The 55,330-nt window shown below is 66.7% G+C and carries 56 protein-coding genes (1 of these 56 cut by a window edge); 25 read left to right on the top strand and 31 right to left on the bottom strand.

Annotated elements, in window-relative coordinates; all coding sequences use genetic code 11:
• Positions 1-155 precede the first annotated feature (155 nt).
• Positions 156-3,662 carry a DEAD/DEAH box helicase gene (locus tag AC1C2N_RS07295; protein WP_495433482.1) on the top strand — a complete coding sequence of 1,169 codons (3,507 nt, stop codon included), beginning with the start codon at positions 156-158 and terminating at the stop codon, positions 3,660-3,662.
• A gap of 126 nt (positions 3,663-3,788) precedes the next feature.
• A complete protein-coding gene (locus tag AC1C2N_RS07290; RefSeq protein WP_495433481.1) occupies positions 3,789-4,499 on the top strand; it encodes a TetR/AcrR family transcriptional regulator in 711 nt (236 codons plus the stop codon).
• A 156-nt stretch (positions 4,500-4,655) separates the two neighbouring features.
• Here AC1C2N_RS07290 and AC1C2N_RS07285 read toward each other — a convergent pair whose 3' ends face one another.
• Positions 4,656-5,447, bottom strand: a complete 792-nt coding sequence (locus tag AC1C2N_RS07285) for a siderophore-interacting protein (protein ID WP_495433480.1) — start codon at positions 5,445-5,447, stop codon at positions 4,656-4,658.
• 128 nt (positions 5,448-5,575) lie between these two features.
• Here AC1C2N_RS07285 and AC1C2N_RS07280 point away from each other — a divergent pair, with 128 nt between their 5' ends.
• The 6 genes from AC1C2N_RS07280 (at position 5,576) to AC1C2N_RS07255 (ending at position 11,158) form a co-directional block, all read left to right on the top strand.
• Positions 5,576-6,529, top strand: coding sequence for a siderophore ABC transporter substrate-binding protein (locus tag AC1C2N_RS07280; RefSeq protein WP_495433479.1), 954 nt, complete (start codon positions 5,576-5,578; stop codon positions 6,527-6,529).
• 50 nt (positions 6,530-6,579) lie between these two features.
• Positions 6,580-7,599, top strand: a complete 1,020-nt coding sequence (locus AC1C2N_RS07275) for an ABC transporter permease (protein ID WP_495433477.1) — start codon at positions 6,580-6,582, stop codon at positions 7,597-7,599.
• A complete protein-coding gene (locus tag AC1C2N_RS07270; RefSeq protein WP_495433476.1) occupies positions 7,589-8,590 on the top strand; it encodes an iron chelate uptake ABC transporter family permease subunit in 1,002 nt (333 codons plus the stop codon). Before AC1C2N_RS07275 ends, AC1C2N_RS07270 begins: the two co-directional genes overlap by 11 nt.
• Positions 8,587-9,345: an iron ABC transporter ATP-binding protein gene (locus AC1C2N_RS07265; RefSeq protein WP_495433475.1), complete on the top strand. Its 759-nt coding sequence runs from the start codon at positions 8,587-8,589 to the stop codon at positions 9,343-9,345. The genes AC1C2N_RS07270 and AC1C2N_RS07265 overlap by 4 nt, the downstream gene beginning before the upstream one ends.
• A gap of 99 nt (positions 9,346-9,444) precedes the next feature.
• Positions 9,445-10,560 carry a Gfo/Idh/MocA family protein gene (locus tag AC1C2N_RS07260; protein WP_495433473.1) on the top strand — a complete coding sequence of 372 codons (1,116 nt, stop codon included), beginning with the start codon at positions 9,445-9,447 and terminating at the stop codon, positions 10,558-10,560.
• A 178-nt stretch (positions 10,561-10,738) separates the two neighbouring features.
• Positions 10,739-11,158 carry a pilus assembly protein CpaE gene (locus AC1C2N_RS07255; protein ID WP_495433472.1) on the top strand — a complete coding sequence of 140 codons (420 nt, stop codon included), beginning with the start codon at positions 10,739-10,741 and terminating at the stop codon, positions 11,156-11,158.
• 167 nt (positions 11,159-11,325) lie between these two features.
• On the opposite strand, the gene AC1C2N_RS07250 is transcribed toward AC1C2N_RS07255, so the two are convergent.
• The 14 genes from AC1C2N_RS07250 to AC1C2N_RS07185 form a co-directional block, all read right to left on the bottom strand.
• A complete protein-coding gene (locus AC1C2N_RS07250) occupies positions 11,326-13,884 on the bottom strand; it encodes an ATP-dependent Clp protease ATP-binding subunit (RefSeq protein ID WP_495433471.1) in 2,559 nt (852 codons plus the stop codon).
• A gap of 105 nt (positions 13,885-13,989) precedes the next feature.
• A complete protein-coding gene (locus AC1C2N_RS07245; protein ID WP_495433470.1) occupies positions 13,990-14,877 on the bottom strand; it encodes a ComEA family DNA-binding protein in 888 nt (295 codons plus the stop codon).
• Between the two features lie 6 nt (positions 14,878-14,883).
• Entirely contained in the window at positions 14,884-15,381 is a 498-nt protein-coding gene (locus AC1C2N_RS07240) for a hypothetical protein (RefSeq protein ID WP_495433469.1), read from the bottom strand.
• Positions 15,378-16,118 (bottom strand): 4Fe-4S single cluster domain-containing protein, encoded by a 741-nt coding sequence (locus AC1C2N_RS07235; RefSeq protein WP_495433468.1) that lies wholly within the window; start codon positions 16,116-16,118, stop codon positions 15,378-15,380. Before AC1C2N_RS07235 ends, AC1C2N_RS07240 begins: the two co-directional genes overlap by 4 nt.
• Entirely contained in the window at positions 16,115-16,327 is a 213-nt protein-coding gene (locus tag AC1C2N_RS07230; protein ID WP_495433467.1) for a DUF2997 domain-containing protein, read from the bottom strand. The genes AC1C2N_RS07235 and AC1C2N_RS07230 overlap by 4 nt, the downstream gene beginning before the upstream one ends.
• Positions 16,328-16,398: 71 nt before the next feature.
• Entirely contained in the window at positions 16,399-18,027 is a 1,629-nt protein-coding gene (locus AC1C2N_RS07225) for an AAA family ATPase (protein WP_495433466.1), read from the bottom strand.
• The gene (locus AC1C2N_RS07220) at positions 18,024-18,956 is read right to left on the bottom strand and encodes a hypothetical protein (protein ID WP_495433465.1); all 933 of its coding nucleotides are present in this window, start codon (positions 18,954-18,956) and stop codon (positions 18,024-18,026) included. Before AC1C2N_RS07220 ends, AC1C2N_RS07225 begins: the two co-directional genes overlap by 4 nt.
• Positions 18,957-19,059: 103 nt before the next feature.
• Positions 19,060-19,827: an SGNH/GDSL hydrolase family protein gene (locus AC1C2N_RS07215; protein ID WP_495433464.1), complete on the bottom strand. Its 768-nt coding sequence runs from the start codon at positions 19,825-19,827 to the stop codon at positions 19,060-19,062.
• Positions 19,828-20,445: 618 nt separating this feature from the next.
• Positions 20,446-21,129 carry an NAD(P)H-hydrate epimerase gene (locus AC1C2N_RS07210; protein ID WP_495433463.1) on the bottom strand — a complete coding sequence of 228 codons (684 nt, stop codon included), beginning with the start codon at positions 21,127-21,129 and terminating at the stop codon, positions 20,446-20,448.
• Positions 21,126-21,482 carry a UBP-type zinc finger domain-containing protein gene (locus AC1C2N_RS07205; RefSeq protein ID WP_495433462.1) on the bottom strand — a complete coding sequence of 119 codons (357 nt, stop codon included), beginning with the start codon at positions 21,480-21,482 and terminating at the stop codon, positions 21,126-21,128. Before AC1C2N_RS07205 ends, AC1C2N_RS07210 begins: the two co-directional genes overlap by 4 nt.
• Positions 21,483-21,584: 102 nt before the next feature.
• Positions 21,585-22,433, bottom strand: a complete 849-nt coding sequence (locus AC1C2N_RS07200; protein ID WP_483406258.1) for a DUF1206 domain-containing protein — start codon at positions 22,431-22,433, stop codon at positions 21,585-21,587.
• Between the two features lie 81 nt (positions 22,434-22,514).
• Positions 22,515-23,297 carry an alpha/beta fold hydrolase gene (locus AC1C2N_RS07195; protein ID WP_495433461.1) on the bottom strand — a complete coding sequence of 261 codons (783 nt, stop codon included), beginning with the start codon at positions 23,295-23,297 and terminating at the stop codon, positions 22,515-22,517.
• A gap of 39 nt (positions 23,298-23,336) precedes the next feature.
• On the bottom strand, positions 23,337-24,455 hold the full coding sequence (locus tag AC1C2N_RS07190) for a YihY/virulence factor BrkB family protein (RefSeq protein WP_495433460.1): 1,119 nt from the start codon (positions 24,453-24,455) through the stop codon (positions 23,337-23,339).
• Positions 24,456-24,565: 110 nt separating this feature from the next.
• Positions 24,566-25,252: an SRPBCC family protein gene (locus AC1C2N_RS07185; RefSeq protein WP_495433459.1), complete on the bottom strand. Its 687-nt coding sequence runs from the start codon at positions 25,250-25,252 to the stop codon at positions 24,566-24,568.
• Between the two features lie 161 nt (positions 25,253-25,413).
• Here AC1C2N_RS07185 and AC1C2N_RS07180 point away from each other — a divergent pair, with 161 nt between their 5' ends.
• From AC1C2N_RS07180 to AC1C2N_RS07170, 3 genes are read left to right on the top strand one after another with little or no spacing between them, the layout of a single operon-like run.
• Positions 25,414-25,749, top strand: a complete 336-nt coding sequence (locus AC1C2N_RS07180) for an ArsR/SmtB family transcription factor (RefSeq protein WP_495433458.1) — start codon at positions 25,414-25,416, stop codon at positions 25,747-25,749.
• Entirely contained in the window at positions 25,746-26,219 is a 474-nt protein-coding gene (locus AC1C2N_RS07175; protein WP_495433457.1) for an SRPBCC family protein, read from the top strand. The genes AC1C2N_RS07180 and AC1C2N_RS07175 overlap by 4 nt, the downstream gene beginning before the upstream one ends.
• Positions 26,212-26,571: an iron chaperone gene (locus AC1C2N_RS07170; protein ID WP_483406264.1), complete on the top strand. Its 360-nt coding sequence runs from the start codon at positions 26,212-26,214 to the stop codon at positions 26,569-26,571. Before AC1C2N_RS07175 ends, AC1C2N_RS07170 begins: the two co-directional genes overlap by 8 nt.
• A 57-nt stretch (positions 26,572-26,628) precedes the next feature.
• On the opposite strand, the gene AC1C2N_RS07165 is transcribed toward AC1C2N_RS07170, so the two are convergent.
• Both AC1C2N_RS07165 and AC1C2N_RS07160 read right to left on the bottom strand, forming a co-directional pair.
• Positions 26,629-27,006 carry a DUF7715 family protein gene (locus AC1C2N_RS07165; RefSeq protein ID WP_495433456.1) on the bottom strand — a complete coding sequence of 126 codons (378 nt, stop codon included), beginning with the start codon at positions 27,004-27,006 and terminating at the stop codon, positions 26,629-26,631.
• A 170-nt stretch (positions 27,007-27,176) separates the two neighbouring features.
• The gene (locus AC1C2N_RS07160; RefSeq protein ID WP_483406266.1) at positions 27,177-28,835 is read right to left on the bottom strand and encodes a catalase; all 1,659 of its coding nucleotides are present in this window, start codon (positions 28,833-28,835) and stop codon (positions 27,177-27,179) included.
• Positions 28,836-28,944: 109 nt separating this feature from the next.
• Here AC1C2N_RS07160 and AC1C2N_RS07155 point away from each other — a divergent pair, with 109 nt between their 5' ends.
• Entirely contained in the window at positions 28,945-29,427 is a 483-nt protein-coding gene (locus AC1C2N_RS07155; protein WP_495433454.1) for a Fur family transcriptional regulator, read from the top strand.
• Positions 29,428-29,469: 42 nt separating this feature from the next.
• Here the strand turns inward: AC1C2N_RS07155 and AC1C2N_RS07150 are convergent, their stop codons facing one another.
• Positions 29,470-30,582: a carboxylate-amine ligase gene (locus AC1C2N_RS07150; RefSeq protein WP_495433452.1), complete on the bottom strand. Its 1,113-nt coding sequence runs from the start codon at positions 30,580-30,582 to the stop codon at positions 29,470-29,472.
• 79 nt (positions 30,583-30,661) lie between these two features.
• On the opposite strand from AC1C2N_RS07150, the gene AC1C2N_RS07145 reads away from it, so the two are divergent.
• Positions 30,662-31,471 (top strand): class II glutamine amidotransferase, encoded by an 810-nt coding sequence (locus AC1C2N_RS07145; protein WP_495433451.1) that lies wholly within the window; start codon positions 30,662-30,664, stop codon positions 31,469-31,471.
• 541 nt (positions 31,472-32,012) lie between these two features.
• Here the strand turns inward: AC1C2N_RS07145 and AC1C2N_RS07140 are convergent.
• From AC1C2N_RS07140 to AC1C2N_RS07120, 5 genes are all read right to left on the bottom strand, one after another.
• Positions 32,013-32,468: a nucleoside deaminase gene (locus tag AC1C2N_RS07140; protein WP_495433450.1), complete on the bottom strand. Its 456-nt coding sequence runs from the start codon at positions 32,466-32,468 to the stop codon at positions 32,013-32,015.
• 230 nt (positions 32,469-32,698) lie between these two features.
• Positions 32,699-33,598, bottom strand: coding sequence for an ABC transporter permease (locus AC1C2N_RS07135; RefSeq protein WP_495433448.1), 900 nt, complete (start codon positions 33,596-33,598; stop codon positions 32,699-32,701).
• Entirely contained in the window at positions 33,595-34,677 is a 1,083-nt protein-coding gene (locus tag AC1C2N_RS07130) for an ABC transporter permease (protein WP_483406272.1), read from the bottom strand. Before AC1C2N_RS07130 ends, AC1C2N_RS07135 begins: the two co-directional genes overlap by 4 nt.
• On the bottom strand, positions 34,674-36,365 hold the full coding sequence (locus AC1C2N_RS07125) for an ABC transporter ATP-binding protein (RefSeq protein WP_495433447.1): 1,692 nt from the start codon (positions 36,363-36,365) through the stop codon (positions 34,674-34,676). Before AC1C2N_RS07125 ends, AC1C2N_RS07130 begins: the two co-directional genes overlap by 4 nt.
• Positions 36,366-36,372: 7 nt before the next feature.
• Positions 36,373-37,449 (bottom strand): BMP family protein, encoded by a 1,077-nt coding sequence (locus AC1C2N_RS07120; protein WP_483406274.1) that lies wholly within the window; start codon positions 37,447-37,449, stop codon positions 36,373-36,375.
• A gap of 321 nt (positions 37,450-37,770) precedes the next feature.
• Between AC1C2N_RS07120 and AC1C2N_RS07115 the strand changes: the two genes are divergently transcribed.
• Complete coding sequence (locus tag AC1C2N_RS07115; protein ID WP_495433445.1) at positions 37,771-39,300, top strand: PucR family transcriptional regulator; 1,530 nt, start codon at positions 37,771-37,773, stop codon at positions 39,298-39,300.
• Between the two features lie 99 nt (positions 39,301-39,399).
• On the opposite strand, the gene AC1C2N_RS07110 is transcribed toward AC1C2N_RS07115, so the two are convergent.
• Together AC1C2N_RS07110 and AC1C2N_RS07105 are read right to left on the bottom strand one after the other, a co-directional pair.
• Positions 39,400-39,603: a hypothetical protein gene (locus AC1C2N_RS07110; RefSeq protein WP_495433444.1), complete on the bottom strand. Its 204-nt coding sequence runs from the start codon at positions 39,601-39,603 to the stop codon at positions 39,400-39,402.
• A 124-nt stretch (positions 39,604-39,727) separates the two neighbouring features.
• Positions 39,728-41,065 (bottom strand): MFS transporter, encoded by a 1,338-nt coding sequence (locus AC1C2N_RS07105; RefSeq protein WP_495433443.1) that lies wholly within the window; start codon positions 41,063-41,065, stop codon positions 39,728-39,730.
• A 126-nt stretch (positions 41,066-41,191) separates the two neighbouring features.
• Between AC1C2N_RS07105 and AC1C2N_RS07100 the strand changes: the two genes are divergently transcribed.
• The gene (locus AC1C2N_RS07100; protein WP_495433442.1) at positions 41,192-42,049 is read left to right on the top strand and encodes a LysR substrate-binding domain-containing protein; all 858 of its coding nucleotides are present in this window, start codon (positions 41,192-41,194) and stop codon (positions 42,047-42,049) included.
• Positions 42,050-42,157: 108 nt separating this feature from the next.
• On the opposite strand, the gene AC1C2N_RS07095 is transcribed toward AC1C2N_RS07100, so the two are convergent.
• Positions 42,158-43,114, bottom strand: coding sequence for a GlxA family transcriptional regulator (locus tag AC1C2N_RS07095; protein ID WP_495433441.1), 957 nt, complete (start codon positions 43,112-43,114; stop codon positions 42,158-42,160).
• Between the two features lie 188 nt (positions 43,115-43,302).
• On the opposite strand from AC1C2N_RS07095, the gene AC1C2N_RS07090 reads away from it, so the two are divergent.
• The gene (locus tag AC1C2N_RS07090) at positions 43,303-43,965 is read left to right on the top strand and encodes a DJ-1/PfpI family protein (RefSeq protein WP_495433440.1); all 663 of its coding nucleotides are present in this window, start codon (positions 43,303-43,305) and stop codon (positions 43,963-43,965) included.
• A 36-nt stretch (positions 43,966-44,001) separates the two neighbouring features.
• Positions 44,002-44,322, top strand: coding sequence for a hypothetical protein (locus AC1C2N_RS07085; RefSeq protein ID WP_495433439.1), 321 nt, complete (start codon positions 44,002-44,004; stop codon positions 44,320-44,322).
• Positions 44,323-44,486: 164 nt separating this feature from the next.
• Here AC1C2N_RS07085 and AC1C2N_RS07080 read toward each other — a convergent pair whose 3' ends face one another.
• Together AC1C2N_RS07080 and AC1C2N_RS07075 are read right to left on the bottom strand one after the other, a co-directional pair.
• Complete coding sequence (locus tag AC1C2N_RS07080) at positions 44,487-46,181, bottom strand: BCCT family transporter (RefSeq protein WP_495433438.1); 1,695 nt, start codon at positions 46,179-46,181, stop codon at positions 44,487-44,489.
• 204 nt (positions 46,182-46,385) lie between these two features.
• Positions 46,386-46,859 carry a hypothetical protein gene (locus AC1C2N_RS07075; RefSeq protein WP_495433437.1) on the bottom strand — a complete coding sequence of 158 codons (474 nt, stop codon included), beginning with the start codon at positions 46,857-46,859 and terminating at the stop codon, positions 46,386-46,388.
• 233 nt (positions 46,860-47,092) lie between these two features.
• On the opposite strand from AC1C2N_RS07075, the gene AC1C2N_RS07070 reads away from it, so the two are divergent.
• From AC1C2N_RS07070 to AC1C2N_RS07050, 5 genes are all read left to right on the top strand, one after another.
• A complete protein-coding gene (locus AC1C2N_RS07070) occupies positions 47,093-48,325 on the top strand; it encodes a sensor histidine kinase (protein ID WP_495433436.1) in 1,233 nt (410 codons plus the stop codon).
• Entirely contained in the window at positions 48,322-48,951 is a 630-nt protein-coding gene (locus AC1C2N_RS07065; RefSeq protein ID WP_495433435.1) for a response regulator transcription factor, read from the top strand. The genes AC1C2N_RS07070 and AC1C2N_RS07065 overlap by 4 nt, the downstream gene beginning before the upstream one ends.
• Positions 48,952-49,067: 116 nt before the next feature.
• The gene (locus AC1C2N_RS07060; protein WP_495433434.1) at positions 49,068-49,244 is read left to right on the top strand and encodes a hypothetical protein; all 177 of its coding nucleotides are present in this window, start codon (positions 49,068-49,070) and stop codon (positions 49,242-49,244) included.
• Positions 49,245-49,343: 99 nt separating this feature from the next.
• Positions 49,344-49,634 carry a 2TM domain-containing protein gene (locus tag AC1C2N_RS07055; RefSeq protein WP_483406285.1) on the top strand — a complete coding sequence of 97 codons (291 nt, stop codon included), beginning with the start codon at positions 49,344-49,346 and terminating at the stop codon, positions 49,632-49,634.
• 144 nt (positions 49,635-49,778) lie between these two features.
• Positions 49,779-50,213, top strand: coding sequence for a hypothetical protein (locus AC1C2N_RS07050; protein ID WP_495433433.1), 435 nt, complete (start codon positions 49,779-49,781; stop codon positions 50,211-50,213).
• Positions 50,214-50,234: 21 nt separating this feature from the next.
• Here the strand turns inward: AC1C2N_RS07050 and AC1C2N_RS07045 are convergent, their stop codons facing one another.
• Both AC1C2N_RS07045 and AC1C2N_RS07040 read right to left on the bottom strand, forming a co-directional pair.
• Positions 50,235-50,879, bottom strand: coding sequence for a LuxR C-terminal-related transcriptional regulator (locus AC1C2N_RS07045; protein ID WP_495433432.1), 645 nt, complete (start codon positions 50,877-50,879; stop codon positions 50,235-50,237).
• Positions 50,867-52,825, bottom strand: a complete 1,959-nt coding sequence (locus AC1C2N_RS07040; protein ID WP_495433431.1) for a sensor histidine kinase — start codon at positions 52,823-52,825, stop codon at positions 50,867-50,869. The genes AC1C2N_RS07045 and AC1C2N_RS07040 overlap by 13 nt, the downstream gene beginning before the upstream one ends.
• 183 nt (positions 52,826-53,008) lie before the next feature.
• On the opposite strand from AC1C2N_RS07040, the gene AC1C2N_RS07035 reads away from it, so the two are divergent.
• Positions 53,009-53,746: a DUF4386 family protein gene (locus AC1C2N_RS07035; RefSeq protein ID WP_483406289.1), complete on the top strand. Its 738-nt coding sequence runs from the start codon at positions 53,009-53,011 to the stop codon at positions 53,744-53,746.
• Between the two features lie 104 nt (positions 53,747-53,850).
• Here AC1C2N_RS07035 and AC1C2N_RS07030 read toward each other — a convergent pair whose 3' ends face one another.
• Positions 53,851-54,765, bottom strand: a complete 915-nt coding sequence (locus tag AC1C2N_RS07030; RefSeq protein WP_495433430.1) for a hypothetical protein — start codon at positions 54,763-54,765, stop codon at positions 53,851-53,853.
• A gap of 200 nt (positions 54,766-54,965) precedes the next feature.
• Here AC1C2N_RS07030 and AC1C2N_RS07025 point away from each other — a divergent pair, with 200 nt between their 5' ends.
• Both AC1C2N_RS07025 and AC1C2N_RS07020 read left to right on the top strand, forming a co-directional pair.
• Positions 54,966-55,325 (top strand): hypothetical protein, encoded by a 360-nt coding sequence (locus AC1C2N_RS07025; RefSeq protein ID WP_483406291.1) that lies wholly within the window; start codon positions 54,966-54,968, stop codon positions 55,323-55,325.
• A gap of 3 nt (positions 55,326-55,328) precedes the next feature.
• Positions 55,329-55,330, top strand: a 2-nt sliver of a protein-coding gene (locus tag AC1C2N_RS07020) for a DUF7882 family protein (RefSeq protein ID WP_495433429.1). Its footprint extends 319 nt past the window's final position; only 2 of the gene's 321 nt are visible here; the start codon is cut by the window's right edge — 2 of its three bases fall inside, at positions 55,329-55,330; the stop codon falls past the right edge of the window.

Here is a 55,330-nt window from a genome sequence, read left to right as displayed (position 1 = left end):
CCGCCCGCGATCACCGCTGGCGGCATCCGTTTGTCTGCCCCCGGTTCTCCGACCGCCACCGAGCCAGATCGGCACCGATACAGCCCTCAGCGAACGGATGCCGCCTGCTCGCCACCACGCGGCTGCCTGTCAGTGGCGCGTGAGAACATTGACGTATGACGTCGACCGCAACTCCCCTGGTCGATGTGACCGACATCATCCGGCTCGTCGGCAACTCGGCGTTCAACCGAGCGGCTGTCTATGCCCGCAACGGCGCCGTTCTCAAGGTCAACTGGAACTCAGACACGAGCCGCCTGACCGGCACCGTCCAGGGCACAGACTTTGAGCCGTACCTCTGCAAGGTCAACCTGGCCGCCGGAAGCAAGAGCTACAGTCGTCCCACATCGAGCACCTGCACCTGCCCGCTCGGCGGTGCGTGCAAGCACGTGGCCGCGACCCTGCTCGCGAGCAACGCCGCCCGGGTGAAGCAGCTCAATGCCGGCTCGGCCGCGAGCGCACGCACCAGTGACGACGAGTGGGCCGACGAAGCACCCTCGGTTGAAGACAGCTGGCTTGAACGGCAGATGCGCGAAGCCGACGAGTGGGCTGGCATCGAACACCGCCCGCTGAGACCTGTGGCGAAAGAGCCATCCGGTCCGCCGCAGCCCGCGTGGAAAACCGCGGTGAGCGCCCTGACCGGCGACGCGACGGCATCCGCCCCGCTCACCCACACGATGATGGGCCTGCAGTTCGAGCTCCGCGAGCAGACGCCGCGCACCCAGCACCGGTGGAACGGCCCCACCGCCAAGACGGCGAAGTCGACGAGCGGAATCAGCGAGTACCGGCTCGGTGTTCGCCCGGTCATCCGCAACGGCAAGGGCAACTGGGTCCGCACCAACGTGGGCTGGAACACCTTCAGCTACCAGGTCAACCGGCTCGGCCTTCAGCCCGACCAGCACCGCTGGTTCGGCCAGTTCTCGGCGCTGCACCGCGCCACCCGTGAGGTCTACGTGGGCGGCCAGGAACTCGACTGGCTCTACCTCGACGATTTCCACAGCCCGCTGCTCTGGACCCTGCTCGCCGAGGGCAGGCGCCTCGGCATCGAAATGCTCGGTGCCAAGAAGGATGCAACGGTCACGATCGGCAGCGAAGCGAGCGTCACTCTCGACGCACGCACCGACAGCGACGACCTCCGCCTCGAGACCACCCTCATCATCGACGGCGTCGAGTATCCGGCCTCGGACGCCGGCAGCATCGGCAACCACGGCGTCTACAGCTACGCCCTCGAACCCGTGCCGTCGTTCACCCTCGCGCCGACGAAGTCCCCGCTGACCGACGAGCAACGCCGCCTCATCGGCAAGCCGTCGACCGTCATCGTCCCCGCCGACGACATCGGCGAGTTCCTCACCGAGTTCTACCCGAAACTCCGGCGGTCCATCGCGATCACCTCTTCCGACGAGACGGTCGCGCTGCCCGAGGTCGAGCCGCCGACGCTCGTGCTCACCGCCACCTTTGGCGCGAAGCACACGCTCTCGCTCGACTGGGGCTGGGAGTACGCCGAGGGAAGTTCGGTCAGACGGATGCCGCTGGCCGCGTCCCCGTCCGACGCGAGTCTCCGCGACACCGAGACCGAACTCGCCGTGGCACAGACCGCCATGCGGATCCTGCGGCCGGCCCCGCTCGCTCCCGTCGCCCTGCAGGGCCTCGACGCCGCCGAGTTCACCGACAAGGTGCTGCCGCAGATCGAAGCGGCCGACGGCATCCGCGTCGATGTCATCGGTGAGCGCCCCGACTACCGCGAACTGACCGAGACCCCGAAGCTCAAGGTCACCACCGTTGAGACCGACCAGCGCGACTGGTTCGACCTCGGCGTCGTGATCACGATCGACGGCCAGAACATTCCGTTCGGGCCGCTGTTCAAAGCGCTGTCGAAGGGGCAGAAGAAGCTCCTGCTCGTCGACAACAGTTACCTCTCGCTTGAGCAGCCCGAGTTCCAGCAGCTGCACGACCTCATTGAAGAGGCTCGCTCGCTGGCCGAGTGGGACACCGGCCTGCGGATCAGCCGGTACCAGTCCAGCCTCTGGGACGACCTCGAAGACCTCGCAGACGAGAGTGAACAGGCCGCGAGCTGGCGGGCATCCGTTACCGGGCTTCGCGAGCTCACGAGCGTCGAGCAGACGCCGCTGCCCGCCGGCCTCCAGGCGAACCTCCGGCCGTACCAGCACGACGGTTTCAACTGGCTCGCGTTCCTCTGGAAGCACCAGCTCGGCGGCGTGCTCGCCGACGACATGGGCCTCGGCAAGACGCTGCAGGCGCTCGCGCTCATCGCGCACGCCAAGGAGACGGCACAGCCTGGCACGCATCGCCCGTTCCTCGTCGTCGCACCGACGAGCGTCGTCTCCAACTGGCAGCTCGAGGCCAAGCGGTTCGCTCCAGACCTCAAGGTCGTGGTGGTGACCTCGACGCGGGCGAAACGGCCCCGCGCCGCCCAGATCGCCGACGCAGACATCGTCATCACGTCGTACACGCTGATGCGGCTCGATTTCGACGAGTACCTCGACCGCGAGTGGGCCGGGCTGATCTTCGACGAGGCCCAGTTCCTCAAGAACCGCACCTCGCGCGTGCACCAGGCCGCTCGCGACCTCCGCGCTCCGTTCAAACTCGCCATCACCGGAACCCCGATGGAGAACAACCTCCTCGAGCTCTGGTCGCTGTTCGCGATCGTTGCACCCGGCCTGTTCCCCTCGGCGAAGAAATTCACCGATGCATACGCGAAGCCCATCGAAAAGGGATCGAACGACGAACTTCTCCCCCGCCTGCGCCGTCGCATCCGCCCGCTGATGATGCGCCGGACGAAGGAACTCGTCGCGAACGACCTGCCAGCGAAGCAGGAGCAGGTGCTCGCGATCGACCTCAACCCGAAGCACAGGAAGCTCTACGACACGTTCCTGCAGCGTGAGCGGCAGAAGCTGCTCGGCCTGCTCGGTGACATGGACAAGAACCGGTTTATCGTGTTCCGTTCGCTGACCCTGCTGCGGATGCTGTCGCTCGACGCCTCGCTCGTCGACGAGCAGTACTCAAACGTGCCGTCGTCGAAGCTCGACGCGCTGTTCGAGCACCTCGAAGACGTTGTCGCCGAGGGGCACCGCGCGCTCATCTTCAGCCAGTTCACGTCGTTCCTGCAGAAGGCGGCGGCCCGGCTCGACGAGCAGGGCATCCCGTACGCGTACCTGGACGGTTCGACGACGAAGCGAGCGGATGTCATCGCGAGCTTCAAGGAGGGCGAGGCACCGGTCTTCCTCATCAGCCTCAAGGCGGGCGGGTTCGGTCTCAACCTCACCGAGGCCGACTACGTGTTCCTGCTCGACCCGTGGTGGAACCCCGCGAGCGAGGCCCAGGCCGTCGACCGCACGCACCGGATCGGGCAGACCAAGAACGTCATGGTCTACCGGATGGTCGCGAACGGCACCATCGAGGAGAAGGTCATGAAGCTCAAGGAGCAGAAGGCCAAGCTGTTCAGTTCGGTGATGGACGACGACGCCGTCTTCAGCTCTGCGCTCACGGCCGACGACATCCGTGGTCTGCTCGAAGAGCCTGAGGAGCCGACGGCGATCGAGAGGGCCGCCGAAGAGTTCGCCGTTGTCGATGCCGAGCGGCGCTCCCGCTGGGTCTCCGTCGAGTAGGCGTCGCTGCACCCCTCGGTTACGCCGTCGACTGCACCCGGCGGCTTGGCCGGCTGTTGGCCGTCGGTTACCGTACCCCCCGGTCGAGGGGTATGTGTCCATGGCATCCCGGCCTAGGCTGTGTAAATGTTGGGCCACGACAGATCGGACACCCCGCCTCAGGCAGTGCGCGAGCGCCTCGCCGACGCGGCCTACCCGCTGCTCGACGAAGCGGGCGTCCATGAGACTGGCATCCACGACACGGCCGAAACGCAAGGCCGACGGGCATCCGGAGTATCGGGAGACGACCGCGAATTCTCGCTGAACGACGACGTCGCCGGGGCCGCGAAGGGCGGTCCGGAGTGGACATTCGGAATCGTCTCGGCCGGCGCGCAACGGCGCGGAACGACCCCCGAGAGCAGGTTGCTCGCCATTTTCGACGTCTTCGACGAGTGGTTTACGCGCCACGACCACGAGGCGCAGACGTTCATCAGCGTGCTTCTCGACATGGAGCCGGCCCACTCGTCGGGGCGCGTCAGCATCATCCACCTCGACCGCATCCGGCTGTTCGTCCTCAGCCTCGCCCGCCAGGCGGGGCTCGTCGACGTCGAGGAGTTCGCCCTCTCGTGGCACATCCTGATGAAGGGCGCGATCCTCAACGCTGCCGACGGCGACACACGCGCTGCCACCCGGTCACGCGAGATGGGGCGCGACCTCATCGCCAGGTTCTCTCCCGGCAGCATCCGCGCGGAGCGGGCAAGCGACGCCTACGACGACGTTGACTGGGAAGTCGAGGATGCCGTGGCCGCGCGTCGGCCACGCGTCGACTCCAGCATGTCGTTCGAGGACTACCACTGAGCCGAGCGGTGCGGTGCTCCCGGGCGGGCGCATCGCCGAGCGCGGCACATCCATGCCCGCGCTACAGAAGCTTCTGCAGCCTGAGCATGGATGTGCAGCGCTCGAGCCCGCACCCGTGCCTGCACCCGTGCCTGAGCCCGCGAATGCCACGACGGCTCAGTGCGGGGCGTGGTACTCGGCTTCCCCGCGCTTCCAGTAGCCCTTGACGACCGCCGTCGCCGGATCGAGGCCCCACCGGTCGAAGAACAGGGCGCGCCCGGGCTTCATCACCGACTGCTCGGCGGCGATGAACGCGAAGATATCCCCGGGGGGCCGGTCTGCTTCGGTGAGAGCGTCGAGGGCCAGGCCGAGTGTTGAGCCCTCCTCGGCCCGCCCGCGATGCACCCAGCGCAGCTGAACTCCGTCCGGGGTTGCGAGATTCTGCTCACTCGCGGCATCCGGGACTTCGACGACGACCTGGCCAACGGCATCCGCCGTCATCGCGCCAGTGAAGCGCTTGATCGCCGGGAGGGCTGATTCGTCGCCGGCGAGGAACCAGCCGTCGGGGGCGCCGTCGAGCACGAGCGACCCTCGCGGGCCGCCGATCCCGACGGTGGCGCCGACCGGAGCGGTTGCCGCCCAGGGGGCCGCGACCCCGGCATCGCCGTGGAGCACGAACTCAAGATCGAGGATCCCTGCCTCGGCATCCCACGACAACGGGGTGTATTCACGACTGATCCCGACGGAGCGGACCGCGGCAGGGTCAAGGCCGGCGAGGGCATCCGGCGCACTCTCGCGGTTGGGGAAGAAGACGCGAATGTGGTCGTCCGAGCCGAGCGATCCGAAGCCGCGGAGATCGGCGCCCTCGAACCTGAGACGGACATAAGACGACGTCAACCACTCACGGCGGGTCAGGCGGGCGGTGCGAAAGACAAGCTCGCGGGGTGAGCGGGTGAGCGAGAAGGTCATGGCACTCCGAGGTCGACAGACTGAATACTTTTAGGTTAGCCTAACCTACAGAACGCCTCCCGGCTCCGAGCCGCCTCGGGCTTCCCACCGGCCGAACGGCCCATCCCCCCACGAACTGGAGTTCTCCAATGACCCATGCCCGCACGCGCATTTTCTCGCTCGGCGTCCTCGCTCTCTCCGGCGCTCTTGCCCTCTCCGGGTGCGGCTCCGCTCCGGCCGAACCGGCGCCGACGAAGGCCGCGGCCACCGAGATCGATGTCGAGCACGTGCAGGGAACCACCGAGGTTCCGCTGAACCCCGAGACCGTCATTACCTTCGACATGGCCTCCCTCGACACGCTCGACGCGCTCGGCGTGAAGGTCGACGGGCTGCCGCAGCAGAACGTTCCCGAGTACCTCAGCGAGTACGCGGGCGAGGAGTACCTCAACGCCGGCACGCTGTTCGAGCCGGATTACGAAGCCGTCAACGCGGCCGAGCCCGACCTCATCATCGTCGCGAACCGCTCCGCTGCGGCGTACGAGGAACTCAGCAAGATTGCCCCGACGATCGACCTCACCCTCGACTGGGAGAACTACCTCCCGAGCTTCCGCACCAACGTTGAGACCCTCGCCAGCATCTTCGAGAAGGAGGACGAGGCCACCACGGCCCTCGAGGAGATCGACTCGAAGATCGACGAGGCGAAGGAACAGGCAACGGATGCCGGCACCGGCCTGATCGTGATGACCAACGCCGGTGAGATCACCGCCTACGGCAGCGGATCGCGGTTCGGCTGGCTGCACGACGAGCTCGGCCTGACGCCGGCCATCGACGACGTCGAGGCCGCGACCCACGGTGACCCGGTCTCTCCCGAGTTCATCCTCGAGACCAACCCGGACTGGCTGCTCGTCATCGACCGTGACGCCGCGGTCGGCGAGAGCGGTTCGACAGCGCAGCAGGTGCTCGACAACGAGGTCATCGCTGGGACCACCGCGTGGCAGAACGACCAGGTCCTCTACCTCGACAGTGTTCCGTTCTACGTTGTCATGAGCGGTCTTGGCGCGGTCAACCAGATGGTCGACCAGATCACGGACGGCCTGAAGTAATTTCCGCTCCGACCGGCACCGAAGCGCCCTCCTCGACCGGGGGCGCTTCGGTGCGCCAGAAATCGGTGGTCCGGAAATTCGGGCGCACGGCCTCCCGGCACCGATCGGCGCTCCTGCTGACCGGCGCCGGCATCGCCGTCATGCTGCTCGCGGCGCTCAGCACCTTCATCGGCGTGAGCGATGTTTCGCCACTGAGCCTTCTCGAGGGCGGGCCCGACGGCAAGGCCGCTCAACTGCTCGTCGTGAGCCGCATCCCCCGCACCCTCGCTCTCGTGCTCACCGGCATCGCCATGTCGATCGTTGGCCTCATCATGCAGATGCTCGTCCGCAACAAGTTCGTCGAGCCGTCAACAACCGGAACCGCGGAATCTGCTGCGCTCGGCCTGCTCGTCGTCACGATTTTCGCGCCAACCCTGCCGCTCTTCGGCAAGATGGTCGTCGCAGCGGTCTTCGCCCTCGCCGGCACCGGGCTGTTTCTGCTGATCCTGCGCCGTATCCCGGTGCGCTCGATCGTGCTCGTGCCGCTCGTCGGCATCATGCTCGGTGGGGTGATCGGCGCCGTCACCACCTTCTTCGCGTACCGGCTTGACCTGCTACAGACGCTCGGCACGTGGATGACCGGCGACTTCTCCGGCATCCTGCGCGGACGGTATGAGCTGCTCTGGCTCGCCCTCGCGATGACGGCGATCGCCTGGATCGCCGCCGACCGGTTCACCGTCGTTGGCCTCGGCCAGGAGTTCACCACCAACCTCGGCCTGCACTACGGCCGCGTGCTCGCGCTCGGCCTCACCATCGTCTCCGTCGTCACCGCCATCGTGATTGTGACCGCTGGCGTCATACCCTTCCTCGGGCTCATCGTGCCCAACATCGTGAGTATCGCCAGAGGCGACAACGTGCGCCGCTCCATCCCCTGGGTCGCGATGCTCGGCGCGGGCTTCGTGCTCGTCTGCGACATCATCGGTCGCGTGCTCCGGTTCCCCTACGAGATCCCGCTGGGCATCGTCGTCGGCGTGATCGGCTCTGTGCTGTTCCTCTACCTGCTGCTGCGGAGGCCGTCCCGTGCCCACTGACACCCTCGCCCCGAGCCGAACCGACACGGTTCTCGCCTACACCCGTCGTCCGGGCGTGCGACTCTGGATCCTCGCGGTCCTGGCTGCGGCATCCGTCGTCGTCTTTCTCACGGTTGGCATCACGGGCAGCTGGGACTTCGCGGTGCCGTTTCGGGCCCGCAAGGTTTACGCCATGGTGCTCGTCGCGTTCGCGATCGGGGTGTCGACTGTGCTGTTCCAGACCATCACGGACAACCGCATTCTCACGCCGTCGATCATGGGTTTCGACTCGCTCTACCTGCTGATCCAGACGCTCGTCGTGTTCGTATTCGGTGCATCCGCGCTCGCGACCGCTGACGAGCAGGTGAAGTGGGTGGTCGAGGTCGCGGTCATGGTGGCGTTCTCGACGCTGCTGTTTCGCTGGATCTTCGCGGGCGCCAAACGCAGCATCTACCTGCTCGTTCTCGTCGGAATCGTCTTCGGCACGCTCTTTCGCAGCCTCTCGTCGATGATGCAGCGGATGCTTGATCCAGCGTCGTTCGCGGTGCTCGCGGATGCCTCCTTCGCCAGTTTCAACGCGGTCGACGTCGAACTCATGCTGCTGGCGGCGATCGCAATCCTGCTGGTCAGTCTCGTGGGGATCCGGATGATGCGGGTGTTCGACGTGATCGGACTCGGGGAGAGCCACGCGATCGGGCTGGGTGTGAACCATCGCCGGGTCGTGACGGTCATGCTCGTGCTCATCGCGGTGCTCGTTTCGGTGTCGACAGCACTGGTCGGACCGATCACCTTCTTCGGGCTCATTGTGTCGAACCTGGCCTACACGCTGCTCGGCTCGTCGCGGCACGCGCTCGTGCTGCCGGCGACGGTACTGCTCGGTGTGATCTGCCTCGTCGGTGGACAGTTCATTCTTGAGCACGTGTTCGCGCTGGACACGGCGCTGAGCGTTGTGATCGAGTTTGCCGGCGGCATCCTGTTTCTTGTTCTGCTGTTGAAAAGAGGAGTGCGATGATCTCGATCTCGCGAGTGACGAAGCGATACGGCCGGCAGGCGGTCGTCGACGATGTGTCGCTTGAGCTTGGCGGGTGCGGGGTGACGTCGATCATCGGGCCCAACGGGGCAGGCAAGTCCACGTTGCTCTCGATGATCGGGCGGCTGCTGCCGGTCGACAGCGGGTCCATCTCGATCGACGGGCTCGACGTGAAAACGACGTCGGGGTCGGTGCTCGCGACGAAGGTCGCGGTGTTGAGGCAGGACAACCACCTCGCTGCGCGACTGACCGTGCAGGATCTCGTGTCATTTGGGCGTTACCCGTACTCGAAGGGGCGGCTCACCACCGTCGACCGCGACGCGATCGCCCGTGCGATCGGCTACCTCGACCTGACCCCGTTCGTGGACCGGTTCCTCGACGAGCTGTCCGGCGGGCAGCGGCAGCGCGCGTTCATCGCGATGGTCATCGCTCAGGACACCGACTATGTTCTGCTCGACGAGCCGCTCAACAACCTCGACCTGCGGCACGCCGTCGAGATTATGAAGCTGCTGCGGACCGCGGCCGACGACATGGGCAAGCGCATCGTGCTGGTGATGCATGACATCAACTTCGCGTCCGTGTACTCCGACGAGATCGTCGCAATGCGCGACGGCCGCGTAGTGCTGCACGGTACGTCGGAGTCCGTCATGCGGTCCGAGGTGCTGAGCTCGATCTACGACGTCGACATCGATGTGCGGGAAGTCGACGGGGAGCGGATCGGGTATTACTACCGGTAGACGGCCCGCACCAGCCACAATGGGACCAGCCCGCACCCCGGTGCATCGCCGAGCGCGGCAGATGCATGCCCGCGCTACAGAAGCTTCTGCAGCCTGAGCATGGATGTGCAGCGCTCGAGCCTGAGCCTGAGCCTGAGCCTGAGCCTGAGCCTGAGCCTGAGCCTGAGCCTGAGCCTGCGCTCGCGCCCGCACGTGCGCCCGAGCCGCACCCGAGAGGACCCCGTGACCACCATCGCGATCATCGGCGCCGGCTACATGGGCCGCACCCACGTGGCCGCATTCGCCGCGCTCGGCCACGCCGACGACATCGCGTACGTCTGCAGCCCGACGGCCGTTACCCTCGCCGACGCCCCGAACGCGCAGTACGTCTCGGACCTCGGCATCGTGCTCGCCGACCCCGCCGTCGACGTCGTCTCGATCTGCACCCCGACCCCCACCCACAGGGACATCGCGGTCCGAGCACTGGGAGCGGGCAAGCACGTGCTGCTCGAGAAGCCCATCGCCCTCTCGATTCTCGACGCGCTCGCAATTTCCGCCGCGGCCCGCCTGAGCGGGCGCATCCTCATGGTCGCGCACGTCGTCCGGTTCTTCGAGGGCTACCGTCGCGCCCGCGCCGACGTCGACGCGGGCCTGATTGGCACGGTGCTCTCGGCGCGCGCCCGACGGCTCATCACCAAACCAGGCCCGGGCTGGTGGTACGACGACGCAAAGTCGGGCGGGGCGGTCGTCGACGTCGGCATCCACGACTTCGACCAGCTCAACCTCTTTCTCGGCACACCGATCGCCGTCACGGCCCGCGCACGCGACGCACTCGGCCCGATCGAGACCACCGTCGACTACGAGTCGGGTGCTCTCGGCCAGGTGCTGACCTTCGCCGACCTGCCCGACGGCGCACCGTTCACCACGGGACTTGAGCTTCTCGGCAACGACGGGCTGCTCGACTACGATTTCGCAGCGGATGCCCCCACCGCGTCGACACCGGACTCGGGCGTCAACTCGTATCGGCTGGCCACACCCAGCGGCAGCGCAACCGACACCCTGTCGAGGCTCGATCACTACACCCGGCAGGCGGAGTACTTCCTCGAGTGCGTCCGAAACGGGAACGACCCCGTGTTCTGCCCGACGGCATCCGCAGTTCTCGCGCTCGACGTCGCACTCGCCGCCCGCCAGTCGCTTCTCAGCGGCGAGACGGTGCTGCTCGAGGCGCGCGCCTGACGCCCGCCACGCGCTGGAACGAGTTCGCCACGCGAAATCCGTCGTTCCAGTCGCGCGATTACGTCGTATGAACCGCTATTCGACGTAATCGCGCAACCGGAAGCGGCAATCGAGCGGATGCCGGGGCGCGGGTTCACACTTTCACCCAATACTCACCAACGAGTGCCACGATGCATCCATGACCGTCACGACGACCTCCCGCGAACTGGCCCAGCAGCTCCGCGACGCCGGGCTCGGCTGGATCCCGGAATCGGGCGACCAGTTCTGCCTCGACGCCGCAGAATTCGACGGCGAAGTGTTCACGGTGAGCGACATGACCATCGAGCCGCACGACTACGACTCGGGCACGATCCTCGGCTTCAACGGAACCACCGAGTGGGCGCTCGACTCGGTCGCCCTCGAGAACACCCTCTGGCTGCCGCGCGAGGACCAGCTGCGCGAACTGCTCGGCTCCACGTTCAGCTTCCTGCTGCGGGTCGACGACATGTACGCCGTCGAGATCGACCGCGGCGGTGAGACGTTGCGATTCGACGCGGCGACGGTTCCGGATGCCTATGCGCTCGCGGTCCTCGGAGTGCTCAGCGCGCAGACCGCCTGACACGAGCGGCGGCAACAGCGACCGCTCGCCGCAGGCACACGGCATCCGCTCGCCCCAAGCGCAGGCACACGGCATCCGCTCGCCCCAAGCGCAGGCACACGGCATCCGTTCGCAGGCACAAAAAAGACCGCCACCGCACAAGCGGTGGCGGTCTATTTCAGCAGTGCTTACGCGGCCAGCTGGGCCTCGAACGCCCTGGACGTGACGGAGAGCTCCTCTCCGGCGACGCCCACTTCGATGATCGAGCCGGCGGGAAGCTCGGCGTCGACCATGAGTCCGGCGATCCGGTCGTCAACCTCGCGCTGGATGAGCCTGCGCAACGGGCGAGCACCGAATTCGGGCTCGTACCCGTGCGTGGCGATCCAGTCGACGGCACCATCGCTGACACTCAGCGTCAGGCCCTGCGCGGCGAGCCGCTCGGTGGTCTTGGCGAGCATCAGGCGAACGATCTCGTGCAGTTGCTCGAGGGTGAGCTTCTGGAAGAGAACGATCTCGTCGATCCGGTTGAGGAACTCGGGACGCATCGCCTCACGCAGCTTGCCCATCACCCTGTCGCGCAGCGCCTTCTCCGATCCGAAGCCTGTGCTGTCGTTGGCAGCATCGGCGACGAAACCGAGGGCGCCGCTGCGGCTCGCGAGGAACTCGGAACCGATGTTCGACGTCATGATGATGACCGTGTTGCGGAAGTCGACGGTGCGACCCTGCCCATCGGTCAGACGCCCGTCGTCGAGCACCTGCAGGAGCAGGTTGAACACGTCGGGGTGCGCCTTTTCGATCTCGTCGAGGAGAACGACCGAGTACGGGTTACGGCGAACACGTTCGGTGAGCTGCCCGGCCTCGTCGTAACCGACGTAGCCCGGAGGAGCACCGACGAGTCGCGACACTGTGTGCCGCTCGCCGAACTCGCTCATGTCGAAGCGAACCATGGCCGAGTCGTCACCGAACAGCGAGAAGGCGAGAGCCTTCGCGAGTTCGGTCTTGCCGACACCGGTCGGGCCGAGGAACAGGAAACTGCCCACTGGGCGGTTCGGGTCCCCCATCCCCGTTCGGTTGCGGCGCACGGCCTTCGCGATCGACGTGACGGCGTCATCCTGGCCGATCACCCGCTGGTGCAGCTCGGCCTCGAGGTGACCCAGGCGCTGCCGGTCACTCTGCGTGATCCGGTGTGCCGGGATCCCCGTCGCACGCGAAATGATCTCCGCGATCTGGCCTTCGTCGATAACCGTGTCGACAACGGATGCCGTCCCTGACGATTCCGCAGACGCGATTCGCTTGGTCAGCTCCTCGATTTCGTCGCGGATGCGGGAGGCCTCCTCGTACTTCTCGGCGGCGACAGCCGTGTTCTTCGACGCTTCGAGAACTGCAAGCTGTGCGTGCAGTTCACTCGTGTCGACGACGGGGCCGCGGCGAAGACGCAACCGTGCGCCGGCCTGGTCGATCAGGTCGATCGCCTTGTCCGGCAGGAACCTGTCGGTGACATACCGGGCGGACAGGTCAACGGCGGCCTTGAGGGCCTCGTCGGTGTAGGTCACACCGTGGAACTCCTCGTAGCTTCCGCGCAACCCCTGAAGGATGCGCTCAGCGTCTTCGACACTGGGCTCGTCGACGTGTACCGGCTGGAAGCGACGTTCGAGAGCCGAGTCCTTCTCGATGCGGCGGTACTCCTTGAGCGTCGTCGCACCGATGAGGTGCAGGTCGCCGCGGGCGAGTCGCGGCTTGAGGATGTTTCCGGCATCCATTCCGCCGCTCTCTCCCCCGCCGCCGGCACCGACAACGGTGTGCAGCTCGTCGAGGAAGATGATCAGCTCGCCCTTGTGCGCGGTGATCTCGTCGACGAGTTTCGTGAGTCGCTCCTCGAAGTCTCCGCGGTAGCGGGTGCCACCGACCATCGACGCAAGGTCGAGCGAGATGAGTCGCTTGTCCTCGAGCAGGCTCGGCACTTCGTGGTCGACGATCGCTCGCGCGATTCCCTCGACGACAGCGGTCTTACCGACGCCGGCTTCACCGATCAACACTGGGTTGTTCTTGGTGCGACGCGAGAGGATCTCGAGGGTCTGCGCGATTTCGTCAGCCCGACCGATCACCGGGTCGAGTTCGCCGTTCCGGGCGAGCTCGGTGAGGTCGGTGCCGAACTGGTCGAGCATCGGGGTGTCGCTCGAGGCTGCGCCGTTCGACTGGGCCATCGGCTGCCCGGTGCGGGCTGCCTCGTGAACGGCCTGCAGCGACTGCGGGGTGACGCCGAAGGACGTCAGCAACTGGCCGGCGATGGCCTCCTGGTTGACGACGAACGCAAAGAAGAGGTGTTCGGGGTCGATGTAGGTCGAGCCAAACGCACGGGCCACCTGGTGGGCGTCGAGCAGGGCTCGTTGCGCGGCCGACGTGAGCGAGGGAGCGGCCGAGGTCGACCCGTCACTCTTGTCGGGAAGTCGTTGTTCTGCGGCATCAGCGAGAGCGGCCGGATCGGTACCGATGGCACGGAGAGTGTCCGCGATCGGGGCCGTCTCGACGAGCACGCGGAGAATGTGCAGCGCGTCGACTTCGGTGTGGCCGTGCGCGATCGCGAATCGGGCCGCCTCAGCGAGCACTGCGTGGGTTCGCCGGCTGAGCAGCCTGGTCATGTCGACGCTGCGTCCCGACTGTGCGGAGCGCTGTCCCTGCAAATAACGAGCGAGGAACTCGTCGAACGATTCGCTGCCGGAGCCGGCAGGACCGAAGAATGTAGGCAATGCAACCTCCTGTTACGTGAGTAATGATCACTCAACTTAACGCTGGGGGCGCCCGCCTATTCCCGTGCTGGGAGAAACCTGAGTCGGGGCAACTCAACTTTGAAATCAGTAGTCGACACGGCGGCCGAATGTGCGGGGAGCACGCGGCCGTGGAGAGCAGAATGCCGCGTCGCGGAGCCGCACCAGCTCGTGCGGCTGGAGTCCAGCGGAGGACGCGAAGTCGTCGAGCGAGACGAAGCCGCCGCGTCTGGTCCGGTCGGCGACGACAGTCCTGGCGAGATCGCGATCCATGCCGGGGAGCTTCGCCAGCGCACGCTGGTTCGCGGTGTTCACGTCGACCAGCCCCACCTCGTCCTCTGCCACCCGGGAAGGAGCGCTCCGGCCGACCGACGCTGTGGAACCCACGGAATCCGTGGCGGCAGCATCCGCCCGCGACCGGGTCGCCGCCGTACTGCGCTTCGCTCGTGTGCGACGTTTCCGCGCTGGCGGTGCCGCCGTCGCGACGGGCGCTGATCCGTCGACGTAATCGGCCTTCGACGTTCCCATCGCGCCGAGCAACCGCTCGGCTTCCTCCGGCATCGTTTGGCTCTCGCGCGCCGCGGTGGAGTTCCGTCCCTTTTTCGCGGCCCTGGGCCCACCGACGAAGGTGAGGCCGGCCTCACGCCGCGCCCACAACAATCGGAGCCACGCGTCGTTGACGATCAGCCCGTGCAGCAGGGCGACGAGAGAGAGGCAGCCCTGCGCAACATCTCCCGCCGCACCGTCCGGGATGTGTACGACGAGCGCTGCGACCGCGTACACGATTGCCGCGATCTGCCAGGAACGCTTTCGGCCGATGAGGGCAAGCAGGCCGAACCCGATCCAGGCCAGCGCGCCGGCCGGCGCAAGGAGCAGCACCAGCCACGAACTCGCCCACAGCATCCACCGGCGGGACGGTTCGTTCTCCTCGGTCGACGGCGCCGCTCGCCGTGCACGCTTCCTGGCCTGTGCCATCGTTCGCTACGCGTCCGTGCGGACGTTGAGCACCATGGTCACTGTGTCATCGCTTTCGCGGGTTTCCGACACGAGGTCGAACCCGGCGCCGTCAGCGCGCATCCGGATTTTCTCGGCGACCGCCTGCTGCACCCGTGCGGCGTATTCCGCATCGAGTCGCTCCACGAGTTCGGTTGCACTCGCGACGGTAACGGAACGGCCCTCGACGTGGGCCTCCCAGACGCCATCGTCGGTGAGCGACATCGTCAGCACCCCACCGTCGACCTCTGCGGTCACTCTGGTCTGCGACACCTCGACGGCCGTCGCACCGATACCGGCCAGCGCGTCACCGAGCAAGGTGCTGTCCTTCATGCGGGTGCGTACCCTCACCTCCGGTGACGATCCGGATCCAGAGTTCGCCGACCTGCCGTTGGCCGCGGTGATCGCGGCACCGAGTGCGCCGACCCCGCCGGCGGCAGCTGCCGCTCCCAGCGCGATGGGGAGGAGGACAAGAGTGACACTCATGCGCGTCTCGCTTTCGTTACGGGGCGGTCCTGGCGGGGCCCGAGGTCGTGGAGCAGGTCTTCGAGCGCCGCGGCATCCGCCCAGCCGTTCACATCGATGCGCCCGTCGGGACGAATGCGGATCTCGAGCCTGTCGAGGCCGCCGTCGCGTTCGATGGCGGCGACCGCGTCGGCGTACGCGGGTGTGAGGGCACGGATGCCCTGGTTGGTCGAGCCGAGCCACGGCCTCACCGGGTCGGGCCTGTCGCGCAGGTACGGACCGTCGATGAGCAGGTCGGTAGCGGCGAGCAGGCGGGAGATATCCGGCCGCGACCTGGACCACCCGGTGAGCCGGTCGAGCGGGTATCCCGTGAACGTCATCACCGTCAGCCCCGCTGCGCGGAAGGCCTCAGCGATCGTCGCGAGCGCGGCGGCCTGGTCGAAAGGTTCGCCACCGAGAAGCGTGATTCCCTCGACGCCGGCGCCGACGGCATCCGCCACAAAGCTCTCAGCGAGATCAGCGGGGTTCCCGATCATCCCGCCGCGCTCAGCCCAGAGCTGCGGGTTGAAGCACCCGGGGCAGCGCACGCTGCAGCCCTGGACCCAGAGCGCCGAGCGCAGGCCTGGGCCCTCCGCAGCGGTGCTCGGAAGAAACCGCGACCAGCGGAGCGCGTCGGCAGGACGCTCGAGCGGCTCGACCGTGCCGAGCTCGCTGCCACGCTCACCCCCGGCTGTCCGCGGCGCGGCAAGCAGGGTCACCTGGCGCCATCCCAGTTGTGCGACGCGTTCTCCTGCTGCGCGGCGGTCTGCGAATACGCCTCGGTGAACGACGACGAGGTCGCTTCGGCATCGAGCAGGTCCTCGAGCACAGCGATGTAGTCGAGGCACTCCTGGCCGTACATGCCTATGGTTTCGGCGTGCACGGTTCCGTCGGTGCGCACCTGCACGATGAGCTGCTTGTCGGTCATTCGTGGTCCTCGTTGTCCTGATGGTCAGAAGCTGGTGTTGGGATGGGGTGAAACGGATGCCGTCGGCCGGCCTAGAAGTCGACGGTGCGCCCGCCGCGCCGGCTCGACAGCCCGGCACCGACGGCATCGCCGGCACCGACCAGGGCGTCTTCGTCGGCGTCGATGTCTTCACTGCCCGTCGCGCGAACCGCGCGGACTTCGGCCCACGCCCGGATCGACTGGACCTCCTCCGCCTGGGTCACGGCGAGCGGGATCATGTTGGTGACGGCCTCGACGAGGTCATCGACGCTCACCTGGCGGCGCTCGGCGAATGCCTCATAGAGCGCGACGATCACAGCCTGTTCGATCTCGGCCCCCGAGTAGTTCTCGCTCGCCTCGACGAGAGTGTCGACGGCCTGAGGCCCGAGCGCGGAGAGACCGTTGTGCTCCGTGGCGTTCGACGCGAGCTGGATGGTCCAGATCGCGCGCCGTTCTACGGCCGTTGGCAGGTCGACGAAGAAGATCTCGTCGAACCGCCCCTTGCGCATGAATTCCGGCGGCAACGAGTCGATGTTGTTCGCCGTGGCGACAACGAACACAGGATGCTTCTTCTCCTGCATCCAGGTCAGGAAGTATCCGAACACACGCGCTGTGGTGCCCGAGTCGCCGCTGCCCGTGGTGTTGGAGAATCCCTTTTCGATCTCGTCGACCCACAGGATGCACGGCGAAACGGCCTCGGCGGTCGCGAGAGCGTTGCGGAGGTTCTGCTCGGAGGATCCGACGAGACCGGAAAAGATGCGGCCGATGTCGAGGCGGAGCAGGGGCAGGCCCCACGAGGCGGCCATCGCCTTGGCGGTGAGGGACTTTCCACAGCCGGGAACACCGGTGATGAGCACACCCTTGGGCGCGGGAAGCCCGAACTCCTCCGCCTCGGCCAGCCAGGATCCGTTGCGCCGGGACAGCCAGCGCTTGAGGTTATTGAGCCCGCCGACGCTGTCGAGGTCGAGTGCCTTCGTGACGAAGTCGAGCAGGCCTGACTTGCTGACGATCTGGCGCTTCTCGTCGAGCACGACAGTGATGTCACTCGCGGTGAGGTGCCCGTCGTCGACCATGGCGCGGGCGAACGCGTTCTCCGCCTCGCTCATGGTCAGGCCGCGGGCCGCCTGGACGAGGCTCTCGAGCGTCTTGGCGTCAGCCTCCACGCGGATCCTGCCGCCACCCGATGTGTTGTTCTCGATCATGGCGTCGAGCATCGCGGCCAGCTCTGTGGTGTTCGGCAGCGGGAATTCGAGCAGGTGGGCGAGCTTGTCGAGCTCCGGAGGGATGGCGCGAACCGGCGCCGTCACGATCAACGCGCGCGCGGCATCCGCGTGCCGTAATTCGAGGACCGTCTCCCGCACCTTGCGCACGATGACCGGGTCTCCCGGGCGCTGCTCGGTGCCGAAGTAGGCGTGCAGGTCGCAGAACACGAAGACCGCGTTCTCGGGGATAGTGATGATGTGGTCGAGCGCGCGGGAGGGCGTCGTCGTGTTGTTGACGCCCTTGCCGTCCGGTCCGATCAGTCCCGTTGCGCTGGTCCAGGTCCAGACCTCGCGGGGACGGCGGAGAGCCTGTGCAGCACGTGTGATCTCCTCGAGGGCGCGGACTTCCTCACTCGTTTCGATGTACAGAAGCGGCAGGCGTGCTTTGAATGCCTGGTCGAGGGTCTCGGCGAAACTCATGGCGTTCCTCTCGTGGAGCGTGCGGATGTCGTCGGCGAAGTTGCGTCGCTGCCGAACGCGGCCGGTGCTGACGGTGCCGTCGGTGCTGGCGGTGCCGTCGGTGCTGGTGTCGTCGGCGAGTCGGGATCGGGGCTCGGCTCGCCCGGAGCATCAGCCAGCTCATCGATGTCGACCGACCAGACGCCGCGATCCATGTCCGACTCGATGGTGATGAACACCGAGTCTGCGGGATCCCACGACACCCGTTGCTTCACATCGCCGGACTCGATGATGGGCTGGTCGCTCTCACCGCCGGCGGTTTGGATCGTGACAAAGAAGGTGCCGTCGCCCGAGTGGGTGAACAGTGCGCTGACGGCATCCCCCCGGTACAGGAGGAGGCCATTGCCTTTCCCTGTCGAATACCCCGTGGTCATTTCGTGAACCTCAGCGCGAGCCATGGTGAAGCTCCAGTCACCCTCGGCGCGCACCCATAATTCGAGGTCTCCGTCGGGAGGAATCACGTAGGTCTCAGCGCCCGGCTCGTACAGATAGGCGATGTCGTCGGGGTAACCACGGTCGTCGGCTGGCCTGCCGAGGTCTTCCGTGCGCGTGCTGTACAGAGCGACGTTGCCGCCATCGACCAGGTTCACCTGATATGGCTGCTGGTCGTGCTGCTCGAACGGGATGCTGATGAGCCCGCTGCCGCTGCCGGAATAGACGTCGGCATCGCCGTCTACGTCGGCATCCGCGGTGAGGATCGCCGGTTCTTCCTGCTCCCACGGCATTTCACCGCCGAGGGTACCCACCCCGTCATCCCCGATACCCACATTGTCGAACGCGTTGAGCGAACCGATAAAGAGGGCGATGGTGCCCACCAGCCACACGCCCACCGAGAAAGAGCTGATGCGCCTGCTCGCGGACTTCGACACTGTGATGTCCCTCAGACTCACGATGCGTATCCCTCCCGGTGTTGCGGCACGACGTCCCAAGACTAGTGGGCGAGCGCGCCGTTTCGCGGGAGTTGTGATGGGCAGAGCTGCCCATCATCGGGGGTCAGTCGACGGGCAGCAGGGTCGCGCGTTTGGGCTCTCGTCCGTCGCCAGACGACCGCCCGGTGACGCGGCGGCCGATCCACGGCAGGACGAACTCCCGGTAGTACGCTGCGGTGTTGCGTGAGCGGGGCCCTGAGGCCGCTGCCGCGACCTCGTCGACGCCCCACTCCGGCGGAACGGGGACGCCGAGGGCGGTGAGTACGTTGGATGCGACACGGGCGTGGCCGAGTGCGTTCAGGTGAAGCTTGTCTGGCGACCAGTAACGGATGTCGGTGAGCGTTTCGTCTGCCCAGTTGTTGACGATCGTGACGCGAGGGTCTTTCAGTGCCGCGAAGACGGCATCCGCCAGCTGGTCACCGCGCTTCTGCATCAGGCCGCCCATCGGGAGGTGACGGGACGGGTTCGCGCCGGCGAGGACCACGATCGAGAGGTCGGGCTCCTGGAGGGCGCGGTCGACGAGTTTGACCGTCTCGTCGACGACCCAGTCGATGGCAACGCGCGGCCGCATGATGTCGTTGCCGCCACCGTTGAAGCTGATCAGGTCGGGCTTCAGGGCGAGGGCTGGTTCGAGTTGCTCGGCGATGATCGGGCCGAGTTTGCGCCCGCGGATCGCGAGGTTAGCGTAGCCGATCGGTTCGTGTGCCGCGGCCTGCAGCCCGAGTGCAACGAAGTCCGCCCAGCCTCGCACGCGGCCGTCGGGCAGTTCGTCGCCGACGCCCTCGGTGAAGCTGTCGCCGAGGGCGACGTAACGGAAGTATCGAGCGGTCATTGGGTCACTCCGAACGGATGCCGTTCGCACCGGATGCGCGGACGGACACATTCCATTATCACCGCCGCCGCCGCGGGCTCCAGAGGCGTCGGGTACGCGGGCTGCGATGGGCGCGTTCTCCGGCGCGGGCTCAGCCGTCGCACATGCCGGGTTCCGGGTGGATAACTCGACATTCGCGACCGATGAGGGCCGCCGCCGCGCGACCATTCGACCCATCCGTCGCACATGCCGGGTTCTCCACCGGAAACCCGACCCCCGTGACGGATGAACGCAACCCGCGGCACCGGCCCAGGTTCGTCCGTCGCAGATGCCGGGTTTTGCACGCACAACCCGACATTCGCGACCGATGAGGGCCACCACCGCGCGACCATTCGGCTCGTCCGTAGCGGATGCCGGGTTCCGCTCCCGAAACCCGAGCCCCGTGACGGATGAACGCAACCCGCAGCACCGGCCCGGGCTCATCCGTCGCAGATGCCAGGCTCCGGGTGGATAACTCGACATTCGCGACCGATGAGGGCCACCACCGCGCGACCATTCGGCTCATCCGTCGCACATGCCAGGTTTTGCACGCACAGCCCGACAGGTGTGCCGGACGAACCCGTGGCATCACGCGGGGCGTCAGGCCTCGGGCGCCAGCCGCGCGAGCTCGGGACCCAGCCCGATGTCGACGACCACGATCCGGCCCGCGTAGTCGGCGGCCGGACGGGTCAGCAGCCCGGTCTTGCACGCTCCGAACGTGACGGTCAGGTCGGCGTGCAGCACCGTCGGGTCCGGCACCGTGCCGTCATCGGGGTGCACACCGCTCGGCAGGTCCACCGCCACCACGACGGGCGGGCGCTTGCTGGCCAGTACCGGCAGGATCGCGGCGACGAGCTCCCTGGCCCGCCCGCGCAGCGCGGGGCTGTCGCTCGTTCCGGTGCCGAGGATGCCATCGACCACCACGTCGGATTTTCTGGCGACGGATGCCACGGCATCCGTGTCGATATCGGCCGACAGCATCCGCGCGCCCGCGTCGAGAACGGCCGCGCGGCCTTCGTCGTGCATGCGATCGGCGGTGGGGAGGACCGTGACATCGACCCCGGCCGCGGCGAGCTCGGCACCGGCGAAGAGGGCGTCGCCGCCGTTGTTGCCAGGGCCGACGAGCAGGAGGACTCGCCCGGGGCGGTCGGGAGGAAGGAGCAGCCACAGCTCACGGGCGAGCGCCGCGGCGGCCCTCTGCATCAGTGGAACGCCGGCGGCGAGGAGCGGAGCTTCGGCTGCCCTGATCTGCGCGGCGGTATACGCGGCGGGTGCAGCGCTCACCGCTCTGCGCCGAGCAGTTCACGCCAGTTCGGGGGAACCAGCGACGCGGGGCCAGGAACCGGCTGCCCGGCGGGATGGCTCGTCGGTTCGGCGAGCGCCGGTCCACGCACATACGTCTCGTCGGTGTAGCTCCAGAACCAGTCCTCGCCCGGTTCGAAACTCTGGATGATGGGATGCCCGGTCTGGGCGTAGTGCGCCGTCGCATGCTTCGCGAGGGAGTCGTCGCAGCATCCGACGTGGCCACACTCCGCACAACGACGCAGGTGCAACCACCAGCCGCCGTTCGCTTCGCAGTCCACGCACCCCGTCGTGGTCGGCGCGGCCCCTGGGTTGATTCCGTCACTGTCGGTCATGGCGTGTCACCTCCCGCTCGGATGGAGCCTACTCCGCGGGCCCCGTCGACGGTACTGTACGGGGGCTGTGACCGGCGCTGCGAGCGACGCTAGCGACCGGCGTTAGAGCCGAGCGAACCGGGCCCGCGCGAAGCAGTACACGCCGTAGGCAATGAGGCCGAGCGCCACGACGGTCAGGATCACCGGTCCGAGCGGCAGCTCGGCCAGGGACTTGAGGGCGCCGTCCAGACCTGTCGCTTCACTGGCATCCGCGGTGAACCCGGCGACACAGAACAGGATGCCGACAACCGCGATGGCGATGCCCTTCGCGATGTAACCGGTCTGGCCAAGCACGGTGACCGTTCGACCGGTCTTCCCCGACGGCGCGGTGATGTCCTCGAGGAACTTCTTACGGGCGCCCTTCACGACGAAGTACACGCCGACGGCGAGAACACCGAGTCCGAGCAGCACCACGAGGATGACGCCGCCCGGTGTCGCCAGGAGCGTCGCGGTGAGGCCCTGCGTTTGGCCTGAACTGCTGCTGCCGCCTCCGGTCGCCACACTGAATGCTGAGAAGCCGATGGCGAGGTACGCGATCGCCTTGCCGCCTTCCTTCGCGCGCTCGGCCCAGGCATCCTTGTCGCTGCCACGCACCAGCACGGTTTCCAGCACCTGGAACAGCCCGAGAGCCCAGAGGCCGATTGTCACGGTCCAGAGCAGGAAGGTTCCGCCCGGAGACGACGCCAGACCGCTGAGCGCCCCGCCCTGGTCTGCCTCGCCGCCGGCGCCGAATGCGACACTGAGGGCGATGCCCCCGATGAGGATGTGCAGGAGGCCGTTGACCGCAAAGCCGCCGCGGGCCATCAGCTGGAAGGCGTGGTTGTCCTGAAGCCGGGATGCAGCCGAGCGTGCCGATCCGGACGAGTGGCCGCTGGGTGAGGCGGAGGACGATGACGCTGCGCGAGAAGACATGGCTTTTACCCTAGGGGTGACCATCGCTTCGGCGACAAAATTGCGACCCCCTTGCACTCGGGGCCGTCAGTCTCTACCGCGTCAGCTCGCGGTGAGGAATGCCAGGGCCGCGCTGCGGAAATCCTTCGACGTCGGTGCGTTGAAGTGGTTCCTGCCGGGGATCTCGAAGAAGGTGCCGTTCGGCGCCGACGCCGCGAGGGTGCGGGTTTTCTCGAGGATCGCATCCTCACTGCCCGTCGCGAACAGCACGGGCTGCTGCGGCGGATTCGCCGGGTCGGGCTGCGCGCCGCCGCGCATCCCCTCGACGAGCGAGATCAGCGCGGCGAGATCGTTGCCACGGATGCCGCTCGCCATCGACACGTAGGCTCCCGTGAGTTTGTCGGTGGGTGCGGTTCCAGTCTCGAGGCATTCGCGAGCCTCATCGATGCGGAACCGGGTCAGCGGGTCGCCGTCGGGGATCCCGCCGAGAACAGCGCGGGTAATCCGGTGGGGAAGGTCGAGGCACGCCTGCCAGCCCACCCTGGCGCCGAGTGAGTAGCCGACGAAGAGTGCTTCATCGATGAGGAAGGTGTCGAGTACATCGAGCAGATCGTCGACGAGCAGCGGCATCGAGTACGCCTCGGGCGAGTGCGGCTTGCTGCTCGCGCCGTGCCCGCGCTGGTCGATCGCGAGCACGCGGAATCCGGCACGGCTGAGCACACGGGTCCACCCGGCGTGGTGCCAGTTGAGCAGTCCCCCCGAGGCGAAACCGTGCACGAGGACAACCGGCTGCCCGGCGGGATCGCCGAACTCATAGGTTGCGATCCGGATGTTGTCCCGAGCGAGAACGAAGCGGGGGTCCGGCGATTCGGGCAGCAAGGGCATGCTCCCATTATCGCCGGACCCCCGGTTGGTTCCGTTTCGTCAGCTGCGGCGGTCGTTCCGCGACTCCGACCCCGGAGCGGACTGCGACTCGCCTCGCGTCTCACGCAGCTTGCGGCCGCGCTCGATGTCGTCTTTTTCCTTCTCGAGCTTCTTCTCGCTCGCTTTGGTGTCGCGCGGCGGAAGCTGCAGCGAATCCTCGGCCTCGATTCCGCCCTGGAGCTGGCGACCCCGCTCCATTTCAGCATCGAACTCTGCACCGAACAGCAGCGACAGGTTCATCAGCCAGAGCCAGAGCAGCATGATGATGACGCCGGCAATGCTTCCGTAGGTGGCCTGGTAGTTCGAGAAGTTCGACACGTAGAAGAAGAAGGCGACGGTTGCGATTGCCATGACGAGCAGGGCAATGAACGCGCCGAGGGTCATCCACTTGAACTTCGGCTGCTTCACATTGGGGGTGCCGTAGTAGAGGACGGCGACCATGATGATCGCGAGAATCGCGATGACCGGCCACTTGGCGATGTTCCAGACGGTCACCGCAACGTCGCCGAGCCCGATCACATCGCCAATTGCCTTGGCGATCGGACCGGAGATGATCAGCAGGAGGATGATCACGACAGCGATGACGAGAAGCACGACGGTGATCAGCAGGATCACGGGGCGCAGCTTCCAGAACGGCCGACCCTCGTCGACTTCGTACACCTGGTTCATTGCCTGGCTGAAGGCATTCACGTAACCCGAGGCCGACCAGATCGCACCGAGGAGACCGATGACGAGTGCGAGCCCGGCGCCCGGTGCACTCGCGAGTTGCTCGATCGGTCCGCGCAGGGTCTCGGCCGTCGACTCGGATCCGGCGGTCTCGATGATCTGCAACAGCAGCTTGGTTGTCTCACCGGCCTCGCCGAACAGGCCGATCAGCGAGATCAGCGCGAGCAGCGCGGGGAAGATCGCCAACACGGCGTAGTAGGTCAGAGCGGCGGCGAGGGTGGTGCACTTGTCACGGCCGAACTCGCGGAGCGTTCGCTTGAACACGTATCCCCACGACGGCTTCTTCACGTCGCTGGGGTCGTCTGGCTTACGCGAGTCATTCGGGTCTGGAGCGTTCTGCTCCTTCGCGACGCTGTCCTCGCGGCCCTTGCTCGGGTTGTCTTTGGTACTCATGTGTTGCCCCTTCGAATCGGCCGTTCACACGGTCGGCATTCAAGGTTCGCTGAGCAACCCGCTTGAGGCCAGAGGGTCGACGGATGCCGTCGGCAAAGTTATAGTGCCGGTCACTGGCCGCGGGGCTCGTGGCTGTCCGCCTCTCCGGAGACCGCCGCGACCAGGCGATCGAGCGTCAGTTCCCAGTTCTCTTCGACGCCGGACTCAGCCCACGCCCGCGCTTGCTGGGTAGTGAGGTGGTCGGGCAACGCGAGGGAAAAGACCATGTCTGTCCCGGCATCCGCTCCGCTGTCCGTTCCCGGGGCCGCGCCGCTATCGGGAGTGCTGTCGGTGGATCTGTCGGCAGCTCTGTCCGCACTACGGGCTGCACCGCTGTCGGCACTCTCTCCGCTGTCGTCCGCGCGGCGGGTGACGTCCGCGGCATCCGACCGGTCAGCGTCTGCGTCTGCGTCACCGAGGATCACCGTGACAAGAGGGACATCGCCGAGTTGGCTCATCGTGATCTCCGGCCACCCGCCGACGGCGCCCCACGAGAACACGAGCCTGTCGACCGGCGAGATTTCGCGGTAGATCCCGCCGGTCACGTACCTCGTGAACTCATCGATGACCATCTGCTGCCGCCACGCACCGCCCACGCGAAGGTCGATATCGATGGGCTCGGTCGGGAGCGGAGCTGTGTCGTTATAGAACCAGCCGAGGTGAGCCGGGTCGGTCCAGGCTCGGAATACCGCGGTACGCGGGGCGTTGACGTGGCAGACCAGCGTGAATCCCCGGTGCAGCTCGTATGTTGCGATCATGGTCGTACTCCTTGCGGGCGGATGGTGCTCGAACGCCGCCTCACTCAAGAGAACGCTCCGGCACACGGGCCGTCAACCCGTAGACACCGGGGTTTTTGCGCCTCCACATTCGACGCTCTGTTCTCTTGTGGACTGCTCGATGCCGACCTACACTGAACCACATGGTTCACGATTCAGTTCTCGACCGGGCGTTCTCCGCTCTCTCAGACACCACACGACGTTCGGTTCTCACCCGGCTGGGTGACGGGCCGGCAACGATCGGTGAACTCGCTGAACCAGCGGGCATGACGCTGACCGGCATGAAGAAGCACGTCCAGGTGCTCGAAGACGCCGGACTCGTCTCGACCGAAAAAGTCGGGCGCACACGACAGGTCCGACTCGGAACCGAACGACTGGACGACGCCATGGCGTGGATCAGCTTCTACCAGCGGCTCTGGGAGCGTCGACTCGACGGCCTGGACGCCTACTTCACGCTCCAGAAGGGAACAGAGAAATGAGCGAACAACCGGGCACCACCGACACCATCGGACTGCGGATCACGCGGTTCCTTCCCGCGACCCCCGACGAGGTCTTCGACGCCTATACGGATGCCGACAAGCAGAAGATCTGGTTCAGCATTCTTGACGAGAAGCCAGGGATCGTCGACATCCACGTCGACTTGCGCGTCGGCGGAAAGCAGACCGCCGTGTGGGGTCCTGATGCCGACACCCTCTTCCACGAGACGCAGACGTTCCTCGAGATCGACCGCCCGCACCGGCTCGTGACGGAGTCGACCGGCGGCGGACCGGACGGGTCGGCGATGACCACTCGCATCGAGGTCACTTTCGACGCCCAGGACGACGGATGCCTCGTCACCGTCGTGCAGACCGGATTCCCGGCCGTCGAGGTACGCGACTTCTTCAGCCAGGAAGTGTGGAACGGTGCGTTTGCGCGCATCGAAGCGTACCTGCGAGCCCAGCATGTCTAGCCCGGCCACCGTCGACGAGTACATCGCCGGCTTTCCCGCCGAGCGTCAGGTCGTCCTCCAGAACATCCGGGAGGCGATTCACCGGGGCGTACCTCACGCCGATGAGAAGATCCGTTACGGGATGCCGGCGATCATGCTGGGCGGGCGCTACGCCATCCACTTCGCGGGCTGGAAGAAACACATCGGTCTGTATCCGGTGCCGCGCTTCGACGAGTCCCTCGAAGCCGAGGTGGCGCCCCACCGCAGCGAGAAAGACTCGGTGACCTTTCCGTGGGAATCGCCAGCGCCGCTGGCTCTGATCGAGCGGGTGGCCGCCGCCATCGCGCGCAAAGCACCGGGCGGCTCTCCGTAACGCCCGCAGCCGGCGGTCCGCTCACGGTCAGTACCCGGTGCCGCGTTCAGCCGGCGGTCAGTACCCGGAACCGCGTTCCTGCAGAAACGCGTACCCGTCGCGCCGACCGACCACTGACCCCACTGGCCACCGATTGGCGGTGAAGCGCGAGTCACGCACCATCTGGTCCGCGTAACCGTCGCGGCCGCACTCGCGGCAGCATCCGCCCACCACAATTTTCCGGAATTCCCTGACGTCGAGAAACGGCAGGTCGGCGATCACGGCCTGCGTCGTCAGTCGCCCGGACGCAGCGCCGATGAACGAGAAGCCGCCAACACAATCCCTGACGTCGCACGAACACGGGCCGGGGTCGATCACCAGTTCACCCTCGATCGCCAGTGAGTTGATGCTGCCGTCGGGGCCCTCGATTACGGGTGGTGCCACAAGTACCTTCATGATGTCCTCCATCGAATTGGATAGGTTCATCCGGCACACTTCAGGTATAGAACGCCCCACCGACATTGCAGCGAGGGCGGATGCGGCGAGCGCCAGCATCCGCACAGCAAAAAACGGCGGGCCCCGGGAGATTTCCCGGGGCCCGCCGTTTCACTACGGGTTGGTGCTGGTTACAGCGTTACAACGACGTGCTCGTTGGGCACGCAGTGGGTCATCACCAGTCCGGCGATGTCCCGCGGGCCGTTGTTGCCGAGGTTCGCGAGACGGGCAAGCTCAGCCTCGTTGAGCGTCTGGCTCGCGAGCGGCGGCAGGTGACGAACGTCGTCAGCGCTGATGCCAAGACCGGCACCGACGCGGGCGCCGAGGGAGTCCTCCACCATGAAGAAGTGCCAGACCATACGTTCCTGCACCTCGCGGCTCGCCTGTCCGATGAGCTCGACGAAGTTGGCGACGAGGTCGTCCTGCTCCCACGGCTCCATGAGCAGGAAGCGCTGGCCAGCCTGCGTGTAGTCATCGGTGCGCGGGATGCGCTTGCGCGTGAGGCGCCCGACGATCTCGGGACCCTGCTCGTCGTGGGTCGGGTACGTGGCTTCACGCAGCGAACCATCGGTGATCGACGGCTCGTAGTTGATGTGCGGGTTCTCTCCGCCGTCCACGTGATAGGTCATCTGGCCGTCGCGCTGGTTCGTGTGAACCTTGGCGTTCTTGGCCTGGTTGACCGGGAGCTGGAGGTAGTTCGGTCCGACGCGGTAGCGCTGGGTGTCGCTGTACGAGAACGTACGGCCAACGAGCATCTTGTCGTCGGAGAAGTCGAGACCGTCGACGAGCACACCGGTGCCGAACGAGAGCTGCTCGTTCTCGGCGAAGAAGTTGGAGACGTTGCGGTTGAGCACCATCTTTCCGACCGTCTTCGGCGGGAAGTCATTCTCCGGCCAGAGCTTGGTGTCGTCGAGCGGGTCGAAGTCGAGCTCGTCGTGAGCGTCGTCAGACATGAGCTGAACGCGCAGTTCCCACTCGGGGTACTCGCCGTTCTCGATCGACTCGTAGAGGTCCTTGGATGCGTGACCGAGGTCGCCGGCCTGAACTGCCGCTGCGTCCTTCTCGGTCATGCTCTTGACGCCGACGCTCGGAATCCAGTGGTACTTGACCAGCTTGGTCTCGCCCTCAGAGTTCACCCACTTGTAGGTGTTGACGCCGAAGCCCTGCATGGTCCGGTAGTTGGCCGGGATGCCGCGCGGGCTGAAGAGGTTGACGAGCATGTGCATCGACTCTGGGGTCTGCGACATGAAGTCGAAGATGCGAGCCGGCTCCTGGCGGAAGGTCACCGGGTCTGGCTTCAGGGAGTGGATGACGTCGGGGAACTTGATCGCGTCGCGGATGAAGAAAACGCCGAGGTTGTTGCCGACGAGGTCCCAGTTGCCGTCTTCGGTGTAGAACTTGACCGCGAATCCGCGGGGGTCACGTGCGGCTTCGGAAGAGTCGCGTCCGCCGATAACGGAGGAGAAGCGGATGGCAAGGTCAGTGCGCTTGCCCGGCTCCTGGAAGAGCTTGGCGCGGGTGTACTTGGAGATGGGCTCGTCGCCCCAGTTGCCGGTTGCCTCGAAGTAGCCGAATGCGACGGCGCCGCGTGCGTGAACGACGCGCTCGGGGATACGCTCGCGGTCGAAGTGGCTGATCTTCTCGAGGAACTGGTAGTTCTCGAGTGTGGCCGGGCCGCGTGCGCCGACGGTGCGCGAGTTCTGGTTGTCGTAGACGGGGTGACCCTGTCGGTTGGTCAGGACCTCCCGGTCATCGCCCTCTGCGGGTGGCTGGCTTGCGACATCGGTCATGGATTTCTCCTCATTTACTGCATTACGCATCTGGACGTTCCAAACACGGAAGTTGCTTCAGCTTACGGCCTTGTTTTGACTAAATCAAAACAAGGCCTAGCATTGACCCATGGCACTTGCGGCTGACCCCCAACTCGACGTAGAGGTGTTCGGCGCGGCCGCACTCGACACCGATGTACTCCGACAGTCGCTTCGCGCGGCGGGACTCAGGGTGACGGCGCCGCGCCTTGCCGTTCTGGAAGCGGTCGAAAACTATCCGCACTCCAGCGCCGAAGAGATCTTCACGAGGGTCCAGCAACTCCTGGGCAGCTCATCACCGCAAGCCGTCTACGGCATCCTCGCCGTGTTCACCTCTTCAGGCCTCGCCCGGCGCTTTGACCCGCCAGGATCCCCCGCGCTCTTCGAGCGAAAGGTTGGTGACAACCACCACCACCTGCTCTGCGTGCGCTGCGGTGCGGTGAAGGACGTGGACTGCGTCATCGGCGAAGCCCCCTGCCTGACTCCCTCCGATACATCCGGGTTCGAGATCTTCGCCGCCGAAGTGATCTTCAACGGCATCTGCGAAGAATGCCAGACGGCATCCGCCCAGTAACTGACCGGCGTCTGTACCGGTAACAATCTGTACCGGTAACAATCAGAGCGCGTCCTGCCCCGCGGTCAGTCTGGCGAGGTCAGCGACGACGTCGGCGAACTGCCCGGTGCGCGCGAGAACGGCCCGCTGGCGCATCGCACCGTTCCCCCGTGCCAGCACCGCGTCCATGCGCTGTTCGACGAGCTCTTCGTCGCCGCTCTGACGAAGAGCGGGCCGTACCAGGTCGAGGAGATCGGTGACGACCTCCGCAGCCGGCCGCGGCGTGAGTTTGACCGGGTCGACAAGCATGCCCTCGAGTCCGTAACGACCGGCCTGCCAGCCCGCGAGGCGCACCAGCGCAGCCGGCACCTGCGGCGCTCGCTCGCCGTCACGCCACAGGGCCACGGCCGTCTCCACAAGACCGCGACACAGGGCCGCGATCAACACGGTGTCGGCGGCATCCGCACAGACATCCGGCACCCGGATCTCCACCGTCGGCGCGTGGTGCGACAGGCGCGCGTCGAAGTACACCATGCCCCTGTCGAGCATGACGCCCGAGTCGAGCATGGCCGCGACCGTCGCGTGATAATGCTCTGCTGAGCCGAACACTTCGGTCGGCCCGGCGGTCGGCCAGCGCAGCATTGCCTGCGACCGGTAGCTCGCGTAGCTCGAGTCAGCTCCCTGCCAGAACGGCGAGTTCGCGCTCAACGCGACGAGCACGGGCAGCCAGCAGCGGATCCCATCGAGGGCGGCAACACCCTCCTCGTCCGACTCGACCTGCACGTGGACGTGACACGCGCAGGTCAACTGTTCCGTGGCGGTGATTCCGAATACCTCGGCCATGTGCTCATACCGGGGATGCGAAAACAGCCGCGGCTCAACCCGCAGCGGCGACGTGGCCGACGCAATCACGCGCACTCCGGCATCCCTCGCTGCGTCGATCGCCCGTGAACGACACTGACGGATGTCATCGGCCAGCTCTGTGAGATCGGCGTGCGGGGCCGTATTGGTCTCGACCATCTGCTGCTGCACCTCGTGCTCGAGCCGTCCGCCGAGGTGGTCGTGAGACCCGGGGACATCGTTGGTCTGGCGGAGGACGCGCGTCGCCACCGACCGCGCGGCACCACTCTTCGGATCAACCAGGAACAGCTCTTCCTCGACCCCGACGGTGCGCATGCGTATAGTGTCGCAGCCCGCATCGGTTGCCACCAGCGCGAGAGTGGAGAAAGCTGGACACTGCGGAAGGGGGTGCGCCATGTGCCGATTGCTTGGTTACGTTGCACACCGCCCTGTCGCCGCTGTCGACGTGCTGGGTGAGGGGCCATTCGAGGCGTTCACCTCGCTCGCGTCACTCCACGGCGATGGCTGGGGAATGGCATGGCGCGACGGCGACCACCTCACGCACGCGGTCTCCAGCCCGGATTCGGCGGCCCGCGACCCTCGGTACACCGAACTCACCCACACGCCGCTCGGCTCAGCGGGGCTGGTGCACCTGCGCTGGGCCACCGGGGGCCTTCCCGTCGCACCGGAGAACACGCATCCGTTCACCGATGGGCAATACGTGTTCGCCCACAACGGCAACATCACACCGATCTCCCGGCTCGACGAGCTGCTCACGCCGGAGTCGACGGCGAAGCTCAGGGGTGCGACCGACAGTGAGCGGTATTTCCGTTTCATCATGCAGTGCATCGGGGAGAGCGGAAGCGAGGCGAGCGGCGTCACGCGCGCGCTGCACACGATGATGAAGGATTTCTCGGACGCGAGTCTCAACGCGCTTCTGCTCACGCCAACGACCCTGTTCGCGATCCACATCAACAGCCGGGCTGCGTCACCGCCCCCCGCGCTGAGTGCCCTCTATGACTCGTATGAGGACATGCCACCCCGGCACGCGACCGAGTATTACGCGATGGACTACCGCGTGAGTGCGGATGCCGTTCACATCATTTCGAGCGGGCTGGACGAGCCGGGGTGGACGCACGTGCCGCCCGACTCGGCGGCGATGATCGACCTCGACACCCGTGCGGTGACGCGGCTCGACCTCCTGCCGGTCGGGCCGGGGATCTGAGCGGGCCGCCGGGGCGGCCCTTCACCTCGAGCGCGGCATATCCATGCCCGCGCTACAGATACTTCTGCGGCCTGAGCATGGATGTGCAGCGCCGGGTGAGGGCGCCGCCGAGCAGCCCGCCCGCTTGCCCCGCGGCATCCGCTCACCGCGCCCACAGCAGCCGCCGCCCGCCCGCACCCGCCCGCGCGGCATCCGTACTCAGCATCCGCGCCCCACACTGAGCGCGCCACTTCCATGCCCGCGCTACAGATACCTCTGCAGCGCGGGCATGGATGTGCAGCGCCGGGTGAGGGCGCCGCCGAGCAACCCGCCCACTTGCCCCGCAGCATCCGCTCTCAACATCTGCCGCCGCCCGCCCGCACCCGCCCGCGCGGCATCCGCACTCAGCATCCGCGCCCCACACTGAGCGCGGCACTTCCATGCCCGCGCTACAGATACTTCTGCAGCTTGAGCATGGATATGCAGCGCCGGGCGGTGAAGGGTGGGGTTGGTGAGAGGGAGCCCAGAGAGAGGAGTGGGGCTCGGCGCGCGCCGCAGCCCGCTACTCGCCGATGTCCTCATTCCAGAGCGACGGCTCCGCCGCGATGAACTCGCCCATGAGCTCGACGCACTCCGCACTGTCGAGCACCACCACATCGACGCCACGCTCGCGGAGATAGTCCTCGCCGCCATAGAAGGTCGAGTTCTCGCCGATGATCACGCGCGGAATCTTGTACAGCAGGATCGCGCCGGTGCACATGTCGCACGGCGACAGCGTCGTCACCATGGTGGCCCGAGCGTAGACGCTCGCCGGCAGCCTGCCCGCATTCTCCAGGCAGTTGGTTTCACCGTGGTGGATCGGGCTGGCGTCCTGCACGCGTCGGTTGTGCCCGGTGGCGAGCACCTGTCCATCGACGATCAGGGCAGCACCGATCGGGATGCCGCCTTCCGCTCGACTCTTCCTGGCCTCGGCGATGGCCACGTCGAGTTGTTCGGCGTCAGTGAGGGGTGTCGGCATTGTTGCTCCGTTCGAGAGACGTGACGGGGTGGGATGTGAGGAAGTGGGATGCGACGGGGTGGGACGAGACGAGGTTGACTTCGGCGCTGTTGGCTTCGGCACGGTCGGCGCAGTTGGCTTCAGCACGGTGGAAGTCGGCGCAATTGGCTCTGGCGCAGTTGGCTGAACCACAGTTGTCTGAAGCGCACTGGGCTGCGGCGCCGGGGCGGACAACGGCATGGAACCGGACATCACGCCCGCCGATACGGTTTGAGGTAGGCACCCGGATACCGGACGCCGCGCCCCCAGATGGCGAGCGCCGCGATGACGACGAGGTACGGGAACGCGATGAGCAACTCGTTGGGCACGTCGCTGAACAGCGGCGTGATCGCGAGCTGCAGCTGCAACGCGTCCACAACGGCGAAGAGCAGCGCGCCGGCGACAACCGGCCACACCTTCCAGCGTCCGAAGATGACGAGCGCGATACAGATCCAGCCGCGCCCGCTGACGATGTCGATGGTGAACGCACCGAGCAGCGACAGCGTGAGAAAGGAACCGCCGAGAGCCATCAGCACGCTGCCCAGGATCAGCGCGGCGTAGCGCGTTTTCGCGACCGGGATGCCGGCGGCATCCGCTGCCTCAGGGTTCTCGCCGACGGCCCGGAGACGCAGCCCAAACCCGCTCGAGCGCAACACCCACCACAGCGCCGGTGCGAGCAACAGGAACGCGACGTACGTCATCGGGTATTGCGACAGCATCCCGCCACCGGGCAGCAACCGATCGAACTTCTCGGTCGTGGTCTGCCCACCGCCCGAGAACAGCAGCCGGTTGGTGAAGTCGCAGGCCGCGACGAGCAGCAGGGTCGTGCCGATACCGGCGACGTGCTGGTTCACGCCGAGCGTGACGGTCAACAGGCCCATCAACGCACCGGCGAGCGCACCGGCCACAATGGCCGCGGCGAGGCCGAACCAGAGCGACCCGCTCATCACCGTGGCGAGGAACCCGCAGAACGCCCCGGCGTACATCGTCCCCTCGATACCCAGATTCAGGATGCCGGCACGCTCGTTGATGACCGCACCGAGCGCCGCCCAGACGAGCGGGGTAGCAATGGTGAGGGTGGCGGCGAGGATCGCGAACAGTGGCAGGTTCATGCGCTGTCCCCCTCGCTCGTCGACGGCTTTCTTCGGCGGAAGACGACCGTGTAGCGCCGCAGCGCGAGGAAGGACACAACGGAGAGCAGGAGCGTCGAACTGACGATCGCGCCCATCTGCGTCGGCAGCTGGAGCGTGATCGACGCATTCTGCGCACCGACGGTGATCGTGCCGAGCAGCAGCGCGACGAGGAGCACGCCACCGGCGGTCAGCGCGCCAAGCGTCGCGATGACGACACCGGTGTAGCCGTAACCGTTCGAGATGCCCGCGGTCAGCTGGTGCTGCACGCCGAGCACCTGGGTCGCGCCGCCCAGCCCGGCGATCCCGCCGGAGATCAGGGCGAAGCGCCACTGCAGCTTCGCGACCGGGATGCCGGAGAACTGCGCGGCCGCTGGTGCCTGACCCGCCGCCTTGAGCTTGAGCCCGAGCGGGGTGAACGACATCACGACGAAGGCAATGAGAACGAGCACGAGGCCGATGATGAGTCCCCAGTGCGCGCGCGAACCGTCGATGATCGCGGGCAGCGTGTAGCCGTCGCCGTACCTGTCGCTGTCGGGGAAACCGCTCTGCGAGTTGCGCCACGGCCCGTTGAGCAATCCCTGGATGAGCAGCAGCGCAACCGGGTTGAGCAGCAGTGTCGTGACGACCTCGTCGATGTGGGCGTGCCGCTTGAGCCAGGCCGGCACGAACGCCCACGCCACTCCCCCGAGTGCTCCGGCTCCGAGCGCCAGCGGCAGGGCAACAAACGCCGGAGCGTCGGCGAGATACAGCCCGGGTACCGTTGCGGCGGCGGCTCCCGCGAGAAACTGCCCCTCAGCACCGATGTTGTAGTAACCGACCCGGAACGCGACGGCCACCGCGAGTCCCGTGAAGATCAGCGGGGTGGATGCCAGCAGCACCTCGTTGAGGCCGCCGATGGTCGTCAGCGGGGTGACGAGGTAGCGCTGGAAGGCGGCGGCGGGATTAGCGCCGGCCAACCGGATCGGCGCCGCGGTGATGAGGAGCGTGACGATCACCGCGAGCGCGACGGCAGCGGGTGCGAGCCATCGGGGCTCGGTCGCGCGAAGGAGGATTTTCATGCGGCATCCTCCGCCCGGTGTCCGGTCATCAGCAGTCCGAGCGAGTCGTGCGTCGCCTCGGCCACAGGCAGTTCGCCGATGATCCGGCCCGAGAAGATCACGGCGATGCGGTCACAGAGGCCGAGGAGCTCGTCGAGGTCCTCGGAGATGAGCAGAACGCCGGCACCCTGGTCGCGCAACGCGCGCAGCTGGGAGTACACGTACTCGCACGCACCGATGTCGAGCCCGCGGGTCGGTTGCGACGCGACGAGCGCGCGCGGATTGCGGGAGATCGCGCGGGCGAGGAGCACTTTCTGCATGTTCCCGCCCGACAGCGACTTGATCGGATCGCTCGCCGACGCGCGGATATCAAAGCGCTCAATGAGCGCAGCGACGTGCTCGCGAATCGCCCGCCGGTCAAGAAACGGCCCACGCCGAAAATCATCGAGGTCTTCGAGCACGAGGTTCTGGCCCACGCTGAGCGACGGAATGACACTTCCCTTGCGGTCCTCGGTGAGCCGGCCGAACCCGGCTTTGATCCGAGCGCCAGGCTCGAGCCCGGTGATGTCGGTTCCGGCAACGCGCACCGATCCGCTCGTCGCCGGCAGGGTTCCGCAGAGCACCGACACGAGTTCGGTCTGCCCGTTGCCCGAGACCCCGGCGATCCCGACGATCTCACCGCGACCAACGCGCAGGGTGACACCGTCGAGCACCGTCGAGCTTGCGGTGCCGAGGCTGACCCCGCTGAGTTCGAGTGCCGCTTCACCGGGAAGGTCGCGAGCGGATGCCGTCGGCGTCACGATTGCGTCTGCCGTCGGCGCAGCATTCGTTGCATCGGCAGCCGTCGGCGCAGCATCCGTGGGCGCAGCGGCAGTCGCGACAGAAAGATCGTCGGGCTCGAGCCCGATACTCGTGGCCAGCGCGATCGATGGCGCGTCGACCGGTGCGGTCGAGCCCACCATGAGCGCGGCGATATCGCGCGGCTCGAGCCCCTCGGCGGGACGGGACGCGACGATCCGGCCGCGCCGGAGGATGCTCACCCGATCGGCGATGCGGGTGACCTCGTGCAGTTTGTGGGAGATGAAGATGACACCCATGCCATCGGCGGTGAGTCGTTCGATCGATGCAAAGAGCAGCTCGACATCCTGCGGCACGAGCACAGCGGTCGGCTCATCGAGGATGAGCACGCGGCAGTCATGGAACAGCGCCTTCACGATCTCCACCCGCTGGCGTTCACCGACCGAGAGCGCGCCGACGAGAGCGTCGGGGTCGAGCGAGACGCCGATCCGCGCCGCAGCAGCAAGCACCCGCTCCCGGGCATCCGCGGTCCGCACCCGGCCCAGCCCGACGCCCGCGAGCATGAGGTTCTCGGTCACCGTCATGGTGTCGACGAGCGAGAACTCCTGGGTGACCATTCCGATTCCGGATGCCATGGCATCCGCCGGTGAATCAATACGGGTCGGCACACCGTCGATGCGGATCTCGCCGCTGTCGGGCTGACTGAGGCCGTAGAGGATGCGGGTGAGCGTCGACTTGCCCGCGCCGTTTTCACCGAGGAGCGCGTGGACCTCCCCTCGGGCGACGGCGAGCGAAATCGAGTCGTTCGCGACGACGGCACCGAAGGTCTTGGTGATGTCGATGAGCTCGGCGAGCGGGGTGGAATCGTGTGGGGCGGCGTCCGGCACCGCCCCGGTGGTGCGAGAGATCACGGAGCGCTTACTCGCCGATCGTGGTCGAGCCCGCTGGGGCTTCTTCGTTGACCGGCGTCTCGAAGCTGCCGTCGAGGATCTCGGCCTGGCGGGCCTCGACCTTCTCGATCAGGTCTGCCGGGATCTCGAACGCGGTCTCGGTGTTGATCGGGGCGAGTGAGCTTCCGCCGTTGACCATGAAGGAGTATTCGGCGAGGTTGGATGCCTCGAACTCACCGGCGGCGACAGCCTCGACGATTGCCTCAACGGTGGGGCGCATGTCCCAGAGCAGGGAGGAGACCACGTGGTCGGGAGCCTGGTCCTGCTGGTCGACCATCATGCCGAAGACGGGGAGCCCGTTCTCGTCCGCGGCGGCGATGACGCCGTCACGTTCGGCGAAGAGCACGTCGGCCCCGCCGGCAATAGCGGCCTCCGCAGCCTGCTTGGCCGTGGCCGGGTCGAAGAACGAGTTGATGAACGACACGGTGACCGTCGCCGTCGGGTTGGTTTCCTCGACGCCCGCGATGAAACCGTTGACGATGCGGTTGACCTCGGGGATCGGCATCGCGCCGACGACGCCGATGGTGCCCGTCTCGGTGAGTCCACCGGCGAGCATTCCGGCGAGGTAGGCAGGGTCCTGCATCCAGTTGTCGAAGACGCTGAAGTTCGGTGCCTGCTCCTCGCCGCCCGATCCGAACGCGAACGCAATATCGGGGAACTCGGCCGCAACGGTACGGACAGCGTCTTCCGCCGCGAACGCGTCGCCGATGATGATGTCGGGTGCCTGGTTGGTGGCGATGTCGCGCAGTGCGCGTTCCATCTCATCGGCGGTGTGCAGGTTGTCTGTGTGCTCGTAGGTGATCAGGCCGTCTTCCTCGGCCGACTCGAGCGCCGCGTGGATGGCGCCGTCCCACGGCTCTTCGAGCGGCGTCGCGAACGCGCCGAACACCGAGGGAACGTCACTGCCGCCCTCGCTCGTCGGCGCACCGCCCGAGCCCTCGTTGCCCGTCGTGCCTCCGCATCCGGCGAGGAGAAGCACTGCTGCGGATGCCACGCCAATCGTTGCGAGCATTCGGGCGGGACGGCGGGAGGAGCGGTCGAGCATCGGGGCCTTCTCTCGGGTGGGTGCGGGGTGTGGCTGGCGGTGTTGCTGGACTCGGGTGGTGGTGGTGCCGGTGTTCGTGCGGTGTTGCGCTGGTGCAGGTGGGGCGGTGTTCGGGTGGGGGTGCGGTGCTCGGGTGGTGATGGTGCGGTGTGCGGGCGGGTATTGGGCGGTGTCGCAGTGTGCGGGTGGGGCGGGCGTGAGCCGGGTGGGGTGACCTTCTTTGAGAATAGGGTGACGGCATCCGATGTCATCAGGGACACAGTGTCATTTCTGCCGCGTTAACTCTTGACACTGTGTCTGGTGCGCTGGGAGGGTATGGAAATGCCCCTGACCGTGACTGACCTCCTCGATTTGCCCGTGCTCGCGCGGGCACGACCCGAGATTGTCAGCGGCGAGAACCTCGACGCCCGGGCGGTGCGGTGGGTGCACTCGAGCGAGATTTACGAGATCTCATCGCTTCTCCGGGGCGGAGAGGTGCTCCTGACCACGGGTCTTGGTCTGGTCGCGCTGACCCCCGAGGCGAGGCGCGCCTACATCGCGGACCTCGCCCGCGTCGGAATCTCCGCCCTGATGCTCGAACTCGGCCGTACGTTTCCGGTTGCGCCGGATGACCTCGTCGACGAAGCCCGCCGGGTGGGACTGCCCCTCGTGCTTCTGCACGGGGTGGTCCCGTTCATCGAGGTGACCCAGGTTGCCCACGCACTGCTGCTCGGTTCCGACCTTGACAGCCTGACGCTCGCGGCATCCGTCACCGAACGACTGCTGCTCGCGCTCGGCGAGCGCGCCGGCCTAGTCGGGTTGACCGGCATCGTCGGTGAGCTCGCGGGGTGCGGAGTTGCGCTGTACACCGCTGACGGGGAGCTTGTTGCCGGGATAGCGACGGATGCCGGCGCAGAATCCGCGGCCCACCGTGAACCGATCGTCGCCGGCGGGGTCGTCTGGGGTGAGCTCGTGCTCGATGGCGCTCCGACCGACCGAGTTCGCACGGTCGCCGCCCGGGCCGCGCAGGTGCTCGCCGCCGAGGTTGCGCGCTCGGGCTCGTCTCCGGTGAGCCGCAACCAGGCCGGGGCGGAGCTGCTGCGGGACATCGTGACGGGGCGGTATGGCTCCACCGGCGAACTCACCAGCCGCGCCCTCGGAACCGGTATGACGGTGCGGCCCGGGCATAGGGCGCTGGCTCTGTGCGTGCGACCGCGCACCGCGAACACGACGGCCAACGCCGTTCTCATCGCGGCACGGGAGGCAGCACGGCGCGTGTTCACCGGATCGATCACCGCTGAGCACGATGGCGACATTCTCGTCGCCGCAGTGATCGCCCCCCGTGACCTGCGCGCGGCCGTTGCGCGGTTCGCCGACGAGGTCGAGGGCGAGTTGCGGTCGACCACGGGTGGAAGCGTGCTCGTCAGTGCCGGCAACGCCGTCGATGATGTGCCCGCGCTCGTGAGTGCCTTCCCGAGCGCGCGCGACACTGCACGGCTGGCGATGCGGCTGACTCCGGCGGCGCGTGTCGTGGTCGCGGCCGACTTTGCGCTGTACCAGCTGCTTGCCTCGTTCGTCGACGATGAGGCGCTCGAGCGGTTCGTCAACGACCAGCTCGGCGACCTGCTCGCGCATGACGCCCACACCGGCGCCGGCCTCGTGATGACCCTCGATGCGTACCTCGCTGCCGGGCTGTCAAAGACGCGAACGGCGGATGCCCTCGGCATCCGTCGCCAGACGCTCTACGGCAGGCTCGAACGGATCAGTCGGCTGCTCGGCGGGCTGGACCTCGACAACCGCGAGCGGCGCACCGCCCTCGACCTGGCGCTCGTGAGCTGGCGGCTGCGGGTGGCGGCGGCGGTGCGGGCCTGAGTCGCATCCGCCCTCAACGCACCCAGCGCTGCAGATGCATGCCCGCGCTGCAGATACTTCTGCAGCGTGAGCAAGTAACTGCAGCGCTCGGCACTCGCGTCACGCTGCCGCGCGACCATCCTGCTCGACTCGCCCCGCAGCATCCGTTGCCCACCTCAGCCCGTCTGCACGCCCACCCGCCTCGAGCGCTGCAGATCCATGCCCGCGCTGCAGATACTTCTGCAGCGTGAGCAAGTAACTGCAGCGCTCGGCACTCGCGCCACGCTGCCGCGCGACCATCCTGCTCGACTCGCCCCGCGGCATCCGTTGCCCACCTCAGCCCGTCTGCACGCCCACCAGCCTCGAGCGCTGCAGATCCTGCGTTCCGCTACAGAAGCTTCTGCCGCGCACAACGAGTTTCTGCAGCGCTCGGCGCGCGCGAGCGCGCTCAGGCGCCGTCGTACGTCCGCGGCCCGATGCTCAGCGACGGGACAAACCGGGTACGCCGCACCTGCAACCGAAGCTGCCCGCGCCGCGCGAGCACGATCGCGACGATGGCCGCGGCGAGCGCCGGCACACCACCCGAGACGATCATGCCGACGTTCGCGCCGAACTCCTCGATGAGAACACCCATGAGCGGCCCGCCGATCGCCTGCCCGCCGAGCAGCACGAGAACGTAGAGCGACATCACCCGCCCGCGGATGCCGATGTTGCTCGACATCTGCACGAGCGAGTTCGACGCGGTGAGGAAGAGAAGGGATGCCACGCCCACCGTGACGAGGCAGACCGAGAACAGCGCAACCGACGGCATGAAGCCTGCCGCAGCCTGGAGCAGCCCGGTCGCGCCGACGCAGATCACGATCGTCCGCAGCCGGATGGAGGCCCGTCGGGTCGACAGCAGCGCACCGACGAGCGCCCCGACGGCGACCATTGAGTTGAAGAGGCCGTAGCCGCCCGGTCCGACGTTGAATACGTCGGCGGCGTATGACGCAAGCAGCACGGGCATCGTGAGCCCGAACACGGCGAACACCGCGATGAGGATCACCGGGTACACAATCGTGGGCTTGGACTTCGCGTAGCGCAGCCCCTCCCTGAGCTGACCCTTCGCCCGCGGCGACGGCGCGAGCCGGGTCATCTGGTCGGTGCGGAGCATCCAGAGCATGCCGATGACGATGACGCACGCCACCCCGTTGATGACGAACGCGGGCCCGGCTCCGACGGTGAGCAGCAGCACACCGGCGATCGCGGGCCCGATCATCCCGGCCAGTTGGAACACCGACGAGTTGATGCTGATCGCGTTGCGCAGGTTGCGCTGCCCGACCAGCTCGGTGACGATGACCTGGCGCGCGGGGTTGTCGATCACCGTGACGAGCCCGGTCGCGAACGCGATCGCGAAGACGTGCCACGCTTCAACCGTGCCGGTCAGCGCGAGGGCCGCGAGACCCAAACTGAGCACGGCGAAGAGCGCCTGCGTGATGACCATGAGCATCCGTTTGCTGTATCGGTCGACGATCACGCCGCCGAACAGGCCCAAAAGCAGCATCGGCGCGAACTGCATTGCCACGGTGATGCCGACCGCTGTGGCGCTGCCGGTCAGTTCGAGCACGAGCCAGTCCTGGGCGATCCGCTGGGTCCAGCCCGCGGTCATCGCGAGCAGGTTGCCGATGGTCCACAGCCGGAAGTTCGGCACGCTCAGCGCGATGAAGGTCTTGCGCCACGGCAGTCGACCGGTCTGAAGGGAGAGGGGTTCGGTGGGCGGGAATGCGGTGAGAGGCGCGCTGGCCACGGAAGATCTCCTGAAACGTTGAAAGAGCGGATGCCTCGATTAACAGTAGGGGCGGCATCCGTATTCGGACCCTCAATAGATAGAATTATGGTCATTGGTGTTCTCAATGGCTGAGACTGGAGTGGCATGTACGACCCGGTATTGCTCAAGACATTTCTCGTGGTCGCCGAGACCCACAGCTTCACCAATGCGGCGCTTCGACTCGGAATCAGCCAGCCCACCGTGAGCCAGCAGATGAGCAAGCTGGAGAAGGCGGCGGGGCGGATGCTCATCGTGCGGGATACGCGCGAGGTGCGGTTGACGGACAACGGCGACGCGATGGCCGGTTTCGCCCGGACGATCCTCGCCGCGCATGCCGCAGCGGAGAGCTACTTCAATGGGTCGGCGATGAAGGGACGGCTGCGCTTCGGTGCAGCTGACGACCTCGCGATCACGCAGCTGCCGAGCATGCTGAGGCACTTCCGGCAGCTGTATCCGGAGATCAATCTTGAGTTGACCGTCAACCAGAGCGCACCGCTGCGCCGCCGGCTCGAACAGGGTCACCTCGACCTCATCTTCGTCAAGCAGAGCGCGGGCGAGGCGACGGCGAGCACCCGGGTCGCGAAAGACACCCTGGTCTGGATGGCACAGGACACCCTGACGATCGCGGAGGGCAATCCCGTGCCACTCATCGCGTACCAGGCGCCGAGCCTCAGCCGGCAAATCGCGATCGACGCGCTTGAGTCCGCCGGTCGCACCTGGCGCATCACGTGCAATACCCGTGACGTCAATGGGATGCTCGCGGCGGTGCGGGCCGGGATCGGGGTCGCGGCGTTCCCCCACTCGCTCATCCCGTCCGACCTGGTGAAGGTGAGCAACCGGTTCAGCCTGCCCGAACTCGTCGACGTCGACTACGTGCTGATGGCGAACCCGTCGGCCGCGCGCGAGCCGGTGCAGGCCCTCATGTCGGCGATCATGAGCCGAGGGGTGCGGCGGGAGGCGTAGTGCGCGCGCTCGCGCACTGAACGTGGCGACAGCATCCGTTCTCGCACGCTTTCGCCCCGAGATCACTCGTGCCGGACGATCTCGGCCGCAGCGTGCGCCGCCGTGCGGTCAGCCCGCCGCCAGCGCGGCCCCGGTGAACGTGGAGCGGTAGCTCTGCGGCGTGACGCCGACAAGCCGACGAAAGTGGGACCGGAAATTGCTGGGACTGGCGAACCCGACACGACGGGCGATCTGCTCAACACCGTGGTCGGCCGTCTCCAGCAGTTCCTGCGCGTGGCGCACGCGAACCCCGGCCACCCACTCCATCGGGCTTTGCCCCGTCTCGGAGTGGAAGCGCCGGTTGAGGGTCCGAACGCTCGTGTGAGCCGCCGCCGCGAGGTCGGCCAGGACCAATTCTCGATGCGCGTTCTTCTCAATCCACACCAACACGTCCTCGAGCGTCGCGGTCGCATACCCCGGTGTGTTCCTCACGATGAACTGTGCCTGCCCTCCAGTGCGATGCAGCGGAGCAACCGCGAGTCGAGAGGCATCCGCCGCGACCGCCACGCCGAAGTCCCGTTGGATCAGGTGAAGGCAGAGGTCGAGGCCAGCGGCGGCTCCCGCCGAGGTCAGCACCGCCCCTTCGTCGACGTAGAGCACGTCTCGGTCGACCTGCACCGCGGGATATCGCTCGGCCAGCAGGTCAGCGGCGAGCCAGTGCGTCGTCGCGCGGCGGCCGTCCAACAGGCCGGCCTCGGCGAGCGTGAACGCTCCGACGCAGATCGACGCGACGCGTGTGCCATCCTCCGCCGCCGTCCGTAGAGCCTCAAGGATGGGGGCGGATGCCGGAGCGTCAGCTCGGTTCCGCCCCGGGACGATGATGGTGTCGGCCTGGCGCAGCTCGCCGAGCCCCGAGCCCGCAGAAATTTTCATCGGTCCCGCGTCGACCGTCGGTTCTGCGCCGCAGACGATAACGCGATAGGCGGGCCTGCCATCGGGCATCCTCGCGCGCCCAAAGACTTCGACGGCGGTGGCCAGATCGAATGCGATGACATCGGTCAAGGCGAGAACCGCAACGGTGTGCATAAGGTCATGGTAGCCCCGCTCCGCCGCCCGTGTTCGGGCGACTGTCGCCGATCTGCGCCGAAGGACCGGTGTGGCCAGATTCAGTCGAAACGCGGCAGCACGGCCACTGGCACTGTCTCGACCCACACGGGACGATGAGTGAACGCAGGCGCACTTCCCCGCCTGCGCCAGCCTGCAAGGAGCCGTTTTTGCCACTGTCAGCCCAGATCCTCCTCTTCGACGGCTTCGATCCCTTCGACGTCATCGCTCCGTTCGAGATGCTCGCCGCGGGCAGTGATGCTCTCGGCGGCGAGCTTTCGGTCGAGCTCGTCTCAGCGGAAGGGCCGGGGACCGTCGTGTCCGGAACGCGGGGACTCACGCTCACGGCAACCGCACGGTTGGACCCACGGGCGCGGGGCTACGTGATCGTTCCGGGAGCATCCGGTCCGGTCCAAGGTGACCCGGATGCCGGCGCGGAAACAATCCCGGTTCTGCTCGCCCGCCTTGCGAACGGCCCAGCTGCGCCCATGCTCAGAGACGCCATCGACAACCCTGAAATCACCATGGTCGCGGTCTGTGGCGGTGCGCTCGGCCTCGCCATGGCCGGCCTCATTGAGGGCAGAAACGCAGCCACCCACACGCTCGGCGTGGACGTACTCGACGCGACCGGCGTGAACGCGATCCGCGCACGCGTTGTCGACGACGGCGACCTCGTGACATCCGGGGGTGTGACGTCGGGACTTGACCTCGCCCTGCACCTGCTCGATCGGGATTTCGGCCCGGCTGTTGCTCGCGCCGTCGAGGATCTTTTCGAATACGAACGACGTGGCGTCGTCTGGCGCGCGGGCGGTCGCATCCCCGTCGCATATTGACCCTGATCTACCGACAACGACCAAGAGAGAGAACACATGAACACCCTTCCCGGCATCTGGGACCTGAGCTTGAAAACTCCCATCGGCACCCTCGCCGCCGAGTACCGCTTCACCTCACGCGACGGCATCCTCGAAGGCACCGCGACCGGCGCTGGCGAAACCGTGCCCCTGAATGACATCGTCCTCGAGGCAGCCGACGGCGAGACCGCGCGAGTGACCTGGCGGCAGAGGGTGACCAAGCCGATGCGGTTGAACCTCGAGTTCGACGTCACGGTTCAGGACGAAAGCATGACCGGCTACTCGCGTGCGGGGCGCCTGCCGCGCACCAGCGTCTCGGGTCACAAGCGCGCCGAGTAGCAGGACGACCGTGGGCCGAGCTGCGACTCACGCGCCGACGGCATCCGTTTCGGTCGAATCACGGGCACACGTTCACCGAAAGCATCCGTTCCCGCCGAACGCATCAGTTGCGCCGAATGCTCTCGACCGGAACGGATGCTCTCGCGAGCGTTCAGAGGACGCCGCTAGAACACCTGGGTCGGCGGACGGTCCGAGCTCGACGGTTTCCTCCGCCGTTTGAAGATGGACCTCCGCCCCGCGGGGACGGCCGGTTCGAGATCCTCGGCATCGAGCCCGTAGTACGTGCCGATCCGATCGAGGAACGCCGACCGCCGCGCCTTCTCCCACGCCTTGTACTCACGGTTGAACGCGATCGCCGTCGCCCAGCAGATGAGCAGCATGATCACGCTGAACGGCAGGGCGATGATGATCGCCGCGGTCTTCAGCGCCTCCAACCCGCCAGCGAGAAGCAGCGCCGTGGCGAGAACCGACGTGATCACGGCGAAGAACGCGCGGATCCACCGCTTCGGCTCGACCTCGCCGCCACTCGCGATCATGCTCATGACGAGCGCACCGGAGTCCGCCGACGTGACAAAGAACACGGCGATGAGGATGATCCCGCCAACGGTGAGCACCGAGCCCGCCGGCAGCTGGTCGAACATCGCGAACAGTGCGCCCTCGACGTTGACAACGCCGTCGGCACCGATGAGCCCACCCGGTCCGTTGAGCTCGGAGTACAGTGCCGTGCCGCCGAGCACGCTGAACCAGAGGAAGGTCACCAGGGTCGGCACGAGCAGCACGCCCGTGACGAACTGTCGCACCGTGCGGCCACGCGAAATTCGGGCGATGAAGACGCCAACGAAGGGTGCCCAGGAGATCCACCAGCCCCAGTAGAACGTGGTCCACGCCGCCTGCCACGCCTCCCCTTCCGCACCGGCGAACGCGCCGACATTGAACGACAGACCGATGAAGTTCTGCAGATAGGTGCCGATCGACTGCACGAAGTCGCGCAGCAGGAACTGCGTCGGTCCGACGATGAGAATGAACAGCACGATGATGCCCGCGAGCACGAGGTTGATGTTCGACAACCACTTCATGCCCTTCGACACCCCGGACAGCACAGAGAAAAGCACAGCACCCGTGATGAGAACGATGAGGACGATATTAACGAAATCGGATGCCGCGATGATCCCGGCGCTTTCCAGCCCGGCGCTGATCTGAACGACACCGAGCCCGAGCGAGGTGGCAACACCGAACAGCGTGCCGACCAGGGCGACGATGTCGATGAGGTTGCCCCAGACGCCGCGCACCCGCTTGCCGAGCAGCGGTTCGAGCGCCCAGCGAATCGACACCGGCCTCCCACGCCGGTGGATCGAGTAGGCGAGTGCGACCCCAATCACGACGTAGATCGACCAGGCGTGAACACCCCAGTGGAGATAGGTCTGCGACAGCGCCGCCTGCGCGAGCTGGCTGGGCGTACCCTCGACCCCCGGGCGCGGGTCGGCGAAGTGACTGAGCGGCTCGCCAACCCCATAAAACACGAGCCCGATGCCCATCCCCGCGGCGAAGAGCAACGAGAACCACGACCCGAGCGAGAACTCGGGCTCGTCGTCTTCCTTGCCGAGCTTGATATCGCCGTACCTGCTGAACCCGATCCACAGGCTGAAGATCACGAAGAAGGCCGCGATCAGCACGTAGTACCAGTTGAAGTTACTGACGATGCTGGCCTGGATGTTCGCGAACAGAACCTCTGCGGCCTCCGGCAGGAAGATGGCGAACGCGGCGAAGACGATCACGATAACCGCGGCGGGCCAGAACACCCATCGCGCGACTCCAGGGGATTTCGTCGCGGCGGGTGAGCGGTTCGGATCGGCTGACATGCGGCAGAGAATACGTCTGTCGCTGTGGCGCCTATAGAGAGGAAAGACTCCCCTCGCCGTTACTCTCGCGGCAGCAGAGCTGCTCCCCGGTGATCGCGCTGTTACGACAGAAACGGTCGCAGTTCACGAGGAACTGCGACCGTTCCTGGCCGAGCAGAGCGGATGCCGCGTCAGTGGTCGAGCGGACGGCGAACGGATGCCGCGTCAGCGCAGGAACGTGACGCCGAGCGTCGCGAGCACTCCGAACGCGACGCCCCAGAGCACGATCGAGATGACCTGCCAGAAGATGACGGCGTTCTTCGATGCCCCGAATGACACCATCGCTGCGGAGGTGATCTGGCTGGGCAGGAGCGTCTGGCCAAGGAGGCTCACCCCGGCCACACCGTACTTGTCGAAGCGCTCGCGCAGCTTCGCGCGGCGGGGCGTTTCGGGCTTGGCGGGCTTGCCGTTCCGAACCTTGGACCGAACCCCGTGGGCGCTGAGTACGAAAACCAGCATGGACAGGATATTGCCGACGATCGCGGCGGCAATGGCGATAACAGGAGGGATGCCCGCAAGCACACCGATGACCGCTCCGAAGTAGGACTCAACGAACGGAATCGCTGCCGCGAGGATCACACCCACCCACTGCAGTACGTCGGGGAGGGTGGAGGTGAAGTCGCGCAGTGCGTCAATCATGAGGTGCCTTTCGTCGAAGCCGTGAAGCCGTGGTGCTGTGATGCGGAGCCACTCGCGACCGCCGGGCGGTCCGCCAGTCGAGGTGATGAGACCATCCTTCCGGCGCAACATCAGGGCGGTAAGTGTCGCCGCGTCACAGCATCCGGGGCGGTTTCACACCCGCGACCGTGACAAATGTCACTGCTCTACGCTGAGAGCATGTTTCCCCAGACCTCGCCAGAACGCGCATTGTCGTGACCGCTCAGCGCAGCGCCGCAACAGGGACACCCGACGAGCCACAGCGCGAACAACCGGCACGCAGCGTCCAGACGACGTGGACCTATACGCTCTCGTCGATCATCTTCTTCTTCGTCGTTCTCGATGCCATCCTGCTGATCATCGCGGGGGCCAATTATGCGCAGTCGCGCAGCACGCTTGACGCCATCCTTCTCGCTCTGCTCATCGTTTCGGCGGCGGTGCAGGTGCGGTACTGCTGGTTCCTCCGCGTCGGGCGCGGGGGCGGGCTGCCGCGGGTCGGCTGGACGCTCGCTCTCTTCATTCCGCCAGCACTCGCCTGGGTGCTGGGCCTGTTCACTCCCGCTGCAGGGCTCTTCGCGGCGTTCCCGCTGTGGATGGCGGTCAACGCGGTCGCTCCCCTGCTGCCGGTCACGTCGAGGCGGGCTGTGCTTCTCGCCGGGGCTGTGGTGACGGTGCTGCACCCCATCCTCGCCACGATGCTGGGGCATCCGTTCGATACCACCGGCATGTCAGGATCGGGGCTCCTGTACTTCTATGGCGTCCTGCTGCCGCTCATGGTTCTCTCCAGCCTCTGGTGGTGGGAGATCGTTGTGACGCTCGATCGGCACCGTTCGGCCGCGGCCGAACTCGCCGTGGCCAAGGAGCGCCTGCGGTTCGCCTCCGACCTGCACGACATCCAGGGCCACCACTTGCAGGTGATCGCGCTCAAGTCGGAGCTCGCCGAGCGCCTGCTCGCGGTCGACCCCGAGGCCGCGCGCGAGCACGTGCACGAGACGCGGATGATCGCGAAGCAGGCGCTTGAGGAGACCCGCTCGCTCGTCGCCGGTTACCGTGAGGTCGACCTCGCCGCCGAACTCGAGAACGCGCGCGAAGTGCTCACCGCTGCGGGTGCCGACTGCGCACTGCAGGTCGACGCGCTGCCCGCCGACGCCGAGGTGCGACGGGTGCTCGCGCTTGTCGTGCGCGAGGCGACCACGAACATCCTGCGCCACAGTGCAGCGACGCGGGCGTCCATCCGCCTGGCGACGACGGCCGAGAGCGTGGCCCTGGAGATCGAGAACAACGAGGCGGCTTCCCCAACGGATGCCACGGGGCGGGCAGACAGCAGCGGTCTGGTCGGGCTTCGTGACCGGGTGTCTGCTCTGAACGGGTGGCTGGAGACCGACGTCGATGGCGACCGGTTCGCGTTGCGGGTCGTTGTGCCAGCGCGGATGGGCGTGAACGCATGACCGACCCTCAAAACGGGCCCCGTGTCATCCGTCTGCTGATCGCCGATGACGAGCACCTCATTCGCGGCGCGCTGAGCGCCCTGCTGAATCTCGAGCCGGACATCGAGGTTGTTGCAAGCGTTGACAACGGGGTGGCGGCCGTCGAGAGAGCGCTCGAGACGAAGCCGGACGTCTGCCTGCTCGACCTCGAGATGCCGCAGGCCGATGGAATCGAGGCGGCCGCGCGCATCCTCTCGACGGTGGCGACGAAGGTCGTGATCGTGACTCGGCACGCCCGGCCCGGAGTGTTGCGGCGGGCGCTCGCGGCGCGAGTGTCGGGATTCGTGCCGAAGTCGACGCCCGCGGAGGAGCTTGCCGATGTCATCCGCGATGTGGTCGCAGGCAAGCGCTACATCGACCCGGAGATCGCCGCGACGGCGCTGACGGCCGAGCGCTGCCCGCTCACCGATCGCGAGCTCGACGCGCTGCGGTTCTCGCGGTCGACGATGAGCGTGCAGGAGATCGCGGATCGGCTGCACCTCGCGCCCGGCACCGTACGCAACTACCTGTCGGCGGCGATGACAAAGCTCGACGCCCGGTCGCGCCACGAGGCCGCGGAGATCGCCTGGCAGCAGGGCTGGATCTAGGGCGCTGGTCGCACGCTCCCTGGCGCTGCTCGGCCAAAACGGTCGCACCTTTCCGGAAACGACGACCGCTTCTGCCGAGCACGGCACGAGCAACCGTTTGTGACGGAGCAGAGCGGATGCGGCGCAGAGCGGACGCCCCGGCGGGCGGGCGGGCCGCTGCCCCCGTGCGCGAGAACATCAGTTGCGGTCGAGAACACCCCGCGCAACTGATGCGCTCGACCGAAACGGATGCTCTCGGGCGCGCCGAGGGGAGCGTGCGGTACCGGTTCGCCCTCGACATGGACCCGGCCTGAGCACAACCGGGAATGAAATGCCCACGTTAAGACTTGAGGCTTCATCATGATCCACCAACGAACCGGATCCGCCGGTCCACACAGATAGGAGAAATTGACATGAACGAAGACATCGACATCCGCCGACGTGCTCGCCGCAACATCGTCGCACGCAGGATATTCACCGCCATTGTCGCGATCTGGGTTATCGCATCGCTGGCGATGGTCCTCATCTGGACTCTGACCACACCTGACGGATACTTCTGGCCGATCTGGCCAATCCTCGGCTGGGCGGTCGCCGTGATCGTGGCGGCAATCGCTGTGTTCGGTGGGCGTTTGTTCGCCATCCGTGACGCCCGGGTGGAGTCGGAGATGGCGCGACTGTCCGGAACCCCGAACCGCCAGAGCTAGATGCCAGGTACCCGAGTCCCAGCGCCCACGTTCGGCCCTTCCGCCACCAATTGAATGGTCGGAGGGCCGAACAGCTCCTCGTCTGGGCGGCCGGGATGCCCCACTCGGTTGCCGGGTGCGGAAATCGCTGCCAGCATTACGGTCGTGTCCGCTCTCGCCCCGCACCCACCCAGAAGCCGCACGGTCGCCAGATGGGCAGTCGCGGCATCCGTTATCGGTCTCATCATTTTCGCCAGTTGGTTGTTCCTCCGGGACTCCCGCGTCGACCTTTTGCCTGAGGACTTTGTCGGTGCCGAGGACCAGCCACCCAGCATTGCGCTCCTCGCCGGCGCCTCGGATGTGACCGCAACGAGTTGCGATGCGGAGGTTCCCTGCGTTTCCGCCTGGGGCACCGCCGACATGGTGCTGATGAAGTTCGACACCCAGGACGACGCAGCAGCCGCCGCGCGAGCGCTCGGTTCAGCCGCCTATCGGTCGGACTGGCTCGTCGCCAGTTTCATTGGTGAGTCCGTTTCGGAGACTGAGCGCCGTCATGCGGCTGAGGTCCTCGATGGAACCTGGCAGGATCACGTCGACTGAACCGCGCGCCAGGCGCGAGAGTCACGTCTGGGCATCCAGATAGGCGATGACCGCGAGCACCCGCCGGTGGTGCTCCACCGTGCTCGTCACCTCCAGTTTGCCCAGGATGCCGTTGATGTGGCTTTCGACGGTGCGCTCGGTCAGGTGCAGGTGGCGCGCAATCCCGACGTTGCTATGGCCCTCTGCCATTTGGCTCAGCACCTCGCGCTCCCGCGGCGTCAGTGCGGAGAGTCGATCGTCAGCCTGACGCGAGGACACCAACCGGGCCACCACCTCGGGGTCAAGCGCGGTCCCGCCCTCAGCGACCCGGCGCAGCGCGTCGAGGAAACCGTCGAGGTCGAGCACCCGGTCTTTCAGGAGATAGCCGAACCGACCGGTCGCGATGAGTTCGAGCGAGTTACGCGTCTCGACGTGTTGCGACAGCAGCATGATCCCGATCTCAGGCCGCTCGCTCCGCAGCTGCCGGGCCGCACGCGCACCGTCATCGGTATGGTCAGGCGGCATCCGGATATCCAGAATGGCAACATCCGGCTCGTGGTGCAGCACCGCGCCAAGGGCGGATGGGGCGTCGGATGCCGTTGCAACGACATCGTTCCCCACATCACTGAGCAGTCTGGCGAGCCCCTCACGAAAGAGCAGCGAATCCTCCCCGATCACCAACCGCATGGCAGCTCCGCCTCGATGGTGGTGCCTGATCCCCGATCGCTCGTCAGGCGCAGGGAGCCTCCGAGCGCCTGAACCCTGTCCTGCAGGCCGACGAGTCCACCGCCGGGACGCAGCGTTGCGCCGCCGTGTCCATCGTCGCTCACGCGAATGGCGAGGGTTTCGCCAGATCGGGCTACGCGAAGACGGATCCGGGTCGCCCCTCCGTGTTTGACCGCATTGGCAACGCTCTCGCTGGCGACAAAATAAGCGGTGGTGCTGACGGCATCCGGAAGATCTCCGGTATCCAGTTCGAGGTCGACAGGAAGCGGCGCCGAGTTGGAGAGATGTGCCAGTGCCGCAGGGAGCCCATCGTCGAGGCTGCTGGGGCGGAGTCCGTGAGCGATCTGTCGGAGTTCAAGCACCGCCTGCCCGAGTTCGGCCACCGCCTCGTCGAGGGCGTCGTGCACGAGCTGGGAATCGACGGGCAGGTGGCGCTGGGTCAGTCGCAACGACATTCCGACCGCAACGAGTCGTTGCTGCGCACCGTCGTGGAGATCCCTCTCCAGCCTCTCGCGTTCCTCGTAACCGGCGCGAAGCAGTCTCGTCCGACTGGCGTCGACCTCGCGAAACGTCTGGGCCAGCTCGAGCCGGAGCCGGGACATCTCGGTGAGAACAGTGACCGCATCCGCGATCTCCCGGACCGGCAGCGCTTGCTTGTCTGACAGGACGAGGGCACCGATCGTCTGGCCCGCGAATGTAATCCGCGGGGCGTCGTCGCTCACCAGGAGCCGACCGCCGTCAGCGCCCACCATGACCTCGCTCCCCGGCAACAGATATCCCAGGCGGAAGTTCGGGTCGCCGAGGGCATCGCGCAACACACCCTCCAGCTCCTCGGGCACCGCATCCCCCGCGTAAACCCGCGCTTCCAGGTCGGAAATCGCGCGAAACGTGCCGTCGGCGATCGGGTACATCCACGCCCCGACGACGCGTTCGAGTGACGGGCGCAGACGGACGAGAAGCAGCACGGCCACGACGGTCACGGCAACCGCTGGCACCGGGGAGTTCACCGCGAACGTCTGGATGACCGGCAGGGTCAGGCCGAGAACGGCCGCGAGCGCCGCTGCGAGTAGAGCGAGTACGGTCCCGCGGACGAGCACCCGTTCGACGTCATAGTCATCCAACCGAAGCAGCGCGACGGTAACCGCCGCTGGCACGGCGAGGTAGATGATCAAGAGGCTCAGGGCGATGACGTTCACGCCGAGGGCGAGATAACAGACCCACGCGACGGCGAGCGCACCGGGCACGACCCAGCCGGCGAGCGCGAGCCACCGTAATTGGCGGCGGACCAGAGATGAACCCGCGCGAAATCGGCGAACCGCTGAGACCACACAACAGATCAGGAGAGCGAGAAAGAGGGGCAGGAGCGCGACACCCGCAATATCAGCACCGGGAACATCCCCAAACGGATGCTCGATGGCCGCGTACGGGGCGGCATACGGTCCCGGGGAAACAGCGGCCAACACCGAGAACACCACGGCAATCACGGGGAGCGCCACGGCGACGGCGCGGTCGAAGGCTGACCGGAATCGTCCATCGGGGAAAACGAGCAACAGCCAGCCCCACGGGATGAAGAACAGCATCCACACCCCCTGGGAGAGCGCGACGGTCGCGGTGTCGAGCGGCAGGTCGCCCGGCTGCTCGAGGGCGGCAGCGACATAGGCGTCGAACGCGGCAGAGGAGATCACGGCGACGCCGGGGAACATCAAAAGAACACCGATGCGAGCGAACTGGGCCCTCCGGGTGATGGCGAAACCGAGCACCAGGCAGGGCAGGCCGGCCACCAGGCCGAGGACGAACCACTGGGCAGAATCGGGGGTTGCGTGACGGGAGAGCCCGGCCACGCCGACCGCAACAGCGGCAACGGTGATGGCCACGGCTGCGAGAGATACGGCGCGGAGCCACGACACACGTTCAGCCTATGACCGCACTGGAGCCTGCGCATCGGTGCTGGCACGGATACCGATTCCGGTGCCAGCACTGTGGTGCGCCCGAGCGGCCGGTTCAAGAGTGGATGTGGGCCATCGGCCCGCCGAGCCCGGTGTCACGGGCTCGCCGCAGCGGACTCGGTCCGCCCGATTCAAGGAGTTGTCATGACCCGCACCACATCCCCGTCCGCGGCACCGAGTGACGTCGCCGTGAAGCCGCCGCGCGACCTCCGGCGTTTTTGGCGGACTACCATCGCGATACTTTTGCCGATCGGCCCGTTGGGAATCACCATCGGTCGCGCGACGATGCCGTACTGGACCGACCAGGACGGCGAGGCGATCATCACCAGCGTTCTGGAGCATCCGGACTCCATAGTCCTTGGCTCCTGGTTCGGACTCATCATGTTCCCGTCGATGCTGGTGGGAGTCCTCACCCTCGGCTATCTCGCCCGGAGAGCGGCTCCAGTGCTCGCGACAATCGGCACGATCGTCACGTTCCTCGCCTATGCCAACTGGGGAGCGGCGGGCAACGCTGACTTTATGACGGTCACATTGGGCGCCGCGGGCATCGACGCGGCCACCATCCTCCGTGTCAACGAGGTCATGCTCGCAGCCCCGTTGGCCACAGTGACCGGAATCAGCTGGATTTTCGGCCACATCGTTGGCACCGTCCTGCTCGCGATCGCCGTCGGCAAGGCAAGGGTCGTCAATCGCTGGGTGGCCATCGGCCTCGCCCTGTCGCAGCCGATCCATTTCGTCGCTGCAGTGATCGTGCCCAACCGTCTGCTCGACGTGACCCTGGGGTGGGGCCTTACGACGGTGTGCTTCGCACTGGTCTCTGTCGCCATCCTCCGCATGTCGAACGACGAGTGGGATGTTGCTCCGCTGCGTCCGGTGCGCTGACGGAACTCAGCGGCCCCGCGCCCGCCACCATCGCGGTGGCGGGCGCGGTCTGCCGCCGAGCCGCTCGGCCTCACTGGCTTCTCGACGAGGCAATCTGACCGCTCTCACTGCGGGCGATTGATCCCGTCGCCATCCCAGGTCAGGTCGGCGTCGGTGCGGATCGGCAACACCTCGAGTCCCGGCGTTCGCACGAGTTCCCGGATGAGCTCGTGGGTTCCGGCAACCAGTGTCGAGTCGAAGTCGATCTCGGTGGCGAGTACCCACGAGTGATCGTCGGGCCACAGGATGCTGGGCGATTGCGCCCACATGACCTCGCGTACCCACGGCGCTAGACCCGGCCACGCGGCATCCGCCAGGTCGTTCGCCCCGACCTCGAACAGCACGTAGTGTCGCCCGGTGTCACCGTGCAAATGAAATCGTGGCCCTGCCGCAACCTCGCGCCCCAGCAGTCCGGAGCCCGGTCCCGATTCGGCGTCCGGCCGGACGCGCGGCCCGTCGCTCCCCACCAGCGTGAGGGTAGCAAAGCCGTCCGAGCTTACGAGGCCACCCCAGCCCTCCCAGATCGCGGCGATACCGCCATCCGGTGTCGTTGTGTGCCGAGCGAGAACCGCGGATGCCGTTGCGACCGACCCAGCATCGAGGCGGCCCTGGCTGGTGGAGCCATAGCGCCAGCCGTCGGGGCTTACGACGCCGTCGATACTGTCGGAGTCGCGGCGCACGAGGCGAGCGTATTGCGCTTCAGCGTGCATGGTTGTGCCGAAGGACTCGGCCGCCTGCGCCCAGGTCGCGCGCTCGGTCTCGAGCGACGCCGCGATGTCGGCGACGCAGGTCGGCTCGGTGACGCCCAGCCACGTCTCCGTGGCACGCGGTCGATCACGCTCGACGGGATGGAACACGCGCGCGTACGCCTCAAACCCGCGCGGGACGATCGACAGGATGCTGCCAAAACGCTCAACCTCCATCGAACGAAGCCATTCGCCCCGCGAGACATCGGCCACCCACTCGAATCGCTCTTCCATGCGCCCCATCCTCGCCCATGGGGGAGCCACGCTCGGCCACAAATGGTCGCTGTTCCTGAGGAATCCCGACCATTTTCGGCCGGACAGGGCGCGAACAACCGTTTGCGGTCAAGCAGAGCGGATGCCGCAGGGCTGAGCGGCAGCATCCGCCCCGCTCGTGCGGTTTTCCGACGGCGCATGCATGGCGTATGGTCGGACGCATGAAGCGCATCACACACAGTGGCGGGTCTTTCGTCACGGGCAATGCCATCACGGCGGCGCTTCTCGAGTACACGACAACGGTGGCAGACGCAGAACACAGCGTCACCGTCGATATCACTGTCCTCGAAAAACACGGCGAGACCTCCGTCCACACCCTCCTGCTCAGCAAGGCCAGTCAGTTCGACGTCGCCGACGTGGGCGGCATCACCGCCGAGGAAGAAGCGCGACGCTTTCCCGTTCCCGAAATGCCGCAGGTCGGCATCAGAGGGACCGTGGAAGAAGAGGGCACCGGTGCCGGCCAGACCGCCGAAGACTTCAATCAGATCATGGACGAGCTCGACGCAGGGCTGGGACAGTAATTCAT

This window comes from Mycetocola sp. Y791 (genome assembly GCF_059445325.1).
This window is presented reverse-complemented; position numbering and strand designations above follow the sequence as displayed.

Coding starts and splice junctions, on each gene's coding strand:
- AC1C2N_RS07140 (WP_495433450.1), bottom strand. CDS start 32,468: ATGCCGACACCCCTCACTGACGCCGAACAACTCGACGTGGCCATCGCC.
- AC1C2N_RS07135 (WP_495433448.1), bottom strand. CDS start 33,598: ATGAACCTGCCACTGTTCGCGATCCTCGCCGCCACCCTCACCATTGCT.
- AC1C2N_RS07130 (WP_483406272.1), bottom strand. CDS start 34,677: ATGAAAATCCTCCTTCGCGCGACCGAGCCCCGATGGCTCGCACCCGCT.
- AC1C2N_RS07115 (WP_495433445.1), top strand. CDS start 37,771: ATGCCCCTGACCGTGACTGACCTCCTCGATTTGCCCGTGCTCGCGCGG.
- AC1C2N_RS07145 (WP_495433451.1), top strand. CDS start 30,662: ATGTGCCGATTGCTTGGTTACGTTGCACACCGCCCTGTCGCCGCTGTC.
- AC1C2N_RS07195 (WP_495433461.1), bottom strand. CDS start 23,297: ATGCCCTTGCTGCCCGAATCGCCGGACCCCCGCTTCGTTCTCGCTCGG.
- AC1C2N_RS07185 (WP_495433459.1), bottom strand. CDS start 25,252: ATGATCGCAACATACGAGCTGCACCGGGGATTCACGCTGGTCTGCCAC.
- AC1C2N_RS07045 (WP_495433432.1), bottom strand. CDS start 50,879: ATGCGGTTGGTGATCGGGGAGGATTCGCTGCTCTTTCGTGAGGGGCTC.
- AC1C2N_RS07080 (WP_495433438.1), bottom strand. CDS start 46,181: ATGTCAGCCGATCCGAACCGCTCACCCGCCGCGACGAAATCCCCTGGA.
- AC1C2N_RS07075 (WP_495433437.1), bottom strand. CDS start 46,859: ATGATTGACGCACTGCGCGACTTCACCTCCACCCTCCCCGACGTACTG.
- AC1C2N_RS07085 (WP_495433439.1), top strand. CDS start 44,002: ATGAACACCCTTCCCGGCATCTGGGACCTGAGCTTGAAAACTCCCATC.
- AC1C2N_RS07120 (WP_483406274.1), bottom strand. CDS start 37,449: ATGCTCGACCGCTCCTCCCGCCGTCCCGCCCGAATGCTCGCAACGATT.
- AC1C2N_RS07055 (WP_483406285.1), top strand. CDS start 49,344: ATGAACGAAGACATCGACATCCGCCGACGTGCTCGCCGCAACATCGTC.
- AC1C2N_RS07175 (WP_495433457.1), top strand. CDS start 25,746: ATGAGCGAACAACCGGGCACCACCGACACCATCGGACTGCGGATCACG.
- AC1C2N_RS07155 (WP_495433454.1), top strand. CDS start 28,945: ATGGCACTTGCGGCTGACCCCCAACTCGACGTAGAGGTGTTCGGCGCG.
- AC1C2N_RS07230 (WP_495433467.1), bottom strand. CDS start 16,327: ATGACCGACAAGCAGCTCATCGTGCAGGTGCGCACCGACGGAACCGTG.
- AC1C2N_RS07205 (WP_495433462.1), bottom strand. CDS start 21,482: ATGACCGACAGTGACGGAATCAACCCAGGGGCCGCGCCGACCACGACG.
- AC1C2N_RS07065 (WP_495433435.1), top strand. CDS start 48,322: ATGACCGACCCTCAAAACGGGCCCCGTGTCATCCGTCTGCTGATCGCC.
- AC1C2N_RS07240 (WP_495433469.1), bottom strand. CDS start 15,381: ATGAGTGTCACTCTTGTCCTCCTCCCCATCGCGCTGGGAGCGGCAGCT.
- AC1C2N_RS07160 (WP_483406266.1), bottom strand. CDS start 28,835: ATGACCGATGTCGCAAGCCAGCCACCCGCAGAGGGCGATGACCGGGAG.
- AC1C2N_RS07170 (WP_483406264.1), top strand. CDS start 26,212: ATGTCTAGCCCGGCCACCGTCGACGAGTACATCGCCGGCTTTCCCGCC.
- AC1C2N_RS07245 (WP_495433470.1), bottom strand. CDS start 14,877: ATGGCACAGGCCAGGAAGCGTGCACGGCGAGCGGCGCCGTCGACCGAG.
- AC1C2N_RS07190 (WP_495433460.1), bottom strand. CDS start 24,455: ATGAGTACCAAAGACAACCCGAGCAAGGGCCGCGAGGACAGCGTCGCG.
- AC1C2N_RS07280 (WP_495433479.1), top strand. CDS start 5,576: ATGACCCATGCCCGCACGCGCATTTTCTCGCTCGGCGTCCTCGCTCTC.
- AC1C2N_RS07285 (WP_495433480.1), bottom strand. CDS start 5,447: ATGACCTTCTCGCTCACCCGCTCACCCCGCGAGCTTGTCTTTCGCACC.
- AC1C2N_RS07035 (WP_483406289.1), top strand. CDS start 53,009: ATGACCCGCACCACATCCCCGTCCGCGGCACCGAGTGACGTCGCCGTG.
- AC1C2N_RS07215 (WP_495433464.1), bottom strand. CDS start 19,827: ATGACCGCTCGATACTTCCGTTACGTCGCCCTCGGCGACAGCTTCACC.
- AC1C2N_RS07110 (WP_495433444.1), bottom strand. CDS start 39,603: ATGCCGCGGGGCGAGTCGAGCAGGATGGTCGCGCGGCAGCGTGGCGCG.
- AC1C2N_RS07100 (WP_495433442.1), top strand. CDS start 41,192: ATGTACGACCCGGTATTGCTCAAGACATTTCTCGTGGTCGCCGAGACC.
- AC1C2N_RS07255 (WP_495433472.1), top strand. CDS start 10,739: ATGACCGTCACGACGACCTCCCGCGAACTGGCCCAGCAGCTCCGCGAC.
- AC1C2N_RS07095 (WP_495433441.1), bottom strand. CDS start 43,114: ATGCACACCGTTGCGGTTCTCGCCTTGACCGATGTCATCGCATTCGAT.
- AC1C2N_RS07295 (WP_495433482.1), top strand. CDS start 156: ATGACGTCGACCGCAACTCCCCTGGTCGATGTGACCGACATCATCCGG.
- AC1C2N_RS07030 (WP_495433430.1), bottom strand. CDS start 54,765: ATGGAAGAGCGATTCGAGTGGGTGGCCGATGTCTCGCGGGGCGAATGG.
- AC1C2N_RS07165 (WP_495433456.1), bottom strand. CDS start 27,006: ATGAAGGTACTTGTGGCACCACCCGTAATCGAGGGCCCCGACGGCAGC.
- AC1C2N_RS07260 (WP_495433473.1), top strand. CDS start 9,445: ATGGATGTGCAGCGCTCGAGCCTGAGCCTGAGCCTGAGCCTGAGCCTG.
- AC1C2N_RS07200 (WP_483406258.1), bottom strand. CDS start 22,433: ATGTCTTCTCGCGCAGCGTCATCGTCCTCCGCCTCACCCAGCGGCCAC.
- AC1C2N_RS07180 (WP_495433458.1), top strand. CDS start 25,414: ATGGTTCACGATTCAGTTCTCGACCGGGCGTTCTCCGCTCTCTCAGAC.
- AC1C2N_RS07150 (WP_495433452.1), bottom strand. CDS start 30,582: ATGCGCACCGTCGGGGTCGAGGAAGAGCTGTTCCTGGTTGATCCGAAG.
- AC1C2N_RS07060 (WP_495433434.1), top strand. CDS start 49,068: ATGCGGCGCAGAGCGGACGCCCCGGCGGGCGGGCGGGCCGCTGCCCCC.
- AC1C2N_RS07025 (WP_483406291.1), top strand. CDS start 54,966: ATGAAGCGCATCACACACAGTGGCGGGTCTTTCGTCACGGGCAATGCC.
- AC1C2N_RS07290 (WP_495433481.1), top strand. CDS start 3,789: ATGTTGGGCCACGACAGATCGGACACCCCGCCTCAGGCAGTGCGCGAG.
- AC1C2N_RS07265 (WP_495433475.1), top strand. CDS start 8,587: ATGATCTCGATCTCGCGAGTGACGAAGCGATACGGCCGGCAGGCGGTC.
- AC1C2N_RS07225 (WP_495433466.1), bottom strand. CDS start 18,027: ATGAGTTTCGCCGAGACCCTCGACCAGGCATTCAAAGCACGCCTGCCG.